The sequence below is a fragment of the Mucilaginibacter dorajii genome (assembly GCF_024808255.1).
GTDB lineage: Bacteria > Bacteroidota > Bacteroidia > Sphingobacteriales > Sphingobacteriaceae > Mucilaginibacter > Mucilaginibacter dorajii.
In genome coordinates, this window is sequence record NZ_JANTYS010000005.1 from 230,685 (window position 1) to 288,355 (window position 57,671).

The window sequence follows — 57,671 nt, forward strand, 5'->3', positions numbered from 1 at the left end:
GAAAAGGAAGCGCCAGATGCTTTATCAAAAGAAGCCGGTGCAGATTATCTTATCAATATCTTACAAAAGAAAAAAACCAACGTCAAAACCATCCTGCTTGATCAAAAGATCATCCGTGGAATTGGTAATGCTTATGCCGATGAGATCCTTTGGCATGCCGGCATCTCGCCTTTTTCTATAAGTAATAAAATCCCCACTAATAAAGTAAAAGACTTAGCTAAATCGATTGACGCGGTATTGAAAGATGCCGAAAAGTCAATCTTAAAATCAAACCCTGATATTATCAATGGCGAGGTAAGGGATTTTATGCTGATTCACAATTCAAAGAAAACCCACAGCCCCAAAGGTGCCGAAATCAAAATAAAAGACGGTTCACGTAAAACTTATTATACAGACGAGCAGGATCTGTTTGAATAAAAGCGTTTTTGCTCATCTTCAAATCAATTAAAGATGAGCAAAATAATTACTTCAGCTTTTTAACCAGCACATTAAAATCGGCACCAACTACCGGTACCTTTTTCCAGGGATTTGTTGTGCCATCTTTATGAAACATACCCCCATTGAGCAAGCCACAGGCAAAACCAATATTCGATCCGTTTTTTGTGGTTAAAAACTCAATTGAAACGAGGATATCCCCCGAAACAATAACGTGATATGCAGAAAGATCAACACTTATCAGCTGATCTCCTGATAGGCTATATTTTTTGATATAACCACCAATCTCTGCTTTAACCAGGTTACTATCGGCGGGTAATTTTCCGGCCATTTGGTAAACATTTACTTTAAACGGAATGCTATCATTTGAGCGGTTATTACAATGAAATTTCAACGTAAGTAGTTCCACTTTTTTGTGGCCCGCATTCATGCGGACGCCTACCTGTGCACCCTTCACAGCGTCAAATGAAGTATTTACTGAACCTTCCCTTGGTTTATTACCTATGGTTTTGGTTTTATCCTGTGCAAATGAAGCTATTACGGTAAAACAGAATAAACCGGTAAGGAAAGTTCTTAAAATGATTTTTTGAAATTGATGATAAAAATGAGTTTTCATAAGGCTATATATTATATAAGGTATCTAATTAAATGGAAGACGATGCTTTGCCAAAATTGGTTGCATCGCAATTCTATTATTATTTAGTACATTGTATATAGCAGTATGTTGTTAACTTTTTACCATTTTAAAATGTTTAATACCGGCCTCTTCAAACTCGTCCCCCATTACTTCAAAGCCGAATCTTTTATAAAGCGATACTGCCGGGGTTTGCGCATGCAGGTATATATAATCTGCATCGGCAGGCAAATCGTCAAGTACAGTTTGAACCATAGCCTGCCCTACACCAAATCCCCTAAATTTTTTTAATACCGCAAAGCGCTCCAGTTTATAACCTTTGTCTGTTTTTCTCCAGCGGCATGCACCGGCAGGTTCGGCATCAACTGTTGCTAAAAAATGAATAGATACATCTTCATTTTCCCATTCTAACTCAGGCGGGCAATTTTGTTCAACAACAAAAACTTCGCGCCTTAGCGCGAAAACAATGTCAAGATCGGCTTGTTCGCTAACTCTTTTTACTATGACTGTTGCGGGCATTGATGTAATGAGGTTTTGTTTTAAGGTGATCCAATTTGCTGATATGGTTGGCTTCGGCAGCGTCTATTGAGTGTGTGCAGGTAATATCATCCTCCAGCTCGGCCAGTTCAGATAGTTGCACATAAAACTTGTGCAGTTGATCAAGTTCTTTTTCGTTGAGATCTTCAATATCAACCATACGGTTACTTGCGCCCTGGTGCGAGGCCAATAACTCATTTAACTTTAAATGGATTGCCTTTGAATCTTTATTTTGTGATTTTTGAATCAAAAAAACCATTAAAAAAGTAACAATGGTAGTTCCGGTATTAATAATTAACTGCCAGGTATCAGAGTATTTAAATATCGGGCCAGTTACCCCCCATACAATAATTATAGATATTGCTATTAAAAAAGCGGCCGAGCTACCGGTAGCTATAGTTGCCCAGTTGGCAAATCTTTCAAATAAATTTTTATTCTTCTTAGCGTTTGCTGCCATGTTTTAATTGTTTTTGTGTGGGTTACGCTAAGTTATAAACAACAAAGCGCCGTTACAACAAATGTAACAGCGCTTTGTTAGGTTTTGATGAATATTATAGTTTGCTATTTACATCAACGCAGTTAAGGTCTTCAAAAGCAGCAGCTAACCTTTTTACAAAAGTTTCTTCGCCTTTGCGTAACCATACGCGTGGATCATAGTATTTTTTGTTTGGAGAATCTTCACCTTCAGGGTTACCAATCTGGTGTTGTAAATAAGCTTCTTTTGAAATGTAGTAATCTTTAATACCTTCCCAGTATGCCCATTGCATATCTGTATCGATATTCATTTTTACTGCACCATATGATATTGCTTCGCGGATCTCTTCCTGGCTCGAACCAGAACCACCGTGAAATACAAAGTTGATAGGTTTATCGGCAGTTAAGCCAAATTTTTGTTTTACATACTCCTGTGAATTATGCAAAATAACCGGTTGTAATTTAACGTTACCTGGTTTGTAAACACCGTGTACGTTACCAAAAGCAGCAGCAACTGTAAAACGTGGACTAACTTTTGAAAGATGCTCATATGAATATGAAACCTCTTCTGGCTGGGTATATAAGCGTGAGCTATCAACGTCAGAGTTGTCAACACCGTCTTCTTCACCACCTGTAACACCTAATTCAATTTCAAGGGTCATGCCCATTTTGGCCATACGCGCAAGATATTTAGCGCTGATCTCTATGTTTTCTTCAATAGGCTCTTCAGAAAGATCAAGCATATGTGATGAGAACAAAGGTTTACCGGTTTCGGCAAAGAATTTTTCACCATGATCAAGCAAGCCATCTATCCACGGCAAAAATTTCATCGCGGCGTGGTCGGTATGCAATATAACGGCAACACCATAGTGCTCCGCTAATAAATGAACGTGTTTAGCTGCAGATACGGCACCTAATATACAGGCCAGCAGTTTTGAATTATCTAATGATTTGCCGGCGTAAAACTGCGCGCCACCATTTGAAAGTTGAATAATTACCGGTGAATTTACCTTTTTAGCAGTTTCCATCACTGCGTTAATGGTATTGGTACCGATAACATTTACTGCCGGTAAAGCAAACTGATGCTTTTTGGCTGCTTCAAATAGTTCCTGCACCTGATCGCCGTGCAGAACACCTTTATAATTTTTTAAATCCATGAGCTTTTATTTGGGCCTCGAAGTTATAAAATTTCTTTGTTTTTGATAAGAAATGATTGAATATTAACATTTTGTTCAGCAAAATTGGCAAAGTATATTAAAACGGTAGTAAAAATGGGATAAATCGCCCCATTTAATGTATTTTCATAAATAACTTGCCCATTTTTTGCAAATTTCACATAAAACCGCCGTTCTTAATTTTTGTTAAATAATTTAAGGTTGTAAGTTTTTTATTGAGTTAGTACTTGTTTTAATATTTTTCGTTTCTTTGTAGTCAATTGAAAGAGTTAGACATAGATATGGCGTGGTTTAAACGAGAGTTGAAAGGGATAATTACGACTACTGAGGAAAAGAAGGAAGCCCCTGATGGCATCTGGAATAAATGCCCCAATTGTAAGAAACCTTTACACTATTCTGAGCAGGTTGAAAATCAATATGTTTGCCATTACTGTGGCTTTCACCTGCGCATAGGTTCAAAAGAATATTTTTCTGTTTTATTTGATAATAACGAGTTTACTGAGTTATTTCCTGACCTTACATCCGGCGATCCGCTACACTTTGAGGACACCAAAAAATATGTAGACAGGCTTAAAGAAACACAAGCAAAAACCGGCCTCAAGGATGCTATCCGCGCCGCGGTTGGTAAAATTGACGGTCAGGACATTGTGATAGCCTGTATGGATTTTAATTTCATAGGTGGTTCCATGGGATCTGTGGTAGGCGAAAAAATTGCCCGATCTATTGACCACAGCATTGCCAATAAGATCCCTTTTATGATGATCTCCAAATCTGGTGGTGCGCGTATGATGGAAGCTGCGTTTTCGTTAATGCAAATGGCCAAAACATCGGCTAAACTGGCTTTACTTGCCCAGGCTAAAGTTCCTTATATCTCTTTATTAACTGATCCTACAACAGGAGGTGTTACCGCATCATATGCTATGCTTGGCGACGTTAATATTGCTGAACCAGGTGCATTGATAGGATTTGCCGGCCCAAGGGTAATTAAAGAGACCATTAAAAAAGATCTCCCTAAAGGTTTCCAAACTGCAGAATTTGTGCAGGAACATGGTTTTCTTGACTTTATAGTTGACCGCAGGGAAATGAAAGAAAAATTAGCATCATTTTTAAAGATGATGAAAAATTAAATAGTTATTAAAGCTATCATAAAGAAGGCTACCCAGATGAGGTAGCCTTTCTTATTTATAATGATCAAGCAGCGAGTTACTTTGCTATAAGGACATCCGCAGTTATTGCCCAAGCCTTATAATCACCTATAATTTATATTCCTTCGGTACCAGGCTCATGACCTACCATTCTGCCCGTAGTTCTGCCTTGTGGCCGACTTGCAAAATCTGTTTTGGAAGGTCCTACTGAATGGAATTCATGTTTATTTGGCGGGGTTACGTCGGTTTGTTCGCTGTATGAAGCATCTGCACTTCTATCCGGCTGATCCACCTCGGCCTGGCTGTGTCTTCCAACACCTTCTGTCCTGGTTTTACGTTCTTCAGGTGTTTCGTTTGGATATTCGCCAGTTAGGTCATCTTCATCCGAGTCATCACTGTCATCTTCCAGATCAGCATTTCTCCTGTAAGCATTACTACCATTAACAGAACCTGAATTGGTATTTTCAAAATCGCTATCCCGGTTTTCCCAGGTTTCATTTTGTATATCCATAGGTTTTAATTTTAGTTGCTAATTAAATAACCTATAGAAAAACGCTATTGTTTTCCAATTAAGAAAATAATTTTCAATAAATGCGCAGATATGCAGATTAACTTCGTTGAGTGCTTTGCGGTTTCAGATGTGCAGATGAAGTTGGAGGTAGGATTAAACTTACGAAGTTTTAAAAACTTCGTAAGTTTTCGTGAGGGCAATTATGCGTTTACCAGGCAAAGTTCTTTTACCTTGGCAACAGTAAAATCAACTTCTTCTTTGGTATTATATTTTGAGAATGAGAATCTAACTGATGGGCGAGATGAACTTGCGCCAATAGCGGTAAGTACATGCGAACCAATATCGGTACCCGAGCTACAGGCGCTCCCACCCGATGCGGAGATCCCGGCAATATCCAGGTTAAACAACAACATATCGGCCATTTCCATTTCTGGGAAGGCCACGTTTAATACGGTATACAAGCTTTTATCCGCATCCGTTTCGCCATTAAAAGCAACACCCGGAATCTCGTGGGTAAGCTTACCTAACATATATGATTTTAAACCCTGGATGTGGTTTTGGTGTTGTTCCATTTCGGCATAAGCCAGTTCAAGTGCTTTGGCCAGGCCAACAATACCATAAATATTTTCGGTACCACCACGCATGTTGCGTTCTTGTGATCCGCCGTAAATAAATGGTTTAATCTTAATTTTATGGTTAATGTGCAGGAAACCTACGCCTTTAGGTCCGTGTAATTTATGACCGGCGCAAACTAAAAAATGCGTTTTAAGCTTGCTCAAATCATGTTGATAATGCCCCATCGTTTGTACGGTATCACAATGATAAATGGCGTTATACGCCTCGCAAAGGTCACCAATGCGGCTCATATCTGATAGGGTACCTATCTCGTTATTGGCATGCATAATAGATACCAGGCTGCGCTCGTTATCTTTCAGCAAGGTTTCCAGGTGGTCATAATCAACATTGCCTTTGCTATCTATATTAACAAAGCTTAGTTTGATAACTCCGGATTTTTCCAGTGCTTCCAATGTATGAAGCACGGCGTGGTGCTCAATATGGCTGGTAATGGCATGTGTAAGTTTATGATCGGCAATGCTGCAACGAATAGCGGTATTATCAGCCTCGGTACCGCTTGATGTAAAAAATATTTCGGCAGGCGATGCATGAAGCAGATTAGCTATCGTTTTACGCGATCTTTCAATTAAAGTGCGTGCTTCGCGCCCGTGCGAATGAATTGACGATGGATTACCATAGTGGTTTTCCATCACTTTGTACATTTCTTTTAAAACTTCAGGGTCAAGCGGCGTTGTAGCAGCATTATCAAAATAAACACGCATCCTTTTGGCAATTAATGAATTACCGAATTATTGAATTACTGAATTAAATTGATCCTCTTCAAATCAATAATTCAGTAATTCAATAATTCAGCAAATGGGTCAGTTAACTTGTAAAAACTCTTAATTGAATTTATAACTTAAATATTGTGCTATCCTCTAACTCAATAATTATTAAATCAATAATTCAATAATTAATTCAAAATCTCTTTAATATCAGCAATTATCTTATTTGCTAAACCGTTGGCAACAGTTTCTGAGTTGCCTTCGGAGTAAATACGGATAATCGGTTCAGTATTTGAACGGCGCAAATGTACCCATTCTTTATCAAATTCTATCTTCAAGCCATCAATTGTTGAGTGCGGTTGTTTCATGTATTTCTGCTCTACCTTAGCTAAAAGAGCATCTATATCCATTTCTGGTGTTAAAGTTATTTTGTTTTTGGAGATAAAATAACCTGGATATGACCTGCGCAGGTTTGAAACCGACTGGCCATATTTAGCCAGGTGCGTTAAAAACAGAGCGATACCAACTAAAGCATCGCGGCCGTAATGTATTTCGGGGTAAATAATGCCGCCGTTACCTTCGCCACCTATTACCGCGTTAACAGCCTTCATTTGGTTAACCACATTAACCTCCCCTACTGCTGATGCGTGATATTCACCACCTGCACTTTCTGTAACATCGCGAAGCGCACGGGTTGATGACAGGTTTGATACCGTATTCCCTAAATTATTCTGCAACACATAATCGGCAACGGCAACCAGGGTATATTCTTCGCCAAACATATTGCCATCCTCGCACACAAAGCAAAGGCGGTCAACATCCGGATCAACAGCAATACCCAAGTGTGCCCTTTTATTTAAAACTTCCTTTGAAAGCGCGGTCAGGTTTTCGGGCAACGGTTCTGGATTGTGTGGAAAATTACCGTCAGGCTCGCAATACAATTCGTGCACGGTTTTAACGCCTAAAGCTTTTAATAAAGCCGGCACAAAAATGCCACCTGTAGAATTTACGCAATCAATAACAATATTAAAATCAGCTTTCTTAATAGCTTCCACATCAACCAACGGTAAAGCCAATACCAGGTCAATATGCTTTTGAAGCCAGCTATCATCTTGAGTTACCTTACCAAGGTCATTTACGTCGGCATAGCTAAAATCGCTGCTTTCGGCAATTTCCAATACTTCCTTGCCATCGGCATCGCTTATAAATTCGCCATCTGCGTTAAGCAACTTAAGAGCGTTCCATTGTTTAGGGTTATGGCTTGCAGTAAGAATGATACCACCACCGGCCTGTTCGCCTGTAACAGCCACTTCCACAGTTGGGGTGGTTGACAAACCAAGATCTATCACATCAATGCCCAATCCCTGCAACGTACCAATAACCAGGTTATTAACCATAGTACCCGAAATACGGGCATCCCTGCCAACAACTATTTTTTTAATACCTGATTTTTTTACCGCCCAGGCACCATAGGCCGAGGTAAATTTTACAATATCTAAAGGTGTTAAACCATCACCAACAGCACCGCCAATGGTACCGCGTATCCCCGAAATTGATTTTATAAGTGTCAAAGTTGTTATTGTTTTTTTGTTGGACAAAAATAAACTATTAAACCAATAGCCGTGTACTAATTGTGGAGTTTCTGCAAACGTTTGCTCATTGAAAACTGGCTAAAAACGCTGACGAAGCCATTTTATACCTGCTCTTTTTTGATAAACGATACTCAGTTATTTTATTACAATAGCAATTAAATAATCATTGTGCCGTAATAACTGCGTGGTTGTAAAAGTTGTTTTAAAGTAATTGATAACTTTGGGGTAAAATCATACTATTTAAATTACATCGATGCCCGAATTTATTTTAAACTTTGACCGGCATTTATTTTATTTCATTAACCACGACCTTACCAATCCGTTTTTTGATGTGGTGATGCCTTACCTGCGCAACCCTAAATTCTGGATCCCGCTATACATTTTCATTATTGGCTTTTGTTTATGGCGATACCGTAAAACCGGAGCCATCATTATCATTATGCTGGCAACCACAGCTGGCTTTGCCGATTTCACCAGCGCCAGCATTATTAAATACAACGTAAAACGACTTCGCCCCTGCCGTGATCCAATAGTGAGCACAACCGATATAGCCCGTGTTCCCTGCGGAACAGGATACAGCTTCCCATCAACCCATGCTACCGATCATTTTGCCATGGCTATATTCATGTGCATGTTGTTTGGAAAAAAATGGCGTTGGATTTGGTTTTGGGCTATCTTATGGGCTGGGTTAATCAGCTTTGCCCAGGTATATGTCGGTGTGCATTTCCCGGTAGATGTTATTTGCGGCGCTATTTACGGTTCGCTTGTAGGAGTTCTGTTTGCTTACCTGTTTAAAAAAATACAACCTGCCTTTTAATGGAGTTTTGGAAAGTTTTAATCTTATTTTTTAGCGCATCATTCGGTGGGCTCTCTGTATTCCTGTTTAAGGGCGATAATCATAAAATGCTCAAACTGGTGCTGTCTTTTAGCGGTGCTTACTTGTTTGGCATTACTGTACTGCATTTAATTCCGGATGCTTATCATGGTAATGACAACTATGTGGGGGTATTTATACTCATCGGTTTCCTGTTCCAGATAGTGCTGGAGCAATTTTCGGATGGGATAGAACACGGTCATATGCATAAACATGTGCATGATGTTGCTGTCTTCCCAATCGGGATCATGGTAAGCCTTTGCCTGCACGCTTTTTTAGAGGGAATGCCGCTTGCACAGGGTAACCAGGACCAGTTGGTTTATGGTATAGCCTTGCACCATATCCCGGCAGCGTTTGCTTTAGGTACAGTGCTGTTAACCAACAAACAAGGCAAGCAGAAAACAATATTCTTTATCCTACTATTCGCGATAATGGCACCGGCGGGTTACTTTTTCAGTAACGCCTTAAGCACAGGTAACATTGGCAACCTGCAACACTACTTTAACCGCATCATGGGCATAGTGATCGGCATTTTCCTTCATATTTCAACCACCATCCTATTTGAATCAAGCTCGGATCATAAATTTAACATGCGCAAAATGATAGCCGTATTACTGGGCGTAGGGATTGCTTTGGTAACATTCCTGGGCGAGTTGTAGAAGCCTTGCCCCCTAACCCCCTAAAGGGGCAACTAAAGCGGCAAAGTTTTTAGATCCTGCAATTCAAAAGCTCCCCCTTTAGGGGGCTGGGGGGCTTTAGTTTATACTCTCCAACATCTTAATATACAGCTCTATCCCTTCCCTGATCTCCTCAACATAAACAAACTCATCTGCAGTATGTGAACGTGCCGAATCGCCGGGGCCAACTTTAATAGATGGGATATCCAACAATGATTGATCTGACGTGGTAGGCGAACCGTAGGTTGTTCTGCCTAAAGCGATACCAGCCTGAACTATCGGGTGTTCTTTGGGTATAGACGATGGTTTTAAGCGAATAGAACGCGGCACCACATCACAACTTACATGCTGGCGAATGATCTCTAAAACCTCCTCGTTACGGTAAGCATCCGTCACCCGAACATCTACCGTAAATACACAACTGGCCGGCACCACGTTATGTTGTGAACCCGCATTGATAATGGTAACCGACATTTTTATCGGCCCAAATACTTCCGACTCATTAGGGAATTTAAAGCTGCGGAACCATTCAATATCGGTTAGCGCTTTGTAAATGGCGTTTTCACCTTCTTCACGTGCGGCGTGCCCTGCCCTGCCATGAGCGGTGCAATCCAACACCATTAAACCACGCTCGGCAATGGCTAATTGCATCAGGGTAGGCTCTCCTACTATTCCAAAATCCAACTTACCAAGCTCAGGAATGATCAATTCAAGACCGTTAACACCCGAAATCTCCTCTTCGGCGGTTGTGGCCAGGCAAAAGTTATATTTTAGGTTCTCACGGTCGTGAAAATAAAGGAATACCGCTATAAGCGATACCAGGCAGCCACCGGCATCATTACTCCCCAAACCAAATAACTTACCATCTTCTATTTTAGCGTCATAAGGATCGCGGGTATAACCAGAATTTGGTTTTACAGTGTCATGGTGCGAGTTAAGCAGTATGGTGGGTTTAGCCGGATCAAAATATCTGTTCCAGGCCCAGATGTTATTGAGTTTGCGATGTGTGGTTACACCATGCTGTTGTAATAGTTGATCAATAAGATCGGCAGTGCGGTCTTCCTCTTTACTAAAAGAAGGTATAGATATCAGTTGTTGGAGTAATGTAACTGCCAGCTGAAAAAGATTGTTAGTATCGGTCATAGATGTTGGGTCAGTCTGCCCATAATGTTAAGCGGGCAAAATTAATAACTTTTTAGACTAGATGTGCAGATGTGCAAATTTCAGATGTGCAGATGAATTTTGCCTGAACCGCGATTTTGTCTGAACCCGGATTAATGGGGGGCGGTGACTAGATTTTGAGATTTTAATTGAACATATCCCCCTGCAAATCAAGATCCCATCAATCCAAAAATCTGTTTAATCTGAGTTCAGACAAAATCATTCTCAAATTTTCAAATTAAAAAAATCATCTGCACATCTGAAATCTGCACATCTGCATATCGGTTTACTCCTCTTCCATCTTCGAGTGTTTTTTTGTATCCCTCATCGTTATATAAAGTAACAATGACAATGCAATACAAACGGTTACATACCAGTAAAACCATTGGCTGTGATGCAATATCTTAAAGCCCAAAGCAATATACTCTGCCGAGCCGCCGAATATAGATACAGCTATAGCATATGGAAAACCAACGCCAAGGGCTCGGATATTTGCCGGAAAAAGCTCGGCTTTTACTACGGCGTTTATGGATGTATAGCCACTTATAATGATCAACGCCCCTAAAATTAGCGCAAAGGCAACCCAGGCATCTTTTGTACCACCAAGCAAGGTTAATATAGGGATAGTGGTGAGCGTGCCTAAAACACCAAAACCTATCAACAATGGCTTACGACCAATTTTATCAGATAGCAGGCCAAACAGCGGCTGCACCAGCATAAAAACCAAAAGGGTAAGGCTTGATATTAAAGTAGCTTCGGCTTTGTTAAAACCCGAGGTATCTACCAAAAACTTTTGCATGTAAGTGGTAAAAGTATAAAAGGCCAATGTGCCGCCCGCGGTAAGGCCAATTACGGTAAGTACCGCTTTAGGGTGTTTAGCCAATTCGGCAATGGTGCCATGCGTGATACCTGTTTTATCTTTTTCTTTAGTGAAAGATGCAGATTCCTTTAAACTACGGCGTAAATACATTGTAATAATGGCTAAAAAAGCGCCTATACCAAAAGCTATTCGCCAACCCCAATCATGCAATTGTTGCTCTGTTAAAAAGATCCGCTGCAATAGTATTAGCAAGCCCAGGGCAAGCAGTTGCCCCATAATAAGGGTTACATACTGAAAACTGGAATAAAAGCCCCGGTGTTTTCGGCCGGCCATTTCACTTAAATAAGTAGCGCTGGTGCCATATTCCCCGCCTACACTTAAGCCTTGAATAATTCTTGCCAAAACCAACAACAACGGCGCAGCAACACCTATAGTTTTATACCCCGGTGTAATCGCTATTAAAAGCGAGCCGAAGCTCATCAGTAAAACCGATACCGTAAGCGCTTTTTTACGGCCTTGCTTATCGGCATAGGTCCCCATTAACCAGCCGCCTATTGGCCGCATCAAAAAACCAAGGGCAAATACCCCCGCTGTATTTAAAAGTTGTGCGGTTTGATCACCTTTAGGAAAAAAAGTATTGGAAAAATAAAGCGAAAATGCTGAGTATACATACCAATCATACCATTCCACCAAATTACCTAATGAGCCACCTACAATAGATTTGATACGATCTCCCGTTGTTTTGAGACTATAGGTAGTTGAATTAGTCATAAATTGGTATTGTGCAGATTAGAAGCTAAATGTACCATAATCAAATTAGCCAACAAAAAACTTAATCAACCTAATCCAACTAAATCAACAGCTCACTATATTTAGCCCATGCTTTTTACCGAAGACTTTTTGCACTACGTATGGAAATTCAGATTGTTTGATCGCACCGATCTGCAAACAGAGGATGGGGAAGCATTAGAGATCTTTAGTACCGGCGTCCACAATACTGATTCGGGCCCTGATTTTCAAACCGCCCGCATTAAAATTGGCGATACCCTTTGGGCCGGTAATGTGGAGGTACACCTATCTGCTTCCGACTGGCAAAAGCACGGGCATACTACCGATAATGCTTATGACAACGTGATCCTGCACGTGGTTTACAATAACGACTTGCCCTTAGAATTAGCCAATAAACGTAAAGTACCCACCCTGCAATTAAAAGACAGGATCCCTGCCGAATTATACGCCCGCTATCACCAAATGGTATTTGGCAATCAAACTATCATTCCCTGCGAAGCGAGTATAGGCAGCATTGACGGCCTTATTATGCAAAACTGGCTTACCAGGGTATTGGTTGAACGATTGGAAAAGAAATCGACAGCAGTAGAAGCGGCTTTAGTGATTAATCGTGGTGACTGGGAAGAAACTTTTTACCAGTTTTTGGCCGCTAATTTTGGTTTTAAGACTAATGCTTTGCCATTTGAGCTATTGGCAAAATCGTTACCTCAACTCACCCTTGCCAAACATAAAAACAACCCAATGCAGGTTGAGGCCCTGATATTTGGCCAGGCCGGCTTTTTGGAGGGCGAATTAAAAGACGAATACCCGCTTAAACTCAAAAAAGAATATGATTTTCTGCGGAAAAAATACAGTCTTAAACCGATAGAAAATCATCTATGGAAGTTTATGCGACTAAGGCCACAAAATTTCCCAACGGTGAGGCTGGCGCAATTTGCCGCGCTGATTGTAAACTCCAATCACCTGTTTTCAAAAATTTTAGAGATCAAAGAGATTGACGCGTTAAGAAACCTCTTTGCATCCATCAAAACGAATGACTACTGGGACGATCATTTTAGGTTTGATGTGCCGTCGAAACCTGCCCCAAAAACAATGGGCGCTTCCTCGGTTGATATACTGCTGATCAATACGCTCGCATTATTCCTATTTAGCTATGGCACACACCATAAGCAGCAATATTATATTAGCCGGGCATTAAAACTTTTAGAAAATTTACCGGCCGAAAAGAACAATATTACCGATGATTTTGTTACCTTAGGGCTGAAAATTACAAACGCGTTTGAGTCGCAGGCACTGCTGGAACTAAAAAATAATTATTGTAATTACAAGAAATGCCTGCAATGCGGCGTTGGTAATAAAATATTAAAGCTTAGCTAACATGCTACAAAGAATCCTCACTTTTTTTGAACGGTACTCCTTCGGTGTATGCACTTACCTTGGCGAAAAGTTTAATGTACCCATCGCCAAAATCCGTTTGTTTTTCATATACTCTTCGTTTTTAGCTGTAGGTTTCCCGTTGATATTTTACTTTTTTGCCGGCATTGTATTAGATATCCGCCGGTATGTAAAACGCAGCCATACAAGGGCTACCGATCTTTAATACTGGAAAAAGAACCAATTAATTATAAGGAAGTTTATACCAGCATACCGGTAATCACGGCATCCTGCAGGTTGCGCACCCTAAATTTTGGCTTATAGCAATAGTGCGCCAATTGTTTTACCCAGATGCTATTGTAACCAAACATCATTTTTATAACCCTTACCCGGGTTGAGCCTTTGGGATAGCCATATTTATACCAGGTAAATTTAGATTGATCGACGTTAAACTGGTCGGCAAAATCGGCAAGAAAAAGATCAATTTCAATATCAAAAATATCCAGATCAAGATCGATACTGGTATCCAAACATAAACTGCGTGGATCAACACTACGGATCTTATAACGATTGCAATAATCAACAATAAATTCTTTTAAAGGAGGCAATATATCTTCCATCATTTGAATAGGTTTGATCATTTTGTTTATAGGACGTCAATAAAAAAACAAAGGTTGCATCGTGGAGACTTATTTTTTGAAAAAAGGTTACTAAAACATTGAAATTATTAAAACAACAGCATCAATAATCCTTAAAACGATGATACTGTGAAAGTTATTTTACAATTAAAGAAAAAATGCGAAACGAAATGCTGAGAAGCCCTTACCCTCTTGTTTGGACAGGCTCATGACACCTTTTGCCGACTCCCAGCTTTGAAAAATTATTTCTTCTGTAAAGAAATGATAAAGTAATCACCCATATATTTCCATGGCCAGCTGCTTTTGAACTTATCTTCCTTTGAGCGGAGATAATTATAAAATTTGGGATGTTTTTCTGCAAAGCCTTCAATGTACGATGGCGGGACTATCGTACATAAACCCTCCACGCCTAATACATCAAATGATTTACGCAAGGTATTGATAACGAAAGATGGGGTATGATAAAAACACTTAAAATAAGTCCCCTCAATATGGGCTGTTCTGCCTTTGCGGGCGAAGAAGCGCCTTGTGGCTGTTTTGAATTTGCCTTTAAAGATCAGCAGTGTTTCCCAAAGGCAAAAAGGCGGGATAATAACCATGGTTACTTTGCCTCCAGGCTTAAGTAGTTCATCAAATGAAAGCAGCACTTTTTCCAATTCGCCGGTACAATTAAGGCCGCCGAAGTTGGAAAAAATATGATCATAGGGGCCTTGTTGTTTCAACAGATCAAGCTGGGTATATGAACAGGTTTCCAGGCTGATCCGATCCCGATAGGACTCTGATTTCTGTTTCAAAACAGCCTGCATCCCGGTTGACACATCGGTAGCATGCACGAAATGACCCTGTTGCGCAAAATAAATGGCATCCTCGCCGGTACCACTGTTGAGTTCCAGTATCCTGCTGCCGGGTTTCAGGTATTGCATTACATGCTCCCTAACCCGTGCACGTTTATAGTTGATGATGGTATTGGCCGAATAAATTTCATCAAACACCACTGACTGCCTGCTAAAGGCATCCGAAGCACTGATTTCGTTATCTGCAACAACCTGGCTCATATTACCTTTTCCAATTTATTTAATTTAAATCCCTCTATTAAGGTTGCCGGCGCATGGTATAAAAAGGATGCCGCTTTGCGGATGCGTTTTATGTTTGGTTTAAACGGATCTTTGAGCAATTTAAGCAGGTTGTATTTGGCAAGGTGGGCGTGGTAATTCTGGTGCACATAGCGGTGCAATTGCTTATAGTATGCCGGGGTAAAGGTGTTGCTGAACATCAAAGCCATCTCATCGCTATCCGTCCAGTTGGTTTTTTGTAGTAGCTCGGCCTTTACTTTCTCGAAGAATAAGGTGCCTGGTAAAGGGTACGATACCGAGATACCTATTTCATGCGGCAGCAATTCATTGATCATGCTGATGGTTAAGCCGATGTCCTCTTTGGTTTCGCCGGGATAGCCAAATTGAATGAAAAACGACGGTTTGATGCCATGCTTTTTCATCAGTTTAGTAGCGGTACCAATCTGACCAATGGTAGTCCCTTTATCCATCGCGTCCAGTATCCGTTGAGAACCACTTTCGGCACCTATCCATACGTTTTCACAACCCGATGAGGCCATTGCCGCCACCTCAACGTTATCCAATAGCAAATCGGCGCGGGATTGGATCTTGTACCGTAGCGTCAGCCCCTCCTGGTTAACCAATCTGGCAAACTCTTTTACCCATCCTGGCTTCAATCCAAAAATGTCATCACAAAACCAGATGTGATCCATGTTGAACATTTGCTTCATCAGCTTTAGCTCGGTGATCACATTTTGCGGACTGCGTGAATTATACCTGTTGCCATAAATGGGCTTTGCGCACCAGTTGCATTTAAAGGGGCAGCCACGGGTAGTACCCACATTCATTGAAAAATAGCCGGCGTGGCTAAGCCAGCTTTCGCGGTACGGCGCAATATCAATCAGATCCCAGGCTGGCAGTGGCAAGCTATCCAGATCTTTTAAAACAGGGCGGGCCGGGGTTCTAAAAGGAAAGTTATCTTTCAGGTATGCAAGTCCTTGTATGTTGGATACATCGATGGCGCCATCTTTTATGGCATTGGTTAGTTCCAGTAGTGTTTGCTCGGCCTCGCCAATGATCACATAGTCGGCACCCTCCTGCAGGTATTCTTTGTAGCGATCTGTTGAATCGGAACTGGAAACAATTACGATGCAGCCACGCTGTTTGGCCAGCTTGCACATTTCAAAAGCGGCCTCGCGCATATTGGTGAGGCACATTTTGGTAAGGTAGTTAAAGCCATCGTCATAAATAACAAAAAAGCCGGGCTTTACCCTATCAATAACAGGCACCACATCGTTGGCGCTATGGCCAAACATATTATCAAAAAACGATACCTGGTAACCATGCACCCGCATATTGGATGCCGCGTACAAGGTGCCCAACGGCGCGTATGGCTGACCAATGGCCCACTGCTTAGGGTCGAACCTTAAAAAATAAGAGTGGGTAAACAATATGTTATTCAACTGCTCCATATAGCTAAGACAGGTGAGTTAAAGGTGATAAATTGAGCGAACAAACGCATTTTACACAGGTTGGGTGTGCAGAGGTATTCAGCGTGCGCCTAAATTCAATAGCCGCAGTGCTATTCAAAATATTATTCAATGACGTATCGCGGATATTCCCCATTGATTCCAGGAAAAAGCATGGCCGCACGGTGCCATCAGCCTCCACAACGGTAGATACCCAGGGCGCGTTGCATTTTTTAAAGGGGAAAGGGTTTAGCTGGTAAAACGCGGCGTAATAGTGATACACGTCCTGGATTTTCTCCTTGCTTTCGGCAATAAAGCCATTATGAAATTCCTGGTTAAACTCCTTAAACAGGTAGCTGATCACTTCGCAAAGCTCAGGTAGTTCTTTTTCCGATATCAGGATCTCGTGCTGCTTGGGTTCTTCCCAGGCTTGCTGGCGGTTAAAGGCGTGGCTGCTAACATCGGCTGGTAAAAAACTTACCTGGTTAAGGCCCATCTTTTTAGCCTCGGTAATGATAGCCGGCCAGTTGCGGTAGTTAAGCCGGTGAATTACCGTGCGCCCGGTAATGTGATAAGCCGGGTTCAGTTTTTTGATGTGCTCCACTCCTTCCTTTAGCTTTTTAAAGGCATTGGGAATGTTCCTGATAGCGTCATGCAGCATTTCATCGCCATCGATAGATACAATTACTTCGCTTACGTATTTTAAAATATCATCGGCATTGGCTTTAATAGATAGCCCGGTGGTAAGTAACACCACGCTAATGCCGGCAGATTTGAGGATACGGCACAAAGCGAAAAAGTTAGTGTTCAGCAAAGCTTCCCCGCCAGACATGAGCACCTGGCTTGTACCCAGTTCCTTCAATGAAGCCAGTAAATCGGTAATATCCGCCTCGGTCAGTTGTTTCAGGTTTTTGTTATCCTTCCAGATATCACACATCACACAACGGCAGTTACAGGCGCTGTGCGGCATTAAAATCACGATAGGCAATGCCGATATCCTGTGTGTTTGCAGGGTACGGTAGCGCTTGTAAGTATGCAATACGGTTTGCGCGTTCATTGCTCAGGGTTTTAATTTTATCCAGTAAAAAATTCCCTGCCTTTTAAGCCTGTTCAAAAGGGTTGTGGGGTCAAACATAATTTTATGCTTAAAATGCATTACATCCTTCAGCAAATGATGAAAATAGTATGGCGCCATTTGTGGATAACCCAATGATGTAAAATATTCCAGGCTCCGCTCCGTAGCAATTTTCAGTTCACCGGCATGATAAAAATGCGTATCCAGTACATGCATCCGCCCATTTGCACTAAGCAGATCGAAGGCATTTTTAACAACATCTTTCAGCACCGGGAAATATTGGATAGAGGCAGCAAAAACGATCACGTCAAACTTTCCCCCGTCATTAAAACTATTGGCGCTAAATGAACCGTGAATAAATTTCAAATTGGGCTTTTTAAAAACACGGATCGCCTGGTCAATTTCTATCCGGTTAGGGTCAATTCCTGTTACTTTGGCGTTTGGAATCCTCGCAAGCTTTGCAGAGAACCAGCCATTACCACATCCAACCTCCAGGATATTTAACGACTTGCGTTCTTTTTTAAGAGAATCGATCAATTGCTCTGCCGAATGTTTCCTCAGCTTCCACTCTTTATAATACCGATGCCCGGCGTCAATATGGGGCAAGGCAGCCACTTGCTTGTCGCTATATAACCTGCCTTCTTTATCGCGCACAGCAACATACATTTCCTCAAACGCTTCATCGGCAGTTGGGTTGTACTTAGGGGTAATATCAGTTACAGCGCTTTTCAAATGTTCAATCAATTAAAATCCCTGGATCTCTGGCTGGCGGTATTCCCACAACCTTTGCAACAGTTTTATCTCGTAAGGATATTTATACAGGTTTGCTTTGTAACGGATGGTTGATACCAGCTTAATGGCTTTTCTTTTCAGCTCATTTAGCTTAATATCGGTAACTGTTGGATATACGCCGTTAAGCACCGTTTCAAAATTTCTGATCTTATCAATCATCTCGGGCGTTAACCAGGGCGTTAAAGGATTTTTACGCAGATCAAAACTTTCCCAGGCCGGGCTTACCCAGTCTTCCAGTGTTTGTGGATATTTAAACCCTTCGGCCTGCACCTGTTTAAACAACTCCGATCCTTCGGTAGGTACCGGTGTATAGGTGTAGATCACGATCTCGGTGTCGGGGTTTACAGCCTTCACCTTCTTTATAAAGTTGATATCAAAATCAATTTGCGCCTGTACTTTTTCCGGCGATGAAGCTGGCGTGCCTAAAACAAAGGAATATTCGGGGATGATATCAAATTTCTTCAACCGTTCTGCAAAGCGGATAATCTGCTCGCCGGTTTGGGTACCGCCTTTGTCCATTTGTGCAAGTACCTCGTCGTTACCGCTTTCGGCACCAAAAAAGATACATTTACAGCCCGAGCGACGGATAAGCTCCAACGAACTATCCTTAAACTTATCCATGGTATCAATACGGGCCATGCCCCACCAGGTCATATTTTCGGGTTCAATCAGTTTGGCAAAGTCAACCGCCCGTTTTTCAGATACAAAAAAGTTATTATCATGAAACTCAATGGCATCGGCACCATATTTATCTTTAATGTATTTAACGTCTTTATATACATGCTGAGCCGATTTCGCTTTCCAGCGGGCCTCATAAATAGGCACCACCGCGCAAAACGAGCAGATGAACGGGCAGCCAATGCTTGAGTGGTAAGCCATGGTATGCTCACCCAAATAGGTTTTCCCCAGGAATTTTTGCAGGGGATAAAACGTGCCTAATTTATCGTAGGGTAACGGTGGTAATGAATCCTGGTCTAACAGGTCTTCTTTAATGGTTTTGGTGATCTTACCATCTACCTTGTAGATCAGGTTTTTAATGAACTCGTAAGGTTCATGTTTTTCCAACGCATCTATCAACCTGGGGAAAGCGTTATCACCGGGCCCGTTGATAATAAAATCAACATAACCCGAATCCAAAACCGCTTTGGGCTGATTTGATGGAAAATAGCCACCCCAGATCATGGTAGTACGGGGGTATTTTTCTTTAATGGCTTTTGATATTGGCAAAGCCTCTTTTAACTGCGGACCAGGCATTACCGTAAAACCCAGGTAACCAAATTCGCCGGTTATTAAATAGCTTTCTATCTTTTTCCAGGCATCGGCCTCGCAATTACCATCTACAATTACCCATTCATATTTGCCATCAACAGATGCCGCAATATTTAAAATAGAATTTGGAATGCGATACTTTGCATTGGCGCTTTTAGGGTTGTAAAGTAAGATCTTATTCATACGGTATGTGGTTTTTATAGTAAGCGATGGGCTTTAACACCCATCGCCCCCAAACCCAGATCAACAATTAAACTATTCATAATACACTACGAGGGCTATTTGCCCGTGGTTGCCTTGTCCAATAATAAAAACACGGGCAACCCTGCAGCCTTCGTCACCGTTATTGTTATAAAAACGCGTACTATGCTGGCAACCATCAAAAACTATATTAAAAGCAAGGTAAATCACCCCTCTGTTACCGAAAAAAGCGTAGTAGAAGCCTATGACCTTTGGGCAAGCGATTACGATATGCAGCCGGGCAACCTCATGCTGCACCTTGACGAAAAACTATTTGCCGGTTTAATTGAGGCTGTTCATATCCAGGGCAAACAGGTGGCCGATATTGGTTGCGGCACAGGCCGGCAGTGGCCTGCTATTTTTAGCAAACAGCCGGCAAGCTTAACCGGCTTTGATGTATCGGGCGGGATGCTGCAAAAACTAAAAGAGAAATATCCGGCAGGCCATATCAGCCAGATCACCGATAACCTGTTTTCCAATATCCCCGATGCCTCGTTTGATGTTATTGTTTCAACGCTTACTGTAGCTCATATCGAAAATATTGAAGAAGCCCTGCATGCCTGGACACGCTTATTAAAACCCGGTGGCGAAATCATCATCACCGATTTTCACCCGCATACACTGGCTTTTGGTGGCAAGCGGACCTTTAAACACGATAATACTTTAATGGCGGTGCGCAATTACGTACACCCTATTTATACGATTAAGGATATACTCATCAGCAATAATTTTAGCCTGATAGCCCAGCAGGAAATTAAAATTGACGACACCATGCGTTCATTTTACGAAGCAGCCAACGCTTTGCATGTTTATGAAAAGTACCATGGCTTCCCGGTTATTTACGGCATTCACTTAAAAAGGGACTAATGGTATTGGCGAATGTTCAACTGGCAGATAGTGGGCCGTTGGTAAACATCCGGTTTGTTGGCGATAAAATAGGCGAGGTAAGCCCATCCCCGATTGATGCAGGTGATGATCTGCCGCTCCATTTTGATGACTGCATCATCTTCCCCGGACTCATCAACTCGCATGAGCATCTTGATTTTAACCTGTTCCCGCAGTTGGGTAACCGAGTGTACAATAATTACACCGAATGGGGTGCTTATATCCACCAGGAATTTAAGGCCGAAATAGCCGCCGTTTTAGAGGTGCCGCAATATTTACGTACGCTTTGGGGTATGTATAAAAACCTGCTTTGTGGGGTTACCACGGTTGTAAATCATGGTGAGGTATTATCGGTAAATAACGCGCTCATCAACATTATTGAAAACACGCATGATCTGCATTCGGCGGCATTTGAAAAACGCTGGAAATTAAAGCTTAACAATCCCGCCAAAAGAAAACTGCCTGTGGTGATCCACACAGGCGAAGGCACAGATGGAGCTGCTTTGAAGGAGATTGATAGTCTCATCAGCTGGAATAAGCTGGGCCGCGATCTGATTGGCATTCATGGGGTAGCCATGACTCCCGCGCAAGCTCCTTTTTTTAAGGCAATTGTGTGGTGCCCGCAATCAAATTATTATCTACTCAACAAAACGGTGGCCATTCAAAAGCTGAAGCCTTTTACCAGCATACTTTTCGGTACCGACTCTACGCTTACCGGCAATTGGAATATTTGGGAACACATCGGCGTGGCACGTAAAACCGGCATGCTTAACGATGCTGAACTTTATGAAGCCTTAACCAAAACCGCGGCCAGCATTTGGGGTACCAATAACGGCGAAATTGCTAAAGGCAAAGCAGCCGACCTTGTTATTGTAAAACCCAAAAACAAACCCGCCGGATCAGGTGCGTTTTATGCTACCCAACCGGCAGACATTCAACTTATTGTTCATAACGGTAACGTTCGCCTGTTTGACCAGGAATTATTACCTAAATTAGTTGTTAAACTTAAAGGAAAGCAATTTAGCCTCATCCATTTGGGAGACAGCTATAAATATATTGAAGGAGATTTAGGTGCATTAACTGATACTATTCAATCCTATTTACCAGGCGCTGCTTTTCCGTTTGAGTTTATACAGCAACAAATATTCTAACCTTGATCAAAGTAGTCGACCTTATTTACCATTCGCATTTAAATTATTCAAAACCTGCCGATGTTTTGGAAAACCATGCCCCTGCCCTAAGCTTTGCATCCTATTTAAAAGATAAACTCGATTTTACTTTTGTAAAACACGCGGGGTTTGAACAGCATGTGATCATGGACGACACCCCCTATTATTTTTTTAAGGGCGACAATAAATTCTGGTCGGTTTCCTTAAAAACACACCGGTTTATTAAAAAATTGAACCCGGACGTAATTATGGTGCAAGGGCTGGTATTCCCGGTACAGGTGATGTTTTTGCGGTTGTTTTGCAGCAAAAAGTTCAAACTCATTATTCAGCACCATGGCGAATTGCCTTCAAAAGGCATCAAAGGTCGATTGGAAAAAATAGCCTGTAGCATGGCCGATGCCTTTTTCTTTACCTCGAACGGGAATGCCGATATCTGGAAACAGAAAAATATCATTGCAGCTAACGCGAAGATATATGAGGTTTTAGAGGCCTCAACCAGTTTTAAACCAATAGATAAACAGGCAAGCAAAATACACACCGGCATTACCGGCGATTGCAATTTACTTTGGGTTGGCCACCTAAATGCCAATAAAGATCCCCTAACGGTTATCAACGGCTTCGAACAATATTTGGCTATAAATCCCGAAGCTAAGCTGTATATGATCTATCAAAGCGATACCCTGCTTGCCGATATTAAGCAAAAGCTGGCATCAAATGCCGCGTTATCAAACGCCGTAATTTTAGTGGGTAAAATAACTAATGCCGATATGCCTTATTGGTTTAGCGCGGCAGATTTCTATATATCGGGCAGCCATAAAGAAGGCAGTGGATACGCTTTGTTAGAAGCCATGGCCTGCGGCTGCATCCCGGTTGTTACCAATATCCCATCGTATCAAAAAATTACCGCAAATGCCGAATACGGATTCCTGTATCCCGCCGGTGATGCCAACGCCCTGGGCAATACCCTAAAAGCGACTATAGGTATGAACCGGCAAAAATTATCGGCCACAGTTTTGGCTCATTTTGAACAAAGCCTGAGTTTTAAGACGATTGCCGATGATCTGGTAAGGATTTGCGGGGAAATGACGGATACCAATCACCGTTAGACAACCAATGTAATGGCTTTAAAAGGAGGCTCCTATGGAGCCAAAATCAGGACAAGACAATCGCTATAAACACGTAACTCCGCTGGAGTTGTAAAATCATAGGCTACAGCGTAGCCACGTGTTTATAGCATAGATAAATTACTGATGTTTTGGCTCCGTAGGTGCCACGTCTCTTTACTCCCATGGGTTACAATTATCTCCCGCTGACTTTTAGCCTATGGGGCACCATGGTTGCAGGTTTTAGCTGCCCCGCCCGCATTGAGTGTAAACGGAAGCCACGGGCTTCAACCAGTTTTACCTATTTAATCGCCTATAGCTAACAATCCATCCTTCACTATGCTGAGCTTGCCAATCAGATTTAAGCGTGCATGTTTACTATACGGATCAACGATATCAGCTAAGCTTTTATTAATAAGTGAAACAATCAACGGCACATGATCCTGGTAGATCCTTGTTTTTCCGTATGGATCGATAAAAATCCCGGTCAGCTTTTTATAATCGACCCAAATATCTTTCATTGATTCAAATTCTTTATCGCCAACAGAAAATAACAAATGCTGAGTTTTAAGGTCAGTCAGGGTATAAAAATCAAGTGCCATATACCCTCTACTTCGCCCCTGCCGCCAAATACACCGCCAAAGCGTTGATCCTGCCTGCCACTATACCTATCTGTTCTTTCACTTCAGTCCAATTACGTTGCTCAATAGCTTCACGGATACCGGGCACAGTTTTAACGCCATAACCGGTATAAAAGCCGGGCGCGTAAATGGTGTGTTTGTACCAGCCGCGGCGTGGCAGGCCTTCTACAGTAAGTAATTGCTGCTCGGCCTGGTAAAGTAGTTTGTTTAGTTTATCATGGTCGCCATCTTTCAATACCGAAGCGTTCCAATAAGCAGCCAGTTTATCGGCACTCTTTTTCAAAGAATCCAAAGCTCCTGTAAGGGGTTTAAAATCGATAGGTGGCACGGTGTCTTTAGCTACCGGGGCTTTATATTGTACTGTTGGATCTGCAGCCAGGTTATAGTAGTTTGCTTTAATGAGCTGATTATCAATTTTGGTAGCTTCGCGCGTATCATCGGCGAGTTTGGTAAGCTCAGTTGCATATTTGCTGATGGTGGCCTGCAGGCTGCGGAAATCAAAAGGTAAAACGTCGGCATCGGCCATGCGCAATACGGTATGCCCGGCGGTTTCACTTAATGCTACGCCGTAAGCAAAATCGGGATCTTTAAAGCGTTTGTAATCATCAAAAGAATCGTAGATAGAATGGTATTCGCCACCGCCATCTTCGCCGCCAAAACCAAAATCAAGCGTTGGGATACCTAAATGCTGTAAAAATGCAGAGAAATCGGAACCAGACCCCAGTGCTTCCAGTTTTTCGCCTTTACGATCCAAAATATCTTTTTTATCACTTGTTGATTTGGCGTTCACCAATTGCATTGCCCTCTTCCTATCAAACACGCTTACCTTAGTCTGCGGATCGGTTACGCCTTGCGTTACTTCGTCAATTAAACTTTCAAGCGCCTGTGAGCCGCCTGCACCTAAAAAGCCGCGGGCGTTACTATCCGAATTAATGTAAACCACCGCTTTTTGCTGTAGTTCCTTATCATGGCCTTCGGCAAACTCCGTTGAGCCAAGCAGACCTGGCTCTTCGCCATCCCACGAGCAATAAATGATACTGCGTTTTGGTTTCCAGCCGGTCTTCAGTAAATCGCCAAGGGCTTTGGTTTCTTCAATCATAGCTGCTTGTCCGCTTATCGGGTCATTGGCGCCGTTAACCCAGGCATCATGGTGGTTACCACGCATTACCCATTCATCGGGATAAACAGAGCCTTTAATTTTAGCTATAACATCATAAGCAGGCACTAAGTCCCAGTTAAACTCCGTTTTAAGGTGAACTATGGCCTTACCGCCGCCAATGTGGTAGGTAATAGGCAATGATCCGCTCCATCCCGCTGGTGCAACGGGGCCATCCAACGCGGCAAGCAGCGGCTGGGCATCATGGTAACTGATGGGCAATACCGGAATTTTCAATATCGTTACGGCGTCTTTTCTATCTAAACGTTTTGCATCTTTGGTAGCACCAACGCCCGGCGTAAGCGGATCGCCGGGATAGATCACCATATCCATCACAGAACCACGCTGAACGCCAAATTCATTTTTATAAGCGCCTTTAGGGTATACATCTCCTGCCGAATAACCATCATCAGCCGGATCTGAGTAAATTATACAACCAACAGCCCCGTGCTCATAGGCCACTTTAGGCTTAATGCCCCGCCATGACCGACCGTACTTTGCAATTACAATTTTGCCTTTTACATCAATGCCCATCGCTGCCAGTTTTTCGTAATCATCGGGCAAGCCATAGTTTACAAATACCAGTGCACCGCTTACATCGCCATCGGCACTCCAGGCATTGTAGGTAGGCAATTGATTGGGCTGACCAGATGTGGCATCCTGTGCCAAAGCCGGCTCTTTTAATAAAGCGGTATAGGTAGTTGGTCCCGTAAGTTCAAGCACCCTTGTCTTGGGTGTGGGGAACAGCACGGTATAAGTTTCAATATGTGCATCTAACCCATAGCTTTTATACATAGCCAATATTTTATCGGCAACTACTTTACTGCCCGGTGAACCCACGTTATGCGGAAACGCCGAAAGATCTTTAATGGTTTGCCCAATGCGTTGGGCACTCAAAGCCGCATCGAAAGTCTTTTCGGCAGCCAGCTGTTTGGCCGACGATGCGGGGGTAAAACCAATCAATGTTTTTTGCTGTGCGAAAGTTGTGGCAGATAAAGCCAGTAAGCCAAGGGTAAGGGTTTTCTTCATTGCAATTATTATGGTGATGCGTGAAGATAACGAAATATTTGGGTTTAATAGCAGCTATGGATCATGGGATTGTCCATCTTAATAAATATCACTCCGCCGGCCAATGAAAACAAAGCTGATAGCCGTCAGGGTCCTTCAGGTAAACGGCCTTAAAGCCGTAGCCGGTTATAAAGGGTTCAGTAGCTTTAACACCTTTGCTTTGCAGATGAGCATATAAGGCATCTGTTTCTCGGCAGCTAAAATAAAAAGTGGTATCGGCATGGGCATCAATGCGTGCCGGATCGGGCGCGGCAGGCCGGCGTTCTTTTTCATAGGCCGTATTTAGCATAAACTCAATATCGTTTAGTTGCAGCAGTACCCAATCCACATCGTCGCCATCGCCCGAGGAATATTTTATGGCAAAACCCAGCACATCCCGGTAAAAGGCAAGCGCAACGGGCATATCAAAAACGTGAATATACGGGGCAAGACCTTTAATGCTGAATGCCGGCTTACCTGTTAGATCACTCATAATCATCTTTACTAATGATACCTATCAAAAATAACGAATGAATATTTAAAATCGAACAACTCCCCGCAACTTATTAGGGCTCAATCTCTTTGATCACCCTGCAAGGGTTGCCAACAGCTACCACATTGGCCGGGATATCTTTGGTAACCACGCTGCCCGCGCCTATGGTGGTATTATCGCCAATGGTAACGCCGGGGCAAACAATTACACCACCGCCCAGCCAAACATTATTGCCTATGGTAATTGGTGCCGCGTATTCCGGGCCTTTAATGCGTTCTGATGCTATTACCGGGTGATAGGCGGTGTACAGCTGCACATTGGGCGCCATAAACACATTGTTGCCAAGGGTTACTTTGGCGCAGTCTAAAATAATACAGTTAAAGTTGAGGAACAGGTTATCGCCGGCAAAAATATTAAAGCCATAATCGCAATAAAACGGCGATTGGATATCAATGGCATTGGTAAAGCCGCCAAGCAATTCTTTCAAAACAGCACGCTTACCGTCCGTATTACCATAGCTAAGGGCGTTGTATTGCATCAAAAGCTTACGGGATTTTGAACGACCGGCAACCAGTTCGGCATCGCCGGCATTGTAAAGTTCCCCTGCTACCATTTTTTCAAGTTCGGATTTTTGCATGATCAAATATATCATAATAGCCCCAGGGAATTACCTCTAAAATTTTGTTGTGGTTTATATGACACAATTGCATTAAACTATGTCTTGTTGCTATTAAGTAGCGTATTTTCTCGTGCAAAGACGCTAAGAAGCAAAGGAAAATAAGCAAATTGATTTGCGCCTTAGCGTCTTTGCGCGAAATAAATTATTCCGTTTAAAAGCAATTTCTCTGATAATGGCCTTCCCCTTATTGCTTTTGTAATAAATTATCTTTTACTTTGTAAAACAAAGTACTTTTATTGCAAAATTTAACAAAGGTTAGGTATTGAAATGATTAGAAAAGCAGAAAGTACAAAAATATGAGTGGGATTAAATATTTTGTAAGCGAAGACTCTATAGTACGGAAGATATGGGGCAAGGCCGATACCATCCTGTTCATTTTTGCAGGGGCTGCTGCTGAATTTGCTTTAAATAAAGCGGTAGACTGGCTATATTTTACCGGCAGGCTGCCTGCCGACCCATTAGGTCGATTATTTTCCACGGTAGAATATTCCAGGCAGATCCTTTTCTCCAAGCAAGAGGATGCCTTTAAAGCGATTGACAGGATCAACGCCATCCACAAAGGTGTAGAAAACAGCCGCGGCGGGCAAATCCCGGATTGGGCATACCGGGATGTATTGTTTTTATTGATCGACCTATCCATTCGCTCTTACGAATTATTGGAACGCAAGCTTACCGATGCCGAAAAGGAAGAAACTTTTAATGTTTTTAATAAGGTAGGCCTTAGGATGCACCTGGCCGGCTTACCTCAAAACTATACGCAATACCTTCAAATGCGCGAAGAGCATCTGCAACAAAATTTGATCAACAGCGAATTTACAGTTGACCTTTACTTACAGTATAAAAAGCATCTTGGCTCGCTTCGTTACAGGGTGTTAAAGCAAGCCCAACTATTGGTTGCACCCAAAGAAGTACGCAAGCGGCTCAACCTGGGCTGGTTACCCTGGTTACAGGCAATAGTTTGGGGCTACAAACTTTTGCGGTTAATTAAGGTAGAGACCTTTTTGCGCAATGCTTTGCTGCCAAAGGCTTATAAAGCACAGATCATTGCTATGGACGTACCTTATCTTTCCAATTCAAGCTTTTCATCGTAGCTTAATTGAAGCGTATCTGCAACCATGTCAACGGTTGGCCGGAGTGTTAAATAAACAACCATTAAACAAACCGCCACAATAATGAAAAGCAGATTACCGGCAAGCAAAAAATTTACAATGGCAAATAACGCCGCTCCTTCAAATAATGCCGATCTGACGATTATCGCCGTTTGGAAAAATCTTAGCTTATCTGACAATGAATAATTCCCGGCCATACTCTTTTGCCGGTAAGCCGCCGTGAGTTTCTTAAAAATAAATATCCCTGCAAACGCGCAACACAGTGCAAAACCAGGCACAAAATAAAACAGGATATCTTTCTTTTCATTTACCAGATCTAAATGAATTGGGTTGGTATTTACCAAAAAGGTAACCACAACAAACATCAGCTGCCCGGCCAGCAGCGCGAAATAAATAATAAGGGTTGATCGTAAAATACTTTTTGAATCGAGGTTAAGCGGCTGATTGTTGTACATGATAGCAAATGGTTTGGTGACGCATATTAAGCAATTTCGGCGTATTTAACACACTCAAATGTATAACTGCACATTGTGACTCACCTTACCTAAAAAAGTATCGGGCTGTATGATCACAAAATGAATGAGGTTATACTCATCCTTGATCTGGTTGCGCAGGCGCACAATGGTTTTATCTAAGGAAAGCACATCCAGATCAGTTTTAAACGCGATGATGAGCATCAACACGATCTCGTTGGGTGATTGATAGGTAGATAGGATATGCATCAGCTTGATCACATCTTTATCCTGTTCCACAATTTCGGTAATCCGTTGTTTTGTTGCTGTACCTATCCCCTCACCCATGAGCAGGCTGCGGCTTTCACGGGCCAGTATCAGCGATACACAAATAAGCAGGATGCCTACTAGCAACGATGCCAATCCATCAAGGTAATCGATGTGAAACGTGTGCCCCAGGTATAAACAGATAGCTACAATGAATAAACCGATCACAGCCGCACTATCCTCAAACAAAACCAAAAAAGTTGATGGGTCTTTACTTTTGGTGATAGCCCGCCACCAGGATAAACCACCGCGCAACTTATTGAACTCCTTTGCGGCTATAATAAAAGACGAACCTTCAAATATTACCGAAATGCCTAACACCACATAGCTCCAGGTAGGATCGCCAGGTTTATCGGGGTGCATAATGTGGGTGATGCCCTGGAACATGGAAACGCCACCACCAAGCCCGAATATCAGGATAGAAACGATGAATGAATAAAAATAAAGCTCCTTACCGTAACCAAAGGGATGTGTGGCGTCGGGTTCTTTACGGCTTTGCCTTAATCCAAAAAGCAGCAAAACCTGGTTGGCTGTATCAACAACAGAATGCACCCCCTCGGCTATCATGGCCGCGCTATTGCTAAAAAAGCCCGCAACAAATTTGGTTAAAGCAATAAGCAAATTTGCCGCCAGCGCGGCATAAATAGACTTGTTTGATGAGGCCATATGCTCCTTAATGCTTTTAGGTAACTTATTGTTTTGATTACAGGTCTAATCAATCATAAAAAACTACATAATAAGGAGTTACAAGCAGCAACTTAAAACTTATGTGAATTAAAAAAAACTGTTAGCACTATCTAAGGTTATACCTATAGTTAATTTTCAATAATTAAAGGAAAATATATTATGAAAAATTTAAGAGTAACAGCAACCTTAGCGGCACTTACATTTGTGTGCTCAGTTGCATTTGCCGCCGGCAGTAAAAACGGCGATGAACCAAAACACAATCAACTTCATATAAAAAAGGCAGTAATGGTTACAGATACCATTCCTGGTAAAAAGAAAAAGACACCGAAGCTGCCGCAAACCCCTGCACCAACACCTGCACCTGCGCCAGCTCCAAACCCTACGCCAACAGATCCGGCTCCGGTACCAACACCTACCCCAACACCAAATCCTGCACCAAACCCAACGCCTACGCCGGCACCGGTGCCTACACCAAACCCAAGTCCAACACCTACACCAACACCTTCAACACCTACGCCTACAAAGCCGGGCTATTAATAGTACAACATCAAATGTTATGAAACACAAAGCCCTCCTGTTATTAAACAGAAGGGCTTTGTGTTTTAAGATAATATTATGGGAAGAGTAACTATTGACCGTTGTCGCCAAAAGTATATGGTAAGTTATCAAAAGTACCCAACAAGATCTGTGCTATTTCTATTGATACATAATTACCGTTGGCATCATAATTAACCTTTTTTGATGTAAATGAGTAAGTACCGGTTATTACCTTTTTAACGGTATCTATTGAGGTAATAGTAGCCGTACCTGAGCCATTTTCTACAGTGCCTGTTTGTACATAAACGTATTGGCCGGCATCGTTTCTTTGCAAAGTATAATAAGCCATGTTCAGTTTGCCGGTATCATCAACTTTAAAAACAGTAGCCACAGGAAAACTGTTGGTATTGGTACTGTTAGGCACATTCAGACTAAACCTAACTTGTTTATTATCAACCGAACCAAATACCGAAAAGGTTTTCACCTTGGTTGTAGGGTTAAAGAAAATCCTGGCTGTAACCGTATCCGGATACCATTCAACACCATTGATGTTTGCAGCCAATATTTTATCAGATGTGGTAGAAGCAGAAGTAACAACGTCTTTTTTACAGCTTTGGAAGTATATAGCCGGGATAAGTAACAGAACAATAAGTTGAATTTTCCTCATATATAAAGTTTGTGCTATTGCACTTTGCATATTTTATGCAAATAACGCTCTTTGCAGATTAATAATTACAACCAAAGTTAATTTTTTCACATATTTTAACATTCGGCATTTTTTGCATAGGCTGTTTTGTGCTGATATTTTGGTGCCAAGTAGTTTTATTTAGGCATATTAGCCCCATAAATTATAAACATGATTAACGTAAACGAATATTTTGAAGGCTCGGTAAAGTCGCTTGGCTATACCAGTGCCCAAGGTAAAAGCACCATTGGTGTAATTGAAAAAGGTGAATATAAATTTGGCACATCAAGCCACGAAACCATGACCGTTATTGAAGGCCAGCTTGATGCCTTGCTACCGGGCGAAAGTGAATGGCAGTCATTTACAGCCGGCCAATCATTTGAAGTTGAAGCCAATACATCTTTCAAAGTAAAATCGCATGTGCAAAGTTCTTACTTGTGTAAGTACAAATAAACAGCTTACCGCATCTGTTTAAAACCATTGATCAAAAGAAATTGTTGTTAATGAGGCAGGGATCATACGGTACTGATCTATCGTAACATTTAATGGTTTCAATACTCTAAATGATAATTAATCAATTTTAAAATGGATACATCACTTATTACAACCAGCACCGGCTTAGATGGCTATCGTGTTGTTAAGCATTTGGGCGTTGTGCGCGGCATTACTGTACGTAGCCGTAGTGCGTTGGGCAATATCGCAGGTGGTTTTCAGTCGCTTTTTGGCGGCCGGCTTTCTATTTACGTAGAGCTTTGCGAAAACGCCCGCGAAGAAGCCTACCAATTGCTCATCCAGCACGCACAGGCTATTGGCGCAAACGCCATTATCAATATGCGTTATGATGCCAATGAAGTAATGCAGGGCATCACCGAAGTACTGGCCTATGGCACCGCTGTTGTTGTTGAAAAAGCTTAAATAAACAAAGCGGCGGTGATGATATTTGCCGCCGCTTTTATTTTTAGGTAGATGTAGAATCCTGTTTAAGTTACCAATGCGGTAATATTTACGTACCGATAGATGTTTATTGTTTAGTGCAGCGTTGATCTGTATTTCAAAGGTGGGTATTGGCAATAAATAGCAACGAAGGGCCATTACGCTATTGCAAGCGCACATTTACGGATAATGCAACACGTGGTTAAACGCGAAAGCAATACAGCTGCCTGCGTAGTAGCCGCAAGCCACAGCTAAACCTTAACAAAAAATGCCCAACTTTCAGTCGGGCATTTTAAATAGCGATAAATTTATTTACTGGCGTATTAATTAAAGTAACCCAGCGGGATGCTTTTCCAAAGACCATGCGCCAGGTGACCTATCAATAATTCATAGATCAAATAAACGGGCCAAATAAGATAATGAATCAACAATAAAATGGGCGAATGGTTATAATGCCAACTGATCATTAATGTATATAAACCTAATACAAGGTATAGTATGCTGGTGTCCCTGGTTTTCATTTCTTCAGATATATTTTAATCGAATTTAAAAAATTACTTACAATTAGTCATATTGTAAATCACTTTATAATCAGATGCGGCATTAGTTTGCTCTTTATCTGTCTTTGTATCATATTTATAAGGCTTTTGTGCAAGCGCGTTGCCGCGCAATTGAAATTCTACGCTCATGGTATCTGCGCGGCCTTCCTGGTTAAATGTCCATAAAGCTTTAATGGCGTTGCCGTTCAATGTACCTGTTAATGTACCCTTACGGGCATCCTTTTCTTTAGGCAGCCATTGCATATTTCCGGTAACTTTGTCGCCGTTAATAAGCATGCTTACTTTGGTAGTATCCTGTGCCTGTGTACCATCGGTATGAAAAAAGCAATACTGCATATTTACAGCCGGCGAACCAGGGGCGCTGGTTAATTGTGTATCGCCCGGGGAAATTTTTATGTCCGAAGTGTCATTGCTGTCGCTGCTAATGTTTCCTGTACAGGACGCCATTAATGCCGTCAGCGCTACCAGGTATAAGTTGATCTTCATAGGTTTTTAATTATCAATATTGATGTATGACAATTAAAAATCAAAAAGGTTCAATCAGAAAATGCAGAATTTATCAAGGCAGGTTTGGGATTGATTACCTGCGGGTTACAATTTGTTATGTAGTGTAAACATTCAATTGTCACACTACATAATATTGTAAGACGAAAAGAAATTATACTTTCTTTTCGGGAGGGGTAGATACAATTTCGCCAAATTCATTAACGTAAGCCATCATGCTTTCCAGATCGCTGCCGCCGCCGTTTTGCTGGCGTTCTAATTTACGCTGTTCTTTATCTTCTTTCTTTTTTTGACGATTTTTTTCGAGTTGCTTTTTCATGAAGGTTGCCTGCGATTTAGCCATGTTTTATCAAAATTTAGTTAAACAATGCGCTTTTCCTGGTATTCACCGCCATCAATCAAAATCAACGGAACTAACGTTCGGTATCGGGTAATATATGAAGAGGATCACATCAATTAAAGTCCGGGCAGCAACGGTATCAGCGGGGATAAAAATGAAACCTGATCAATAAACAATTGACGAGTGGGTGGCTATGAGGAAATAGCTATAATTTTCCGTTTGTTATGCAAATATACGAAAATTTTGCAGATTTAGCCTCATCTACTGTCATGACTTTGAAGGGGAAAATGACGTAACAAAAAGGGCTGTCATCCTGCGTTGTAAAATTTCGTTAAATTTTTAAGGTGGAATGACAATATAAAGCTATGTCATTGCGAGGAACGAAGCAATCGCGAACTATGCAAATCCGCCCTGTATAGCATGCGATTGCTTCGTGCCTCGCAATGACATGGTGGACTTGTCATGGGTAGGAACGAAGGATCTTCTTCGCCCTGCTCATAGCAGACTTTTATAGCGAAGAAGATCCTTCAAGCGTATCCATGACAAATCCACCATGTCATTGCGAGTATCCATCAGGATAAACCTGAAAAAAGCAATGATGATGTGCAACAAGTAAGGCTTTTCGTAGAGACGCATATTTGCGTCTCCAACTATACAGAGCGGATTTGCAGGGCCGATATGCATACTGATTTGCTAATTGGATTTGCACACGGGAGACGCAAATATGCGTCTCTACAAAAAACAATATTGAAAATCAACAACTTACAAGGACGTCATTATAAGTTATAAAATCCGCAGGCTGTGAAGGTGGAATGACGCAGATCGCATGGCGGCGAAGACTCACCCGCCAGCGCTACGCGCGGCACCCTCTTCGGTTTCGCCGGAAAGAGGGTTTTGAAGATTTTTTTGTATTTATATTACTTGTAATCAATCGATTAACTACTAAAACCCCTCTTTCCACCGCAGGTGAAGAGAGAGGGTGGCGGGCGTAGCCTCGTCGGGTGAGTCTTCGCCCGCGTTCAAAGCCAATGTTTGTGTAAAGTACAAAACGTCATGCGTAGGTACGAAGCAATCGCATGCCCTACACGGCGAATCTGCACAGTTCGCGATTGCTTCGTGCCTCGCAATGACATAGCTTTATATTGTCAATCTACCTTCAAAATTTCACGAAATTTTAAAACTCAACATGACAAAAATCGGGCTATTTTTTACTATTATAAGTCGAGGCATTACCGCTCAAAACGGTAATTAAACATTCCTTTTTACTTCTGCCAATTCATCCAGTAACGCTACCTGGGCAGCATTCATTTTCACCTTAGCTTCTTCCACACTAAACCAATCGCCCCTATCCACCTCGGCAAATGATTGTTTTTTGCCAGATTTAGGCGGCCATTCCATTTCAAATAAATTGCTTTTAATACGATGTGGATCAATATCGCCCTCAACCGCCCAGGCTTGTATGAGCTTACCGCTTTTGAGTTTTATGGACGATAATGCTAAAAACTCCCCATCAATATATTGCCCTGTTTCTTCATAAAATTCGCGTTTGGCAGCATCTAATGGTTCTTCGTCACTTTCATATTCTCCTTTGGGGATCGACCAGCTGCCTTCATCTTTGTTTTTCCAGAACGGGCCTCCCGGGTGCACCAGGAAAACCTGTAACTGATCGTCTGATTTTCGGTATAAGAGGATTCCGGCGCTTTGTTTGGGCATGGCTAAATTTTAATTGCAATTAATACAAGCATAACTAATATTTGTTATTTTTATATCGAACCCAAATCCCAAAAAATAAGATCATGGCAGACGAAAGATGGAGTAAATTTAAAATTACTGCGGATTTTGATACCGACGTACGGAGCATTTACCAGGCCTGGGCAACACCGGCAGGACTTGAAAGCTGGTTTTTACGCCAGGCCGATTTTTTTGCCATAGCGGGCCGGCTGCGCGATAAGGATGAATTTATAAAAAAAGAAGATACTTACACCTGGTACTGGCATGGTTATGATGATACAAACTTTGAAAGCGGCCAGGTGCTGGAAAATAACGGCACAGATCTGCTCAAATTCACCTTCTCGGGCGGCAGCATTGTTACCATTGATATTCAAACAAAACTGGGGCTAACCATTGTTGAACTCACCCAGGAAAACATTCCCGAAGAAAGCGACCCCGCCAAAAACCTTTATGTACAATGCCAAACAGGCTGGGTGTTTTACCTGGCTAATCTAAAATCGGTGATAGAAGGCGGTAAAGACCTTCGCAACAAACGTTTTGACCTGGCCAGCAGTTTCAAATAATTTAAGCTTAGGCTGACAAACAACCCGCCGTAATATTTTAGCTTTGTTGCAATAAAGAATCCCAATAAGGGATCATACAGCTTCATGTTTACAGGAATAATAGAAACTTTAGGAAAGATCACCGATCTGAAACACGATCAGGGTAATTTGCATATCACAGTTGAATCGGCCATTTCGCACGAGTTAAAGATCGATCAATCGGTTGCGCATAATGGTGTTTGTTTAACCGTTATTGCCCTTGGTGATGGCTTCCATACCGTTACCGCCATTGAAGAAACGCTAAATAAAACCAGCCTTGGCCACCTTAAAGTTGGCGAACCTGTAAACCTGGAACGCTGCATGCAAATGAATGCCCGCCTTGACGGGCACATTGTACAGGGACATGTTGACCAAACTGCCATATGCACCGCTTTTAAAACCCTTGATGGCAGCTGGGAGTATACTTTTGAATATGACGCCGCCAATGGCAATGTAACCGTTGAAAAGGGTTCTATCTGCGTAAATGGTATTAGCCTTACCGTGGTAAACTCACAGGCTAACAGCTTTTCGGTAGCCATTATCCCCTACACTTTTGAACATACCAACCTGCACAACGTAAGCGAAGGTTCGGTAGTTAACCTGGAGTTTGATATTATAGGCAAGTACGTGGCCCGTTTAATGAACCGCTAATTAGAAAGTTGTTTGGCCCTGGCCTGCGCGTAAGCTACATACTTTTGCTGTTTATCGGTTAGTTTACTGCTCATGAACTTTTTGTAGTATTTTACAGCCTGTGCTTTGTTTTTGAGTTCATCGTCGTACACGGTGGCCATCAAATAGTAAATAATGGGCTTTTCATCAAACTGTAAGGCCTTTTGATAGGCAAAAATAGCGGCTTTAAATTTCTTTTTCACATCATAGCTATCGGCCATTTCGGCGTAGTAATCGCTGATGTTGGGCGAAATACCGGCTTCTATTGCCTTACCCAGGTTTTCAATACATGCCGACTGATCTTTAAGCATTTTATAATCAAGCGCGGCTATGTAATAACTCGTTTCGGATTGGTTAATTTCCGGGATCCTTTTAAAGGCATCGATACTACATTCATATTCTTTTAAATTATAATAAGCTGATTCGAGTTTGGTTAAAACCAACCCATTCTCGGCCCCTGCCGCTATCAGTTTTAAGCAGGTAGTTTTTACCAGTTCATATTTCTTTTCGGCATAGGATAGTTTAAGCAGACTTTGTAATAAAACTATATTTTCAGGATCCTGGTTTATAGCACCGCTAAGTACTTTTTCGGCCTGGTCAAGCAGTTTCAGGTTAACATAAATATCGCTCAGGTCAGACGCCACGTCGGGCTCGGCCGGATTTAACTTATTGGCTTTTTGCAGATAAACCACCATGCCTTCAAAATCACTTTTATCCTGGGCTATTTTAGCCAGCTGTTTAAACACTAAAAAGTTGGTGGTATCCTTTTGTGCCAGGATCTTATAATACATTTCGGCCTTTACATTATTCCCCCTGCGCAGATTGATTGACCCAAGGCTAAACAAAACACCTGTATTGGTTGAATCTATTGCATACATCCTTTGGTAATACCCTTCTGCATCGGGCAGCTTCCCGGCCATATTTGACGTGTAGGCCAGCTTACTTAATACCTTTATATCAGTTACCGGTTCGGGATATGTTTTCCTGAGCAAATCGGCAGCCTCGGCAAAGCGTTGGTTCTGGTAATAATCTAACAACAAGGCATCGGTGGCGTTTGATGATTGCTGTGCAAAAACAGGTGTTAACAAACACATAAATAAGGAAAAGATGACGGCATTTTTCATATCAACTAAATTATTAGTTATAGATGAAATATCCAAATGCTAAACAATTTTTATTATTTGGAGTTAAGCTTATATATTAAAAATTAAAAAACATACTACTATGGATAAGTTAAAGAAATTCGGACTGATGGAAAAAATTGTCCATGAACTGGAAGACTTAAAGAACAGCCAGCAGGCCATTATAACCAAACTGGCCAAAATTGAGGTTGACAATATAGAGCTTGGCGATAAGCGCCTGGAAAAAGACCTGCCCGAAATGCACCAGCGTGTTGCAGATAACCTTGATACCATTGCAGCCATTCTGGAAGATTTTGCCAGCCAAACTGAAAGCTATAGCGATAAAAACAATATCGCGGCCCTGCGGGAACAGGAAGCTATCGACAAATTATAAAAACGTATCCCCTACCGTGTACCCACATCTTGTTAAACCCTACTCTCCCAATAAAAACGTTGTCATTTCGACGAACAAGGGGTGGGATTGCGCGCCGGAGGTGAGGAGAAACTATCTCTTGAGCGCAGCGAAAAATCTTGTAAAAGCAGACATTCGGTCATGCAAGGCGTACAAGATTTCTCTTTCGCACCTCGCTCATTCCCCTCCTTCGCTCTATCGAAATGACATTTTCCTTAACAAAAAAATGTGGGTACACGGTAGCCGGAAACGGGGATTTTTTGATTTTGCTCACGTTTGTTTCGATGCGTTAACCCACCAGGTATTTTACTCCAGGGATCTTACTCATCAGATAAATTAAAAGCCAGGATAACAGGAAGCAAGCCAATGCTATCAGCGGGATACTGATCACGGGCGAAAAGATAGTATAGTTAATATCCAATAAGTCAAAAATATTAAGGATAAGGGCATGGCTCAGGTAAATCCCTAATGTATATTTAGATGCGTTATCGAAAGCGCTTTTTACTTTAGCATTGAGCTGAACTTTGGTGTGTTTGGCCATCAATAAAGCGCCTGCTGCAAATACCGCCACAACCGGGCCAACGGGTTCGTAAAAAAATGTTTTTAATTCATGATATTTCATTTGCAGGTAGTAAGTACCACTGGCAATCAAAACCACCAAACCGATAAATACCAAACCGGCAACAACGGGCAGCGCACGAAAACTAAATTGTTTATAGGCAAGGTAATAACCCAATACCAGGTAACCGATATACCCTGTGAAATTATGAACATCAATAGCAGCATTGAATTTGCTTAAGTACGGCGTGCCAATAACCATGGTTAAATACCAGATAGCCAGGAAGTATAACAACTCCCTTTCGGTAGCATTTTGCACAAATTTGCTTAACACGGGGATTATCAGGTATAAGCCCATAAGCTCATATACATACCATAAATGGTAATAACTTCCGCTGATTAGCTGGTGCAATACAAATTTGGTATCGGCCCAAATGTTCATGGTAAAGGCGATCTCTTCGTTGTACAGGCGGTAACCTATATAAACCAGGCTCCAAAAGATGAATGGCAGAATGAGCCGACCGATACGTTTTTTCAGAAAATCGCCCAATTCATATTCGCGGTTCAACGACAAAGCACCCGTGATCATTACAAAAACCGGCACCGCGAAACGGACCAATGCGTTATAAATATCGCCGGTGACCCAATCTTTTAATGGCGTGCCTTTAAAAGCAAATAAGAGCGGCGAAGTGGTATGCAACACAATTACGGCAAACATGGCTATCAACCGCAAATTATTGATCCAACCGATGTTTTGTCTATTGTGCAGGCCTGCAGCTTCGCTAAATTTCATCTGATAAACATATACAATATTTTGATGCTGTAAAACAGCCTATTTGTTAGTAAACGTTTTTTTGTTGCCCGAGTTATTCCCGCGTGCAGGAAAGTCGCTTTTAAAAACTTATCACCTAATTTTGGCCAAAGCCTTTATGTTATAGTGCTATTTTCCGCCCCATAAATGGGACGGCAATGAATTGCCACCTCAATCAGAACTTGATTTCATTGCTGTTTGGCATAAACTTTTATTTAATAATAACTAATGGAATAAGCTTATGGCGTAGGGAAGATATAAGCATCAAACAATACTTTGTTTTTATTGCCTGGTCCTGGTTAAATGATCCTGGTATCGAAGGGACTTGTATTGGCCAACAACAGGCACAAATATTTGGATGCGCGTAACTTGCGCGACACATCAGTTTAGTGTTAACCATGTCAAAATACAAAATACTGATTATTATGTAATTACGATGTATTTTATCTAAAATATGTTAAGTTATGTTAACCCAATTAGATGCGTTTGACCTGGTTTTGGCACGGCCCTATCCTATTCTTAAACTTTAAAATGCTTATCTTTGTAAAATGCTATCTAAGCTCGTGAAGCCTTTACTGCTGATAACCCTGTTCTTCGCTTTACAATTAAGCGGATTGAGAGTGTATGCGGTTTCCGCGGATGGGCAGGGTTCCAAAACCCAGCGTGAGGCAAGTGTTAAACAAAGCGTTCAACATAACCAGCTGATAGCCGAAACAAGTGCCGAAATTCATTTGCCGGCATTGCAAATTACCGTACAGGCCGATGCTTGCTTAACTTCGGGTACCCGGACTAACCTAACACCGGTTACAGATCTTCATTTAAGCAGCCAATTAACAGTACCAACATCCCGGTTTTACCGGCTTATCCTCTTCCCTTTTCATGGCTTCTGGTAAAGCCTGCTGATCATCTAATTTTATTCTTTCGCTTTTATTGAAGCGTATTTATCAATTTTAATTTATCAGCATGAACCATATAACAGAAAATGCCCTGGTTGCGGGCATCTTATTATCTATTGTAATTATACCAGTGGTGATCATCACCAGGAAATCAAAACAAAAACGAATAGCCGCCTTAAATCAAAAGTTGCAAACCGCTGCAAATGACTACCAACTAAGCTTAACCCGTACCGAATTGCTGGGTAACAAGATCATCGGTTGGGCACAAGCGGGTAAAACATTGTTGTTTGGTTCGATGGAAGGCATTGTGCTTAACGATTTAAACAATGCCGCGCGGTGCTATGTACTCAAAAGCATGAATGGTAACTCCGTTAGATCTATCATCCTGCAAGTGGCCGATCCGGTTAACCGCCTGGTTTGCAGCATTCCATTTTACGAACAATTTATGGATAATGAAATGGCCCTGAAACAGCTGGAACTACAAGCCAAAGACTGGGAACAACTGCTAAACAATCAGTTTCAAAAGTAAGTAGCAAGCCCTTCCCGGTTATAACCAGGAAGGGCTTTTAATTTAGTTCTTTACCCTGTTCTGTTCACTCTCGGCACCATTGGCTTCGTGCTTGCGCAAGCCTGCAATGGTTTTACCAAAGCGATAACTGAGCGTTAAAGCCACATTGCGCGAGTCGCCGTTGTTGTGGTAATTGGCCCGGGTGTTTGTAAGGTTGTTGATCTGACCGCCGTTATTAAAGGTGTAAAAAATATCATTGGCCAATACATTGATTGTTAAGCTTGACGATATCTTTTTGCTTGCGCCAATATTTACCCGCCCCCGGCTTGAGGAAACAAACTGGGCGTTGGTGATTTTACTTTGATAACCTCCCTCCAACTGGGTTGTCCAGTTATCAGGCAGCGTAAACTTCCACACCGACCGGCCAAAAAAGAATGTCCCGCTGGTATTAAGCCTGCCCGTATAAAAATCACTTACCGAGTGGATATTGGTTGCCCTGGTAAACAAATGCAGGTTAAGCCATTTGGTTAAATCAAAACCAGCATCAACAGAAACACCCTTTACCGTAATGCTCCCCAAATTACCCGGACGACTGTAATAAATGCCATTTACAATTTCGATGGTTTCGTTTACGTCATCTTTGGTATTGCTGTAGTTTAAGGATGCTTTAACATTTTTCCAATTGTAGGCAAACTCCAGGTTGTTGGTGTAGGATGGTTTCAGGAATGGGTTACCAGTATAGTAAGTAAATTTATCCAGCGGCGACAGGAATGGGTTCAAATCCTCGTAATAAGGCCGGTCAATCCTGCGCCCATAATTCAGGCTGATACTTTGATTGCCCGCGGTATCCAGTTTATATTGCAGGTATACCGTTGGAAACAAACCATTATAGTTTCGTTTAAATGTGGAATCGGCCTTTTGTACATTGCCAAGTTGATGCCCGGTTGATATGGTATTTTCAAACCTCAACCCCACCTGTACCGAAAACCGTTTCCAATCCTTATTGGCGTTGATATAGGCTGCGTTTATCTGCTCCTTATAAATAAAGTGATTGGTTTTGCCATAATCCGGACTGGTAACGTCATCAACCGTATAATAATAGTTGGCAATGTTATCGGTTTTGGTGAAGCTGGTTTTTAACCCGGCTTCTAATTTCACGCCGTTATTCAGCGGATGCGCATAATCGGTTTTGGCAGTATAAATACGGATATTTTCGGGCAGGTTGCCTGTCAGCAAATCGGTGCTGATCTGAGTACCATCGGGCAAAAAACCTGTATTTAAAAAAGATTGCCGGGTGCTGTTATCGTAATTTAAATAGTCGAGGTCAAACGTAAGTTCGCGCCCTTTTTTATCATATTGATGACGGTAATTTAGGTTGATAGTACCATTTTTAAAGTTGATATGCTCTTTATTATCTGCTTTAATAGTCGAATCTAAAACATTGGAGGCATCAAGCAGCCTGCTGTTGTTGATGGTATTGATATTGCCGGGGTTATACAAACCAAAAACGCCAATACCAAAAGTGGTTTTGTCTGATACATAATAATCGGCACCTAAACGGAGGTTAAGATTTTTGGTGTTACGACGAATAAAGGAGTTTTGCAAAAAGTTAGACGCCGCACTGCCGTCATCATTTAAAAAGTACCGGTTAATATCCAGGTCATTGAACGAGTTATAGGTACTATATGCCAGGTTGCCAAATATGTTAAACTTATTTTGGCGCATGTTAAAGTTAAAGCTGTTGATGGTTTTGCCATACCGACCCTGGGTGTAGTTCAAATTTAAGCCGCCGTTAAAGCCCTGAGCTTTATTCCGTTTTATGCGGATGCTGATCACCCCGCCATTGCCCGCCGCGTCATATTTTGCCGGAGGATTGGTCATCAGTTCAACCTGGTCGATACTTGAAGCTGATAGCGACCGTAAATAGTTTTGCAGCTCGATACCCGAAAGGTACGTTGGCTTATCGTCAATATAGATCTTCACCGTACCGCTGCCATTTAAGCTGATGGCTCCATTCTGGTCAACCATTACGCCGGGCGATCGTTCCAGCACATCCATCGCGGTACTGCCCGCGCTGCCGCTCATCGCGCTTACGTTTACCACGGTTCGATCTATCTTATGCTCAACAAGCTGCTTTGGGGCCACAACAGTTACCTCCCCAAGCTCTTTCCCTGCCTGCTGCAAAACAATATCGGGCATCACCAGGTTTTGATCAAGCTGTATGGGCTGGCTTTTGTAAAACCGATAGCCTATCATATTAACCGAAACCTTATACAACCCTGCCTTCAAATTGATAAACAGGTAATTTCCTTTCCCATCGGCCGCCGCGCTTTTAATCAATACCGAATCGGCGGCATTGCGCAAATAAACTGTTGCGCCGTCTAATGCTTTACCATCAGCACCATTAATTTTACCACTCAGGGTTAAGCCTGTTTGCGCATTTGCCAAAGTTGAAGCAACAGAAAGCCAGGCCGCTAAAAAGGCAGCAATTTTTAATTTCATATTGTAATGTTTTAGGTGTTTTTTATGGGGTGATCTGTTCTTTTATCGATCTAATTCATCAAAAAAAAAGGCAATAGTTATCCATGTTCATCATGTGATGACTTAAAATTTAACGTATAGTAGTATGTTATTGCTTGGTTGTTACTTTGGTGTCGGTGTCGTAATTATGATACAACGTCCACTGATTTTTACCTGTAGCGGGCACAAATTTCTGCTTGTATCTTTGGAAAACGTCATCAGGCTGCTTTACACCGTCAATGATCATTTCCAACTGGCTTAGCTTAAAGGAAAATTGTTTATCCCTACCATCTACAAGGCCGTCCTTGATCAGTTCGGCAGTCACTTTATCATCTACAGAGGGTTCTTTATCTGGTTGATAAGGCTGCTTGTATTGGTTACCATAGGGATTTGATTTATAGGCAGCCTGTGCAGCATTATAACCCGACTTATAGATATTATTATAACCATTGGGCTGCGCCGTGGCCGATAGCGGGCTTAAACCCAGTTTTATTCCGCCCAACTTTTGGGCCTGACCAGTAGAATCCGGGCCGGCAATCGCTCCCTGTTGTGCAGGCCGGCCGCTCAATTTGCCTAAATTCCCCTTTAAGGTATCTAAACCGCCGTTGTGACTGCTTGCAATGCCTCTCAACTTTCCAGGAACCTTTGTTTTGGCGGTAGTATCCGTTACCAGTGATGAATTCATCTTATTTGCTGTTGCCTGGATTGCCTGGAGGGCTTTAATCGGATCTTGTTTTTTTGCAGCTTGCGACAAATGTAATAAGCCCTGTTCAGCAACTTTAACGGTATGGTGCACTGATTGCCTGTTGAGCCCTAAAACACGATCTATCTTTTTGGCATTGGTAAATGCTATGCTCAATAAACCTGCACTCAGTAAAACAATGGCTAAAACCGATCTTTCGCGAACATTGAGCGTATGGTTACGGCCCGATACCATTCGCTTAACCCTATCTACTAATTTATCATGCCGACCCGGGAACGCCATGGCATAGGCCGGGGCCGATAGCTGGTATTCCTGGCAGCTTACCAGGGCCCTGATGTAGTTCATTTTACTACTGGTTTGATTTACAGCTATATCATCACAGCAATTCTCCCGTTCGGTACGGATCAGTGCCGAAAGCCATAATACAGCCGGATTGAAAAAGAAAATGATTTCAATTAAACTTTGCAGTAGGTTAACCAGGTAATCCCTCCGGCGGATATGAGCCAGCTCATGTACCAGGATAGCCTCAATTTCGGCGGGGGGCAAGGCGGTAAGCAGGCCGGCCGGGATAAGGATCAAGGGTTTTAAATGGCCTATCACCATAGGAACTTTGGCCAAACCAGATTCGGCAATGCCGATGATTTGTTTGATTCCCAGTCTTTGTGCCAATTGTGCAACACGCTGTTCCCAGTATTCACCTACTTTAACTAAAGACCGGCGTCTTAGATAATACAATCCCTGCAAACCAGTTAATAGTTGTAAACTGCGGGCTAATACCGCTAAAAACCAAACTAATGCTATAACCTGGGTATGACTATTGAAATAATTTATCCCTGCATCTACCCAAGAACCTTGCGTTATACCAGTTGGGCTTGTGGTTTGAAATACCAACGATGTTTCTTGTGGAGCATTTACTCCTACGGTGGCCGACCTGGATGAACCCTGGTTTATTTCCCAAATGAATGTAGCGGCCGTGGTTAACGCAAACAGCATTAATACAGCAATCATCAGTTGATATCGCTTTGCGGCGGTAGCTCTTCGGGTAAAAACCAATATCAGGCCAGTGATAACAGCCAATATAACACCTTGCCAAAGCGAATGCAACAGCATATGGCTTAAAGCTGCCGTAAAGCCGGCGGGAAATAACTGATCCAGGTAGTTCATGGTTTATTCCTCCAGTTTTCTTAAAATTTCCTTTATCTCCTGTAGTTCCTGTTCACTTGTTTTTTTGTTGCCCAGCAATTGCATTACCAGCTTACTGGCCGATCCTTTATACATCGAATCAACAAACTTATCCAGCAGGTGCGATTTGGTTTTTTGTTCCTCTTCGGCCACGCTGTAAATATGTTTCATCTGGCTTTCATCGCGGGTAAGGATGCGTTTATCGGCCATAATTTGCATCAGTTTTAGCGTGGTTGTATAATTTACCTCCTTTTGTTTCAACAGCTCATCGTTAACCGCGCGTACTGTTGATGGGCCTATCTCCCACAAAACCTGTAGTATCTCTAACTCAGATCTGGTAGGCTCAAATTGCTTAGTCTGCTCTTTTTCACTCATGATGAATCAAAGGTAGGAATATTTTCGTACGAAACAAATTTTAGGTAATAAATTTTTCGTACCTTTTAAATATAGCTATGAAAAAGCATCATTTTATTTCTTATTATAGGTAATTCCCGGCCAATCATCCGTACGGAAAGGCGATGCAGGCAGGTCGACGCCGTTATATAAATTACATACGGGGTTAATGCCCCAGGCGTATCTTACTGCTACCGGCTGGGCAACCTGCGGACTACTTACTATAACTTTATCTCCCACTATCGAAGCATCTGCCCAATAAAACTTCTGATCGGCCCCGGCAATGGCGAATCCTTTAAGTGGTTGCCCGTCCACGGTTTTAAGTCCGCCGGTGGCGAATTGAAACGAGAGGGTGATCTTATCCTTATCTACACTAAACTTTTTAAACATCGGCCCCGAATAATCGATACTGTTCCCATAGGTTTTGGCCAATGCTACCAAAGCCAACCGGCGGCCAACTTCCTGTTTGTTTTTGGGGTGGATATCAAAACCGCCAAGATCAATGGCTACGGCCATACCTGTGTTTGGCAACGCTAAGGTCCTGAGTTGTGCCTCGCGTAATTCGGCCCAGTCTGACGCGCCGGGCTGCGTTTGGGTAAAGTAATAATTGGCCAGTTGCACAAAGTAAAAAGGAAAGTCGCCCCTATCCCACTGCTTGCGCCAGTCTTTAATCATGGTTGGGAACAGATCCCTGTATTGATAAGCCCTGCCTGTATTTGATTCGCCCTGGTACCAGATAGCACCTTTAATGGCGAATTGGGTAAATGGATTGATCATGGCGTTAAAGATCATGGTTGGCCGGTTAGGGCTTTTAGGATCGGTTGGATATGGTGGCAAATCCTTTAAATTTAGCCCTACACGGTATTGCCATGCCCCATTTAACGGCAGCTGTTCGCCGGCATCATTAGCCAGGAACAATAATTTGGCATCGCTGTAAAGGCCTCCGTTGCCTGCGCCATCATACACCCTTATGTTGATGATATTTTCGCCGGCCTTAACCAGGTTGCCCGGAATGGTATATACCCTTGGGGCTAACCACGAATTGGTTTCGCCAACCTTTTCGCCGTTGAACCAGGTAATATCGGCATCATCAACTGCGCCTAAACTAAGCTTAAGCGGTTTGCCGGCCCAGCTATCCGGAACCACTATTTTTTTGTGGAACCAAACTACGCCATCAAAATTAGATAGTGTTTTTTCTAAAAACGCAGGCAAAACCATATCGCGCCATTTGGAAACGTCCTCATCCTGTGCTATCCATGCGGGTTTACCCTGTTTATATCCTGAGTCTCTTTCGGTGATCAGGCCCTGCCATTGCTGTATTTTTAGCTGGTAATCTTTTTGGGCATCCACTAAATTTTCGGTTTCAATTTTGCTTGCAGCATCGGCAAAATCGGGCAGGGTTTTCAGCGCCGGGCCGCTTGTCCAGGCCTCGGCTATAGTGCCGCCCCACGAGGTATTGATCAACCCTATGGGGATATTCATTTTGCGATATACCTCCCTTGCGAAAAAATAGGCCACCGCCGAAAAATTGCCTACACTTGCCGGCGAACATTCCGTCCACCCGCCATCGGTAACTTTGGCATCGGGCAAAGGTACATTGCTGGTCACCTGCACCACATGCAACAGGCGGATATTTGGATAACTGGCATCGGCAATTTCTTTTTCGTAATTATTGATCTTACCCCAGCCGGCCAGTGGCATTTCCATATTTGACTGGCCCGAGCATACCCAGACCTCGCCTATCAGTACATTTTTCAATTCGATGACATCACCGTCAGAAATGGTTATGGTATAAGGCCCACCGTATGATGGAGTTGCAACTTTTATTTTCCAATTACCATCAGCACCGGTTACAGCGGCATATTTTTTACCCGACCAGGTGGTAGTGATAGTCACCGTTTTACCGGCATCGGCCTTGCCCCATATGGCGGCTTTGGTTTTTTGCTGCAAAACCATGTTATCGCTAAAAACCGCGGGGAGGGTAACTTTTGCCTGCGCAAACTGTAATGAAAACAACAGCGTGGCAACGGCACTTAAGGTAGATTTAAACATAAAGTAGCATTATTATTTATTGGTTGTTAAAGTTAACATGTTAGCGCTAAAGTTGTAGCTAAATTGATTAACTAAACCGGAATAGGGCTTTTTATAACAAAAAACATAAACAAAAACGTTGTCATTTCGAACGAACCGGAGGAGGATTGCGCGCTGGAGGTGAGGAGAAATCTTATACAAGCGAACATTCAGACATGCAAAGCGTACGCCTGAAAGGAGGAGGCCAAACTTACCCGGTCACTTCATTATTCAAAAAATCCCAATTTGGATTTACTGATTCAATCAAAGCGACCTTTTTTTCTCTGCGCCATTTTTTTATTTCCTTTTCCCGCGCAATGGCTTCCTCAATATGGATAAAGTGCTCGTAATAGAGCAATTTGTAGCAATAGAATTTTCCGGTGAAAGATTTGTTGGTACCTCTATTTTAGGTATGTTGAATCACTCTTACGCTAATGTCATTTGTAACCCCAATATATAAAACTGTCTTTCCCGGGTTTGTTGTGATATACACGTAGTAATTTCTATTCCACATGTTCTAAAAATACAAGGTTTATAGTGGTTTTCAATGTTTTTTGTTTATGTCATTTCGAATCCCTTGAAGGGTTGGCCGGCGTGGGGTAAGGGTGAGAAATCTTATATCGGCGAAAAGCACGCGTTGCCCATCGCTTGTATAAGATTTCTCCTCGCCCTCCACGCAGCCCCATGCTTGGTCGTCGAAATGACAAGGTTTTTGTTTGGTAATAAGGATTTAAAAAAGAAATCTTATACAGGCGATAAGCAAACATAGCCACTCGCCTAAGATTTCTCCTCACCCCCAACGCACAATCCCCCATCGGTTCGTTCGAAATGACATCGGTTTATTTAGTAATGCATCTTCCTTTTAGTTACTTCCTATCCCTGGTGTAAAATGAAAACTCTTCCATGGTCATAAAATTGCCGCCGCCCCAATTGGTAAGCAGTTTAAACCGGTAATACCTGAATTTTGCGGTACCATCGGGCGCGGTAAACTCCTCGCCTGCTTTGGCAAAATCAATATCGGCCTGTGTAGTTTGCCCCACCGGTAAACCCGATGGTTTTACAGAAGTGTAGGAGCCAATTTTTGTCCAACTGGCCCAGCTGCCATCAGCCGCGGGGCTGTTGCTGCCATACAGTTCAAATGTTTTAACACTCTGCAGGTCGTACAAACGGTCATTTGCCTGCCAAACCTTAAACCGGTCTATAGATGCAGATTCGCCGGCATCAAATGTAAACCAGCAGGGAATTTTGGATTGTGTGGCAAAGCCCGGCGGATTATAGCTTTCATCCCACAAATAATTTTCAAGCCAGCCATAGCCGCCTTCCAGCACATCCGTTGGCAGTATCACTATTTTAAAGTTGGCTTTTGATAACTGCCTTTCAAATTTAGGCAGGGTAACCGACGACAAAGCCGGCGAAAAGGTTTCAAAAGCCGATGAATCGGGTTTATACAGCGACCGGTAAGTGAGCTGTGTACTTTCTTTAAAATCGGGCAATTCGGTTGCGGTGACTGTTGGCGGTACTGTAATTGTTTTAGCAGCGCCGCTTAAAGCGGTGTAGTTAACTTCAACACCTAATTCGCCGCCGGCAGCCACGCCCCAGGCAATTTCAATTTTATTGCCATCGGCAGATGGTGCCAATGATTTTAAGGTACGGTTAGTTAATGAGGCCAAATAACTTGGCCCGTACACCACGCCCGAAGCATTGCTCACTACCGACTTATGGTTTTGACTATCATAAGTATAAATGGTAAAGTTGTAATTACCCTCGGTTAGGTTAGGGATGATCACTTTTGCTGTATCTTTCCCTGCGGTATGGGTAACAGGCGCTTCTACCGAATCTAACTGGTTGTTCCAGTAGATCTTTAATTTGGTAACCAACGGGTCATTACCCAAAACCACGGCAACCTGCACCTTATTGTAACCCGAGTTTACCAGCACCGAATCGGCCCGGCCGGGATAGGTGATCTCGCCGCCTTTTTCATATTTTTTATACGCATCGCCTGTTGTTTTGGTACAGGAGCTTAGCCAGCTAAGCAGGCCCATGGTACACAGCAGTGCAAAATATTTTATCGTTTTCATAATGTTCATTTTTGATGGTTAATTAGTTTGTATCCCCCCACATCATGATCTCATAAAAATTCACGTAAGTACCGTTTGACCAGTTTTGCAAAGTTTTAAACCTGATGTAGCGTACTTTAGGTGTATTTAAAGGGAAGGTGATGGTTTCGCCCGCGTTAGCGGCATCAATATCAGCCTGCGAAAGCTGCCCTTCGGGCAAACCAGACGGTTTGATTTGTGTATGTTTGGCTAACAACGTCCAGCTGGCGTCATAGCTACCATCGGGGTTAGGGTTGTTTGATCCCCAGATCTCTACCACACGGGGATTATGCAGCGTATAAAAATAGCCCGGGCGCATAAACCAGCTCAGGCGGCTTAATTTAGCGGTTACGCCCATATCATAAGTAAACCATTGCGGCATGCGTGCGGCATCGCCGGTGTGGTAAAATCCATCTTGTGTGTTGCCATCAAACAGGCCGGCAATGCTACCGCCGTAACCCAGGGGTGCATCAGTTGGCAACACCAGGCCTGCCATTTTTGTTCTATCAAGCAGCGCTTCAAACAATGGCGTAGCGGTGACTATCAGTGTATCGGATAAATTACCCCACCTATCACGCACAAATATTCCAAACTTAGTTGGCGTTGATGGCAGTCCGCGGGTCGAAAAATCACCTTTTTTCAAATTGGTATAATCGGTATTAATAGGCGAAAACTGTTTTAACGAATCATTGGCCAAAACAACAATGGCCAGGTTTTCTTCGGTACTGTTTGAAAACTTAACGTTTATACCCCCAAAATCGGGCGTTACCACCAGGCTATCTCGCACAATTTTTACAGATGGCGTTAGCGGATGCACCGTAACCACCAATGGGCTTGACGTATTTTCGCTTTTATCAACCGCGTATATCGTAACCTTATAAGCGCTGGTATCGCCAAAGCCTACCACCGTTAAGTCGCTGTTATACCTGCTCACCTTGGTTTCGCGTACCTCGCCTTTTTTGGTGGTGTACGATGCTTTTACATATAACAGGTCGGCATCATTGGGCACCTGGTAGGTTAGTTTTGCCGCGCCATGCAGGTTTTCAATAGTTACATTACTTACCGGGCCGGGTGCCACATTATCTTTTGTAACGGGGCCAAGTTTATCCTGCTTGCATGAGTTTATGGCAAACAAAGCCAAACCCATGCCGCAGATAAATAATATCTTTTTCATTATCTTATATTTTAGATGGATATAATTATTTGTTGACAACATTTCCATTTTTTTACCAGCCTGAGTTTTGAACAAGGTTTGGATTAACCTGCAAATTGTACTCCTTAATTGGCCAGAAATAATCGCGCGGGGCAACAAACTGTGGATTATATAACAACACTTTACGGTTATAATCTTCGGGAGTGCTTTGCAAAATATCCCAGCCATAAATTGGGGCGCTTAACACCTGCGGCGCTGTTTTCCACCGGCGAAGATCCCAAAACCGGCTTCCTTCAAAAGCCATTTCAATACCACGCTCCTGCCTTATAATATCACGCAAACCGCTAATTGTAGTGTATTTGGTTGGATTATTGGAAAAATTACTCCAGGAACTCTCTACCGATTGCAAACCGGCCCTTGCCCGTATCTGGTTAAGATAAGGCAGCGCGGCCGCCGAGTTGCCTGATTCGTTCAATGATTCGGCATACAACAGGTACAAATCGCTCAAACGCATCGCCGGCCATGGGTACGATTCGAGTGTTAAATTGCTTGAGGTATAAACCAAATTCCAGTTCACTATCTTTTTGGTAAAATAACCAGTGATGGAATATAAACGGCTTTGTTTTTTGCCGGTATATTCGCCCGATTCACTTTGAATGTTGAACGTACCGTTTTTCATAAACCAGGTTGAACCATCAAAAGCCATATCGGCATAAAATCTTGGCTCGCGTTCAAAATGCAGGCCCACCGTCTGATAACCATTTTGCATGTCGGCATCCTGGGCTGTAACGGTGCGCAATTTAAAGCGGTTGGCATAATCCCAGGTTTTATCTTCCTCAATGGGGACCCCATTTTTGGTATAAAACAGTTCGGCCATTTTCATTGGCGGTGCCAGCTTACCCCTCACGTTAAGGTTAATATTGTTTGGATCTAATTGCGGGCAAGCCATTTGCTGTAGTGCCGCTGTAGGGTTGGCCCCTGTGGTTAAACCCCAGATGAGTTCGCTATTCCATTTTTCGCAAACCGCGTTACGGATATTCATTTCTATTTTGGTGGCATCATTAACAACTACAATACCGGGGTTAAAATAATACAGCTTTAGGCCTGCGGCAGTAGCGGCATCAATAGCTACTTTACAGGCATCAGCGGCACGTGTCCATTTAGTAGCATCGTATTGTGGGTTGAAAAGTACTTTACCATCGTTACTTTTTAAACCGGCAAAATCGGTATTGCCGTTAAACAACGGACTTGCCGCTGTAACCAATACACGGGCTTTAATAGCAAGCGCGGCAACTTTAGTAATACGGCCAAGCTCGGTGCTACTACTGGTAATGGTAGCCGGTAACCCTGTATTGGCATCGCCCGCGGCGGCATCATCAATAAGCCTGGCAATATAGTTTACCACGGTATCAACCGGTTGGCGATAAACCTTAAGCGCTTCCGGCGATGCCGTAATAGGCAGATTTTTATCTACAATTGGTATAGGCCCATACATCCTGAACAGGTACCAGTGAAAATATGCTTTCAAAAACTTAGCCTCGGCTATCCAGCGTACTTTCAGGTAAGGCTGCAAATCGGTTACATTATCTAAGTTTTCTAAAAATATATTACATGCCCTTATACCTTGCCAAAGCGATTTGCCGGCATAACCGTCCCAGTAGTTCATATACGGGTTGGCCCGGTTTTGATTACCGCGCGCAATGTTATAAGGATCAACGTACGCGTAATCCTCGGCATTCATCGGCCAATAACTCCAGGCTTCGTCACCACTGCTAAATGCAGGGTTTAAATCCGGGTGACCTTCCTGCGGCAGGTACGAGTAAAGGGTAAACAAATATTTTTCGGCCTCGTTACGGTTGGCAAAGGCGTTATCAATAGTGGCCACATTATCCGGCACTACATCCAGGTAACTTTTTTTACAGGCCGATATGCCGGCAATTACCAAAAACAGTATGGCAAGCCCCGTATATTTTCGACTTAAGAAACTTAAAGATCGGGGGTATATATTTAACAATTTCATGTTGATTTAAATTTTAACAGGCTTATAACTGAACATTTATCCCTACGTTAAACACCTTTTGTACCGGGTAGCCCAGGCCATTGCCGCCCTGCTCAGGGTCCCAAAGCTTAAAGGCGCTTATCAGGAACAGGTTGGTGCCATTGGCGTAAATTCTTAAACTTGATATGTGAAACTTTTTAAGCGTACGCTCTTTGATGTTATATCCTATTTCGGCAGTTTTCATTCGCAGAAAAGCACCACTACGCATCCACCAGTTTGAGGGCTCATTATTGTTGGTATTTTCTGTTAAGCCCAATCGTGGCCATAAAGCATACAGGTTACGGTTATCTTCAGACCAGTGATCTTTAGCGATCACATCAAGCAAGCCGTGCTGGTAACCACCATTGGCCACAAAGGGAGATACGGCGTTTGGATCGATAAAGAACGATGACCTGGCCGATCCCTGGAAAAATGTGCTGATATCAAAGTTTTTGTAACCGAATGAAAAACCGAAACCGTAAATGATCTCGGGCGTGGTTGGATAGCCCAACCCATTGATCATATCCAGATCTGTGATCTGGCCGTCGCCATTTAAATCCCGGTATTTGATATCGCCGCCTCTTACCTCGCCATAATTTTGTTTTGGCGAATTTTTCACATCCTGGTCATCAACAAACAGCCGTTCGGCAACAAGGCCGTAAACTTCGCCCAATGACTGCCCCACCCGCGAAAGGTATTGTTCATTTGCCGGATAATTTGGCTCTTCGTTAACCAATAGCTTACTGGCCGCATAGGTAAACGTACCACGCATTTGCAGCCAGGCATTGCCAAAGCTTTTATTATAATCCATAGACACATCAACGCCTTTGCCTTCTGCAACACCTACGTTGGCACTTACCGGGGCAGTTAATCCTAATGTTGTTGGGATATAAGCCCTTTGCATTAAAATATTGCTGCGGTGTTCTTTATAGGCATCAATGGTAATGTTTAGGGCATCAAATAAGCCCAGGTCCATCCCTATATTGGTTTTCTTTGATTTTTCCCAGGTGATGCCGTCATTAGCATACCTGGAGATAGAAACACCCGGCCTGTTGTACGCATAGTTTTCACCAAAGGCCGATCCGTAATTACCATCGTTAAGGTTTACGTTTGACAGGTAAAAGAACCTGTCGTTAGGGTTACCTATCTGGTCGTTACCAACCAGGCCATATGTTGCCCTGAATTTCAGATTGTTTATTGTTTTTGACAGCCCTGCAAAAAACTTCTCGTTGCTCACATTCCAGGCTACACCAATGGATGGAAAAAAGCCAAAGCGGTTGTTTTTTGCAAAACGCTCGGACCCGTTATAGCCAAAGTTGGTTTCAAACAGGTAACGGTTATCATAACCATAAGTTAACCTGCCAGATACGCCCTGGTTACGAAACGGCAACGACGATTGCAAATCGCCCGCGTTACCGGTAAGGTAGTTACGTTGAATACCAATAAGCAAACCGCTTACATTATGAACTTTATTAAATGTACGGTTATAGTTTAGGGCAAGCTCGCCATAAGTAGTGGTATTTACTGTTTTGGCGCCCTCATTATAATTAAGATATTCTGTGGCCGAGTTTTCATTTAATAAACTTAACGTATAGCCCCTTGGGTCGGTAATGGATGGGCTTGCCGCGTAATAAAAGGGATTATACTGCCTGCTTACCGTGAAGTATGAGTAACGCTGGGTATAAACCATTCCCCTGGCTGATAAGCCTTCGGTAATGAATTTAAGGTCCTGCTTTAATTCAAGCTGCACATTTAAGGTAGATGTGTTGTATTGTTGAAAGCCCGATACCATATCGGCAAAAGGGTTATCATAAACATCGCCGTTTGAGCCCCTTGCCGCATTACCAAATAAGGGGTGCTTTACCAATGGCAGATTGGAAGCCGGAAAAGTTGCCGGGAATAATACCGGGTTGGCATTTAACGCGCTGTTAAACACCTGCCCGCCACCACCCACAGGACCATTATAACCATCAAAATTGCCCGATGTTCTTAAAATAACCTCGGTAGATGGGGTAACTTTTACATTGATGTTTGAACGGATCTGGTAGGTTTTTAAACTAACGTTATTATTGAAGTTATTACCGGTCTGGGCTTTTAATACGCCGTTATCCTGGTTAACAGTACCGGCTATGTAATATTGCGCACGGTTAACACCGCCGCTTAAATTTAGGTTTAGCCGTTGGTTGTTGGTATAATTTTTTATTAACTGCCCTACCCAGTTATTGTTGGGATAAAGCAAAGGGTTATCGCCCGCCTGGGTGTGGTCAATTTTATTTTGTGTATAAGGCAAGGGCGAAAGAGGATTGCGGGTAAGGGCGGCCTCGTTAGACAGCTTCATAAAAGTGATATTATCGGCCAGGGCAAAGTTTTGTGTATTTGACGATGTTGAATTTTCAAAACGCACATTAAATTTAGTGTCGCCCGCCTTGCCGGATTTTGTGGTAACCAAAATAACGCCATTTGCACCACGGGCACCATACAGTGAAGAAGCGGCAGCGTCTTTCAGGATAGAAAAACCAGCAATATCATCGGGCTGTAAACGGGCCAGGTCTGTTGACGTTGATTCCATACCGTCAATCAGGATCAGCGGGTCTATTTTTCCCGATCCAAAAGAAGTAATACCCCTAATAAAGAAGGAGGCATTATCGGCCCCCGGCTCGCCACTGCGCTGGTACGATATTAAACCGGCTATACGGCCGGCCAGCATAGTGGTTAAGTTACTGGTTGGGCCTTTAAGCTCCTTAGGGCTGATGGTAGTAATGGCACTTACCATACTCTCCTTTTTTTGCGTACCGTAGGCTACAACCACAACCTCGTTCAGGTCGTTTTTGTCATCAAGCAGCGTTACATCAATGGTGTGGCGGTCATTTACCGCAATTTCCTGTTTAACGTAACCTAAAAAGGAAAATACAAGTGTATCGGTACGCTTTGGCAACTTGATGGTGTAATCGCCCTGCAGGGTAGATATGGTACCGGTTTTTGTATGCTTAACCGTAACACTAACGCCGGGCATCACCAGCCCTTTGTTATCAACTATTTTACCGCTTACGGTAAATGACGTTTGCGCCCGGGAAACCTCCCCCAGGGCCAATAGCAACATTAAACAACAAAGGTACTTCACCTTTAAATAGGTAAAAATTCTTCCATTCATAATTGGTTTGAGTAAAGGTTAATTTATAATTTTATAATTTGTGTATACATAATTACATATTAAAAAATAAGAAACAAAATTTTTTGCAATAAAATTTTAAATACCTATAAATATACACTTTACATGGACTTTTCAATTGAAATAGAAAGCACTAAAAGAGGTGAAATCAGAAAAATACAAGCTGATTTAAGGTTAAATTAAGGTACATATTTTATAATGTAACTACATTATAAAATATTTTAAAAAGTTGAGCGATACATTTGGGACGCAACCGAATGATATGTAAAACAAAACGGGCCGTTTCGCGGCCCGTTCATACATTTCAATAATTTGCAGGTTTTTTATAGGTTCTTGCTACTTTTTATCGTTTTTCTTTCAATTTTTAGCAGCCCATTGCTTTAAAATTCTAATTGCTTCATATAAAACCCCGGCCTCACCCCTAAAATCACCAGATCCTTTTGGGGCACCGGTTTGCACATCATACCATTCAAAAAAACCTTTATTGGCCAGCGCCCTATCCAACATAGGCGATAATTCGGCATAAGCCTCGTTAACATATCCATAGTCAACCAATGGAGCTATCATACGCCCCCCAAACCAGGTCCAGTCGCCACCATTTTGGTAATTATAGGGCTGCATATTTGGGTATTGCTTGGCAGGATATGGCGGATATACCGTTATGCCTATAGTGCCATGATTTTCTTTCGCGGCAGCGGCAACCATTTGCCTGTTTATCTCTTTAACCTCCGCAGGCGTGTTAAAGCCTGCTATAATTGCGCACACAGATCCCCCGGTATACAGGATCTCTTTTTCATTAAAATCGGGCGAAAAAGGGCTGCCATTCAGGTAGATATGAGGGATGTATTTTAGAGTTGGCTTATCCCACAAATACCTGCGTACATTTTTAGTGGTATTTACAGCCACAAGCGCCCAGTTTTGCTTCTCCTTATACCCCTTTGGCTTCATTGCTTCAAAATCATGTAAAGCCTTAACAAACATGGCGTTATCATATATATCTATAGTCCATTTGGTTTTATCGTTAATGGCTACACCCCAGCCGCTTTCCGATTGAACATCGCCCCAGTCAATAGTAGTAGCGCCGGTAACCAGTCCATATTGTTTCGACCACCTGTCTTTTTGCAGGTAAACAAAAGCGTCTTCCATCCGCTCCAATACGGTTTTGCCGCCTATCACTTCGGTAAGGATGCTTTTATCACCCGTAACATCAATATATTTTTTAACCGCTTGTACCAATGACGATTCCTGGTCAGTTTCCACCGTATTTTTATGGGCCGCCCAGCCGCGCAACAGCGGTGAGTAACGATATTTATAACCTACATTAGCCTTAGCACTATCCACTACCCCATCCACTATATTGCCGTCTTCGCCCTGGATTTTGAAGAACATCAGCAGGTTATTCTTTACCTCTTCTTTAGGATGCGCCTGAAGCGATCCTTTAATAAAAGTGTTAAAATCTCGAATCCAAACCTCATTATAAGATGTACCCGCAGAGAAACCGGAAAGCAATTTTAAAGCACGGGCCTGGATGGTATCCAGCCGACTATCGGCTAAAATAGTTTTGGCAAGCGCAGCCCTGTTATTGACCTGGGCATTAACATTTAAACCGAAAAATAAAGACAAAGAAATAAAGGCTGGCAAAATTAATTTCATGCAGATGGGATTTTAGTGTTTATGGTT

At 42.5% G+C, this 57,671-nt stretch carries 56 protein-coding genes (1 of these 56 only partly in view); 18 read left to right on the forward strand and 38 right to left on the reverse strand.

The window, feature by feature from the left end; translation table 11 throughout:
• Nucleotides 1–417, forward strand: the 3' portion of a protein-coding gene (locus FHS10_RS08915; protein ID WP_259089472.1) for a DNA-formamidopyrimidine glycosylase family protein. Its footprint begins 360 nt before the window's first position; only the last 417 of its 777 coding nucleotides appear in the window; the start codon falls outside the window, past its left edge; it ends in the stop codon at nt 415–417.
• Nucleotides 418–463: 46 nt separating this feature from the next.
• Here the strand turns inward: FHS10_RS08915 and FHS10_RS08920 are convergent, their stop codons facing one another.
• From FHS10_RS08920 to fbaA, 4 genes are all read right to left on the reverse strand, one after another.
• Nucleotides 464–1,051, reverse strand: a complete 588-nt coding sequence (locus FHS10_RS08920) for a hypothetical protein (protein ID WP_259089474.1) — start codon at nt 1,049–1,051, stop codon at nt 464–466.
• A gap of 111 nt (nt 1,052–1,162) precedes the next feature.
• Nucleotides 1,163–1,588, reverse strand: coding sequence for a GNAT family N-acetyltransferase (locus FHS10_RS08925; RefSeq protein ID WP_259089483.1), 426 nt, complete (start codon nt 1,586–1,588; stop codon nt 1,163–1,165).
• Nucleotides 1,557–2,063 (reverse strand): low affinity iron permease family protein, encoded by a 507-nt coding sequence (locus tag FHS10_RS08930; RefSeq protein ID WP_259089485.1) that lies wholly within the window; start codon nt 2,061–2,063, stop codon nt 1,557–1,559. The genes FHS10_RS08925 and FHS10_RS08930 overlap by 32 nt, the downstream gene beginning before the upstream one ends.
• Before the next feature lie 94 nt (nt 2,064–2,157).
• A complete protein-coding gene (fbaA, locus tag FHS10_RS08935) occupies nt 2,158–3,237 on the reverse strand; it encodes a class II fructose-bisphosphate aldolase (protein ID WP_259089487.1) in 1,080 nt (359 codons plus the stop codon).
• 299 nt (nt 3,238–3,536) lie between these two features.
• Here fbaA and accD point away from each other — a divergent pair, with 299 nt between their 5' ends.
• Nucleotides 3,537–4,382, forward strand: coding sequence for an acetyl-CoA carboxylase, carboxyltransferase subunit beta (gene accD, locus FHS10_RS08940; RefSeq protein ID WP_259089821.1), 846 nt, complete (start codon nt 3,537–3,539; stop codon nt 4,380–4,382).
• Between the two features lie 133 nt (nt 4,383–4,515).
• On the opposite strand, the gene FHS10_RS08945 is transcribed toward accD, so the two are convergent.
• The 3 genes from FHS10_RS08945 to glmM all read right to left on the reverse strand — a co-directional run bounded on the left by FHS10_RS08945 (nt 4,516) and on the right by glmM (nt 7,822).
• Entirely contained in the window at nt 4,516–4,911 is a 396-nt protein-coding gene (locus tag FHS10_RS08945; protein ID WP_259089488.1) for a hypothetical protein, read from the reverse strand.
• A gap of 200 nt (nt 4,912–5,111) precedes the next feature.
• The gene (locus FHS10_RS08950; RefSeq protein WP_259089491.1) at nt 5,112–6,248 is read right to left on the reverse strand and encodes a cysteine desulfurase family protein; all 1,137 of its coding nucleotides are present in this window, start codon (nt 6,246–6,248) and stop codon (nt 5,112–5,114) included.
• A 191-nt stretch (nt 6,249–6,439) separates the two neighbouring features.
• On the reverse strand, nt 6,440–7,822 hold the full coding sequence (glmM, locus tag FHS10_RS08955; protein ID WP_259089496.1) for a phosphoglucosamine mutase: 1,383 nt from the start codon (nt 7,820–7,822) through the stop codon (nt 6,440–6,442).
• Nucleotides 7,823–8,096: 274 nt separating this feature from the next.
• On the opposite strand from glmM, the gene FHS10_RS08960 reads away from it, so the two are divergent.
• Together FHS10_RS08960 and FHS10_RS08965 are read left to right on the forward strand one after the other, a co-directional pair.
• Entirely contained in the window at nt 8,097–8,660 is a 564-nt protein-coding gene (locus tag FHS10_RS08960; RefSeq protein WP_259089503.1) for a phosphatase PAP2 family protein, read from the forward strand.
• Complete coding sequence (locus tag FHS10_RS08965) at nt 8,660–9,376, forward strand: ZIP family metal transporter (protein ID WP_259089505.1); 717 nt, start codon at nt 8,660–8,662, stop codon at nt 9,374–9,376. Before FHS10_RS08960 ends, FHS10_RS08965 begins: the two co-directional genes overlap by 1 nt.
• A 96-nt stretch (nt 9,377–9,472) precedes the next feature.
• Here the strand turns inward: FHS10_RS08965 and FHS10_RS08970 are convergent, their stop codons facing one another.
• Together FHS10_RS08970 and FHS10_RS08975 are read right to left on the reverse strand one after the other, a co-directional pair.
• On the reverse strand, nt 9,473–10,537 hold the full coding sequence (locus FHS10_RS08970) for a M20 family metallo-hydrolase (protein WP_259089507.1): 1,065 nt from the start codon (nt 10,535–10,537) through the stop codon (nt 9,473–9,475).
• A 304-nt stretch (nt 10,538–10,841) separates the two neighbouring features.
• On the reverse strand, nt 10,842–12,146 hold the full coding sequence (locus tag FHS10_RS08975) for an MFS transporter (protein WP_259089510.1): 1,305 nt from the start codon (nt 12,144–12,146) through the stop codon (nt 10,842–10,844).
• A gap of 108 nt (nt 12,147–12,254) precedes the next feature.
• Here FHS10_RS08975 and FHS10_RS08980 point away from each other — a divergent pair, with 108 nt between their 5' ends.
• Nucleotides 12,255–13,541, forward strand: coding sequence for a DUF2851 family protein (locus FHS10_RS08980; protein ID WP_259089511.1), 1,287 nt, complete (start codon nt 12,255–12,257; stop codon nt 13,539–13,541).
• Between the two features lies 1 nt (nt 13,542).
• On the forward strand, nt 13,543–13,764 hold the full coding sequence (locus FHS10_RS08985) for a PspC domain-containing protein (RefSeq protein WP_259089513.1): 222 nt from the start codon (nt 13,543–13,545) through the stop codon (nt 13,762–13,764).
• Between the two features lie 34 nt (nt 13,765–13,798).
• Here the strand turns inward: FHS10_RS08985 and FHS10_RS08990 are convergent, their stop codons facing one another.
• From FHS10_RS08990 to FHS10_RS09015, 6 genes are all read right to left on the reverse strand, one after another.
• A complete protein-coding gene (locus tag FHS10_RS08990) occupies nt 13,799–14,179 on the reverse strand; it encodes a DUF1493 family protein (RefSeq protein WP_259089514.1) in 381 nt (126 codons plus the stop codon).
• A 239-nt stretch (nt 14,180–14,418) separates the two neighbouring features.
• Nucleotides 14,419–15,231: a class I SAM-dependent methyltransferase gene (locus FHS10_RS08995; RefSeq protein WP_259089516.1), complete on the reverse strand. Its 813-nt coding sequence runs from the start codon at nt 15,229–15,231 to the stop codon at nt 14,419–14,421.
• A complete protein-coding gene (locus FHS10_RS09000) occupies nt 15,228–16,700 on the reverse strand; it encodes a B12-binding domain-containing radical SAM protein (RefSeq protein WP_259089518.1) in 1,473 nt (490 codons plus the stop codon). Before FHS10_RS09000 ends, FHS10_RS08995 begins: the two co-directional genes overlap by 4 nt.
• A gap of 4 nt (nt 16,701–16,704) precedes the next feature.
• Nucleotides 16,705–17,754 (reverse strand): radical SAM protein, encoded by a 1,050-nt coding sequence (locus FHS10_RS09005; RefSeq protein ID WP_259089520.1) that lies wholly within the window; start codon nt 17,752–17,754, stop codon nt 16,705–16,707.
• A 3-nt stretch (nt 17,755–17,757) separates the two neighbouring features.
• On the reverse strand, nt 17,758–18,504 hold the full coding sequence (locus FHS10_RS09010) for a class I SAM-dependent methyltransferase (RefSeq protein ID WP_259089521.1): 747 nt from the start codon (nt 18,502–18,504) through the stop codon (nt 17,758–17,760).
• A gap of 12 nt (nt 18,505–18,516) precedes the next feature.
• Complete coding sequence (locus FHS10_RS09015) at nt 18,517–20,016, reverse strand: B12-binding domain-containing radical SAM protein (RefSeq protein WP_259089526.1); 1,500 nt, start codon at nt 20,014–20,016, stop codon at nt 18,517–18,519.
• 183 nt (nt 20,017–20,199) lie between these two features.
• Between FHS10_RS09015 and FHS10_RS09020 the strand changes: the two genes are divergently transcribed.
• Genes FHS10_RS09020 through FHS10_RS09030 form a run of 3 tightly spaced genes read left to right on the forward strand, consistent with a single transcriptional unit; the run spans nt 20,200 to nt 23,233 of the window.
• Complete coding sequence (locus tag FHS10_RS09020; RefSeq protein ID WP_259089527.1) at nt 20,200–20,940, forward strand: class I SAM-dependent methyltransferase; 741 nt, start codon at nt 20,200–20,202, stop codon at nt 20,938–20,940.
• Complete coding sequence (locus tag FHS10_RS09025; RefSeq protein WP_259089534.1) at nt 20,940–22,109, forward strand: amidohydrolase family protein; 1,170 nt, start codon at nt 20,940–20,942, stop codon at nt 22,107–22,109. Before FHS10_RS09020 ends, FHS10_RS09025 begins: the two co-directional genes overlap by 1 nt.
• A gap of 2 nt (nt 22,110–22,111) precedes the next feature.
• The gene (locus FHS10_RS09030; RefSeq protein WP_259089536.1) at nt 22,112–23,233 is read left to right on the forward strand and encodes a glycosyltransferase; all 1,122 of its coding nucleotides are present in this window, start codon (nt 22,112–22,114) and stop codon (nt 23,231–23,233) included.
• A 302-nt stretch (nt 23,234–23,535) separates the two neighbouring features.
• Here the strand turns inward: FHS10_RS09030 and FHS10_RS09035 are convergent, their stop codons facing one another.
• The 4 genes from FHS10_RS09035 to FHS10_RS09050 form a co-directional block, all read right to left on the reverse strand.
• The gene (locus FHS10_RS09035) at nt 23,536–23,832 is read right to left on the reverse strand and encodes a hypothetical protein (RefSeq protein ID WP_259089539.1); all 297 of its coding nucleotides are present in this window, start codon (nt 23,830–23,832) and stop codon (nt 23,536–23,538) included.
• A 7-nt stretch (nt 23,833–23,839) separates the two neighbouring features.
• On the reverse strand, nt 23,840–26,056 hold the full coding sequence (locus tag FHS10_RS09040; protein ID WP_259089541.1) for a transferrin receptor-like dimerization domain-containing protein: 2,217 nt from the start codon (nt 26,054–26,056) through the stop codon (nt 23,840–23,842).
• 88 nt (nt 26,057–26,144) lie between these two features.
• Nucleotides 26,145–26,567 carry a VOC family protein gene (locus FHS10_RS09045; RefSeq protein ID WP_259089546.1) on the reverse strand — a complete coding sequence of 141 codons (423 nt, stop codon included), beginning with the start codon at nt 26,565–26,567 and terminating at the stop codon, nt 26,145–26,147.
• Nucleotides 26,568–26,640: 73 nt separating this feature from the next.
• Nucleotides 26,641–27,204 (reverse strand): sugar O-acetyltransferase, encoded by a 564-nt coding sequence (locus tag FHS10_RS09050; protein WP_310504183.1) that lies wholly within the window; start codon nt 27,202–27,204, stop codon nt 26,641–26,643.
• Nucleotides 27,205–27,542: 338 nt separating this feature from the next.
• On the opposite strand from FHS10_RS09050, the gene FHS10_RS09055 reads away from it, so the two are divergent.
• The gene (locus FHS10_RS09055) at nt 27,543–28,337 is read left to right on the forward strand and encodes an oxygenase MpaB family protein (protein WP_259089547.1); all 795 of its coding nucleotides are present in this window, start codon (nt 27,543–27,545) and stop codon (nt 28,335–28,337) included.
• On the opposite strand, the gene FHS10_RS09060 is transcribed toward FHS10_RS09055, so the two are convergent.
• Together FHS10_RS09060 and FHS10_RS09065 are read right to left on the reverse strand one after the other, a co-directional pair.
• Nucleotides 28,307–28,810, reverse strand: a complete 504-nt coding sequence (locus FHS10_RS09060; RefSeq protein ID WP_259089548.1) for a hypothetical protein — start codon at nt 28,808–28,810, stop codon at nt 28,307–28,309. The genes FHS10_RS09055 and FHS10_RS09060 overlap by 31 nt on opposite strands.
• Before the next feature lie 54 nt (nt 28,811–28,864).
• Nucleotides 28,865–29,800, reverse strand: coding sequence for a cation diffusion facilitator family transporter (locus FHS10_RS09065; protein WP_259089555.1), 936 nt, complete (start codon nt 29,798–29,800; stop codon nt 28,865–28,867).
• Between the two features lie 180 nt (nt 29,801–29,980).
• Here FHS10_RS09065 and FHS10_RS09070 point away from each other — a divergent pair, with 180 nt between their 5' ends.
• Nucleotides 29,981–30,358 (forward strand): hypothetical protein, encoded by a 378-nt coding sequence (locus FHS10_RS09070; protein WP_259089557.1) that lies wholly within the window; start codon nt 29,981–29,983, stop codon nt 30,356–30,358.
• A 91-nt stretch (nt 30,359–30,449) separates the two neighbouring features.
• On the opposite strand, the gene FHS10_RS09075 is transcribed toward FHS10_RS09070, so the two are convergent.
• A complete protein-coding gene (locus tag FHS10_RS09075) occupies nt 30,450–31,025 on the reverse strand; it encodes a hypothetical protein (protein WP_259089558.1) in 576 nt (191 codons plus the stop codon).
• A gap of 189 nt (nt 31,026–31,214) precedes the next feature.
• On the opposite strand from FHS10_RS09075, the gene ppnP reads away from it, so the two are divergent.
• On the forward strand, nt 31,215–31,496 hold the full coding sequence (gene ppnP / locus FHS10_RS09080; RefSeq protein WP_259089561.1) for a pyrimidine/purine nucleoside phosphorylase: 282 nt from the start codon (nt 31,215–31,217) through the stop codon (nt 31,494–31,496).
• Nucleotides 31,497–31,628: 132 nt separating this feature from the next.
• Nucleotides 31,629–31,958, forward strand: a complete 330-nt coding sequence (locus FHS10_RS09085) for a YbjQ family protein (RefSeq protein WP_259089563.1) — start codon at nt 31,629–31,631, stop codon at nt 31,956–31,958.
• Nucleotides 31,959–32,299: 341 nt separating this feature from the next.
• Here the strand turns inward: FHS10_RS09085 and FHS10_RS09090 are convergent, their stop codons facing one another.
• The 4 genes from FHS10_RS09090 to FHS10_RS09105 all read right to left on the reverse strand — a co-directional run bounded on the left by FHS10_RS09090 (nt 32,300) and on the right by FHS10_RS09105 (nt 35,093).
• Complete coding sequence (locus FHS10_RS09090; protein WP_259089564.1) at nt 32,300–32,497, reverse strand: hypothetical protein; 198 nt, start codon at nt 32,495–32,497, stop codon at nt 32,300–32,302.
• A 33-nt stretch (nt 32,498–32,530) separates the two neighbouring features.
• Entirely contained in the window at nt 32,531–33,022 is a 492-nt protein-coding gene (locus FHS10_RS09095; protein WP_259089565.1) for a hypothetical protein, read from the reverse strand.
• 172 nt (nt 33,023–33,194) lie between these two features.
• Nucleotides 33,195–33,383, reverse strand: coding sequence for a hypothetical protein (locus tag FHS10_RS09100; RefSeq protein ID WP_259089566.1), 189 nt, complete (start codon nt 33,381–33,383; stop codon nt 33,195–33,197).
• 1,245 nt (nt 33,384–34,628) lie between these two features.
• Nucleotides 34,629–35,093: an NUDIX hydrolase gene (locus tag FHS10_RS09105; protein ID WP_259089568.1), complete on the reverse strand. Its 465-nt coding sequence runs from the start codon at nt 35,091–35,093 to the stop codon at nt 34,629–34,631.
• 83 nt (nt 35,094–35,176) lie between these two features.
• On the opposite strand from FHS10_RS09105, the gene FHS10_RS09110 reads away from it, so the two are divergent.
• Together FHS10_RS09110 and FHS10_RS09115 are read left to right on the forward strand one after the other, a co-directional pair.
• A complete protein-coding gene (locus tag FHS10_RS09110; protein WP_259089569.1) occupies nt 35,177–35,674 on the forward strand; it encodes an SRPBCC family protein in 498 nt (165 codons plus the stop codon).
• Nucleotides 35,675–35,758: 84 nt separating this feature from the next.
• Nucleotides 35,759–36,343: a riboflavin synthase gene (locus FHS10_RS09115; protein WP_259089571.1), complete on the forward strand. Its 585-nt coding sequence runs from the start codon at nt 35,759–35,761 to the stop codon at nt 36,341–36,343.
• Here the strand turns inward: FHS10_RS09115 and FHS10_RS09120 are convergent.
• Nucleotides 36,340–37,485 (reverse strand): tetratricopeptide repeat protein, encoded by a 1,146-nt coding sequence (locus tag FHS10_RS09120; protein ID WP_259089572.1) that lies wholly within the window; start codon nt 37,483–37,485, stop codon nt 36,340–36,342. The two genes, FHS10_RS09115 and FHS10_RS09120, sit on opposite strands and share 4 nt — an antisense overlap.
• A gap of 100 nt (nt 37,486–37,585) precedes the next feature.
• On the opposite strand from FHS10_RS09120, the gene FHS10_RS09125 reads away from it, so the two are divergent.
• Complete coding sequence (locus FHS10_RS09125) at nt 37,586–37,876, forward strand: hypothetical protein (protein ID WP_259089574.1); 291 nt, start codon at nt 37,586–37,588, stop codon at nt 37,874–37,876.
• 307 nt (nt 37,877–38,183) lie between these two features.
• On the opposite strand, the gene FHS10_RS09130 is transcribed toward FHS10_RS09125, so the two are convergent.
• The gene (locus tag FHS10_RS09130; protein WP_259089576.1) at nt 38,184–39,245 is read right to left on the reverse strand and encodes an acyltransferase; all 1,062 of its coding nucleotides are present in this window, start codon (nt 39,243–39,245) and stop codon (nt 38,184–38,186) included.
• Between the two features lie 566 nt (nt 39,246–39,811).
• Between FHS10_RS09130 and FHS10_RS09135 the strand changes: the two genes are divergently transcribed.
• Entirely contained in the window at nt 39,812–40,156 is a 345-nt protein-coding gene (locus FHS10_RS09135) for a hypothetical protein (RefSeq protein ID WP_259089577.1), read from the forward strand.
• A 70-nt stretch (nt 40,157–40,226) separates the two neighbouring features.
• A complete protein-coding gene (locus tag FHS10_RS09140) occupies nt 40,227–40,688 on the forward strand; it encodes a hypothetical protein (RefSeq protein ID WP_259089579.1) in 462 nt (153 codons plus the stop codon).
• Between the two features lie 42 nt (nt 40,689–40,730).
• On the opposite strand, the gene FHS10_RS09145 is transcribed toward FHS10_RS09140, so the two are convergent.
• The 10 genes from FHS10_RS09145 to FHS10_RS09190 form a co-directional block, all read right to left on the reverse strand.
• Nucleotides 40,731–43,169: a TonB-dependent receptor gene (locus tag FHS10_RS09145; protein WP_259089581.1), complete on the reverse strand. Its 2,439-nt coding sequence runs from the start codon at nt 43,167–43,169 to the stop codon at nt 40,731–40,733.
• Between the two features lie 127 nt (nt 43,170–43,296).
• Complete coding sequence (locus tag FHS10_RS09150) at nt 43,297–45,054, reverse strand: M56 family metallopeptidase (protein WP_259089582.1); 1,758 nt, start codon at nt 45,052–45,054, stop codon at nt 43,297–43,299.
• Nucleotides 45,055–45,057: 3 nt separating this feature from the next.
• Nucleotides 45,058–45,447: a BlaI/MecI/CopY family transcriptional regulator gene (locus tag FHS10_RS09155; RefSeq protein WP_259089584.1), complete on the reverse strand. Its 390-nt coding sequence runs from the start codon at nt 45,445–45,447 to the stop codon at nt 45,058–45,060.
• A 93-nt stretch (nt 45,448–45,540) separates the two neighbouring features.
• Nucleotides 45,541–47,517: a sialate O-acetylesterase gene (locus FHS10_RS09160; protein ID WP_259089586.1), complete on the reverse strand. Its 1,977-nt coding sequence runs from the start codon at nt 47,515–47,517 to the stop codon at nt 45,541–45,543.
• Between the two features lie 424 nt (nt 47,518–47,941).
• Nucleotides 47,942–48,049, reverse strand: a complete 108-nt coding sequence (locus FHS10_RS09165) for a GIY-YIG nuclease family protein (protein WP_259089594.1) — start codon at nt 48,047–48,049, stop codon at nt 47,942–47,944.
• Between the two features lie 352 nt (nt 48,050–48,401).
• Entirely contained in the window at nt 48,402–49,613 is a 1,212-nt protein-coding gene (locus tag FHS10_RS09170; protein WP_259089596.1) for a DUF4998 domain-containing protein, read from the reverse strand.
• Between the two features lie 22 nt (nt 49,614–49,635).
• Nucleotides 49,636–50,805, reverse strand: a complete 1,170-nt coding sequence (locus FHS10_RS09175) for a DUF5000 domain-containing lipoprotein (protein ID WP_259089598.1) — start codon at nt 50,803–50,805, stop codon at nt 49,636–49,638.
• Between the two features lie 52 nt (nt 50,806–50,857).
• Complete coding sequence (locus tag FHS10_RS09180) at nt 50,858–52,804, reverse strand: RagB/SusD family nutrient uptake outer membrane protein (protein WP_259089599.1); 1,947 nt, start codon at nt 52,802–52,804, stop codon at nt 50,858–50,860.
• A gap of 22 nt (nt 52,805–52,826) precedes the next feature.
• Nucleotides 52,827–55,973: a SusC/RagA family TonB-linked outer membrane protein gene (locus tag FHS10_RS09185; RefSeq protein ID WP_259089600.1), complete on the reverse strand. Its 3,147-nt coding sequence runs from the start codon at nt 55,971–55,973 to the stop codon at nt 52,827–52,829.
• Nucleotides 55,974–56,348: 375 nt separating this feature from the next.
• Nucleotides 56,349–57,644, reverse strand: coding sequence for a glucosidase family protein (locus FHS10_RS09190; RefSeq protein ID WP_259089602.1), 1,296 nt, complete (start codon nt 57,642–57,644; stop codon nt 56,349–56,351).
• Nucleotides 57,645–57,671 lie beyond the last annotated feature (27 nt).

Excerpts from the sequence above, each read along its gene's own strand:
- FHS10_RS08920 (WP_259089474.1), bottom strand. The coding sequence starts at position 1,051 with ATGAAAACTCATTTTTATCATCAATTTCAAAAAATCATTTTAAGAACT.
- FHS10_RS08925 (WP_259089483.1), bottom strand. The coding sequence starts at position 1,588 with ATGCCCGCAACAGTCATAGTAAAAAGAGTTAGCGAACAAGCCGATCTT.
- FHS10_RS08930 (WP_259089485.1), bottom strand. The coding sequence starts at position 2,063 with ATGGCAGCAAACGCTAAGAAGAATAAAAATTTATTTGAAAGATTTGCC.
- fbaA (WP_259089487.1), bottom strand. The coding sequence starts at position 3,237 with ATGGATTTAAAAAATTATAAAGGTGTTCTGCACGGCGATCAGGTGCAG.
- accD (WP_259089821.1), top strand. The coding sequence starts at position 3,537 with ATGGCGTGGTTTAAACGAGAGTTGAAAGGGATAATTACGACTACTGAG.
- FHS10_RS08945 (WP_259089488.1), bottom strand. The coding sequence starts at position 4,911 with ATGGATATACAAAATGAAACCTGGGAAAACCGGGATAGCGATTTTGAA.
- FHS10_RS08950 (WP_259089491.1), bottom strand. The coding sequence starts at position 6,248 with ATGCGTGTTTATTTTGATAATGCTGCTACAACGCCGCTTGACCCTGAA.
- FHS10_RS08960 (WP_259089503.1), top strand. The coding sequence starts at position 8,097 with ATGCCCGAATTTATTTTAAACTTTGACCGGCATTTATTTTATTTCATT.
- FHS10_RS08965 (WP_259089505.1), top strand. The coding sequence starts at position 8,660 with ATGGAGTTTTGGAAAGTTTTAATCTTATTTTTTAGCGCATCATTCGGT.
- FHS10_RS08970 (WP_259089507.1), bottom strand. The coding sequence starts at position 10,537 with ATGACCGATACTAACAATCTTTTTCAGCTGGCAGTTACATTACTCCAA.
- FHS10_RS08975 (WP_259089510.1), bottom strand. The coding sequence starts at position 12,146 with ATGACTAATTCAACTACCTATAGTCTCAAAACAACGGGAGATCGTATC.
- FHS10_RS08980 (WP_259089511.1), top strand. The coding sequence starts at position 12,255 with ATGCTTTTTACCGAAGACTTTTTGCACTACGTATGGAAATTCAGATTG.
- FHS10_RS08985 (WP_259089513.1), top strand. The coding sequence starts at position 13,543 with ATGCTACAAAGAATCCTCACTTTTTTTGAACGGTACTCCTTCGGTGTA.
- FHS10_RS08990 (WP_259089514.1), bottom strand. The coding sequence starts at position 14,179 with ATGATCAAACCTATTCAAATGATGGAAGATATATTGCCTCCTTTAAAA.
- FHS10_RS08995 (WP_259089516.1), bottom strand. The coding sequence starts at position 15,231 with ATGAGCCAGGTTGTTGCAGATAACGAAATCAGTGCTTCGGATGCCTTT.
- FHS10_RS09000 (WP_259089518.1), bottom strand. The coding sequence starts at position 16,700 with ATGGAGCAGTTGAATAACATATTGTTTACCCACTCTTATTTTTTAAGG.
- FHS10_RS09005 (WP_259089520.1), bottom strand. The coding sequence starts at position 17,754 with ATGAACGCGCAAACCGTATTGCATACTTACAAGCGCTACCGTACCCTG.
- FHS10_RS09015 (WP_259089526.1), bottom strand. The coding sequence starts at position 20,016 with ATGAATAAGATCTTACTTTACAACCCTAAAAGCGCCAATGCAAAGTAT.
- FHS10_RS09020 (WP_259089527.1), top strand. The coding sequence starts at position 20,200 with ATGCTGGCAACCATCAAAAACTATATTAAAAGCAAGGTAAATCACCCC.
- FHS10_RS09025 (WP_259089534.1), top strand. The coding sequence starts at position 20,940 with ATGGTATTGGCGAATGTTCAACTGGCAGATAGTGGGCCGTTGGTAAAC.
- FHS10_RS09035 (WP_259089539.1), bottom strand. The coding sequence starts at position 23,832 with ATGGCACTTGATTTTTATACCCTGACTGACCTTAAAACTCAGCATTTG.
- FHS10_RS09040 (WP_259089541.1), bottom strand. The coding sequence starts at position 26,056 with ATGAAGAAAACCCTTACCCTTGGCTTACTGGCTTTATCTGCCACAACT.
- FHS10_RS09045 (WP_259089546.1), bottom strand. The coding sequence starts at position 26,567 with ATGAGTGATCTAACAGGTAAGCCGGCATTCAGCATTAAAGGTCTTGCC.
- FHS10_RS09050 (WP_310504183.1), bottom strand. The coding sequence starts at position 27,204 with ATGCAAAAATCCGAACTTGAAAAAATGGTAGCAGGGGAACTTTACAAT.
- FHS10_RS09055 (WP_259089547.1), top strand. The coding sequence starts at position 27,543 with ATGAGTGGGATTAAATATTTTGTAAGCGAAGACTCTATAGTACGGAAG.
- FHS10_RS09060 (WP_259089548.1), bottom strand. The coding sequence starts at position 28,810 with ATGTACAACAATCAGCCGCTTAACCTCGATTCAAAAAGTATTTTACGA.
- FHS10_RS09065 (WP_259089555.1), bottom strand. The coding sequence starts at position 29,800 with ATGGCCTCATCAAACAAGTCTATTTATGCCGCGCTGGCGGCAAATTTG.
- FHS10_RS09070 (WP_259089557.1), top strand. The coding sequence starts at position 29,981 with ATGAAAAATTTAAGAGTAACAGCAACCTTAGCGGCACTTACATTTGTG.
- FHS10_RS09075 (WP_259089558.1), bottom strand. The coding sequence starts at position 31,025 with ATGAGGAAAATTCAACTTATTGTTCTGTTACTTATCCCGGCTATATAC.
- ppnP (WP_259089561.1), top strand. The coding sequence starts at position 31,215 with ATGATTAACGTAAACGAATATTTTGAAGGCTCGGTAAAGTCGCTTGGC.
- FHS10_RS09085 (WP_259089563.1), top strand. The coding sequence starts at position 31,629 with ATGGATACATCACTTATTACAACCAGCACCGGCTTAGATGGCTATCGT.
- FHS10_RS09090 (WP_259089564.1), bottom strand. The coding sequence starts at position 32,497 with ATGAAAACCAGGGACACCAGCATACTATACCTTGTATTAGGTTTATAT.
- FHS10_RS09095 (WP_259089565.1), bottom strand. The coding sequence starts at position 33,022 with ATGAAGATCAACTTATACCTGGTAGCGCTGACGGCATTAATGGCGTCC.
- FHS10_RS09100 (WP_259089566.1), bottom strand. The coding sequence starts at position 33,383 with ATGGCTAAATCGCAGGCAACCTTCATGAAAAAGCAACTCGAAAAAAAT.
- FHS10_RS09105 (WP_259089568.1), bottom strand. The coding sequence starts at position 35,093 with ATGCCCAAACAAAGCGCCGGAATCCTCTTATACCGAAAATCAGACGAT.
- FHS10_RS09110 (WP_259089569.1), top strand. The coding sequence starts at position 35,177 with ATGGCAGACGAAAGATGGAGTAAATTTAAAATTACTGCGGATTTTGAT.
- FHS10_RS09115 (WP_259089571.1), top strand. The coding sequence starts at position 35,759 with ATGTTTACAGGAATAATAGAAACTTTAGGAAAGATCACCGATCTGAAA.
- FHS10_RS09120 (WP_259089572.1), bottom strand. The coding sequence starts at position 37,485 with ATGAAAAATGCCGTCATCTTTTCCTTATTTATGTGTTTGTTAACACCT.
- FHS10_RS09125 (WP_259089574.1), top strand. The coding sequence starts at position 37,586 with ATGGATAAGTTAAAGAAATTCGGACTGATGGAAAAAATTGTCCATGAA.
- FHS10_RS09130 (WP_259089576.1), bottom strand. The coding sequence starts at position 39,245 with ATGAAATTTAGCGAAGCTGCAGGCCTGCACAATAGACAAAACATCGGT.
- FHS10_RS09135 (WP_259089577.1), top strand. The coding sequence starts at position 39,812 with ATGCTATCTAAGCTCGTGAAGCCTTTACTGCTGATAACCCTGTTCTTC.
- FHS10_RS09140 (WP_259089579.1), top strand. The coding sequence starts at position 40,227 with ATGAACCATATAACAGAAAATGCCCTGGTTGCGGGCATCTTATTATCT.
- FHS10_RS09145 (WP_259089581.1), bottom strand. The coding sequence starts at position 43,169 with ATGAAATTAAAAATTGCTGCCTTTTTAGCGGCCTGGCTTTCTGTTGCT.
- FHS10_RS09150 (WP_259089582.1), bottom strand. The coding sequence starts at position 45,054 with ATGAACTACCTGGATCAGTTATTTCCCGCCGGCTTTACGGCAGCTTTA.
- FHS10_RS09155 (WP_259089584.1), bottom strand. The coding sequence starts at position 45,447 with ATGAGTGAAAAAGAGCAGACTAAGCAATTTGAGCCTACCAGATCTGAG.
- FHS10_RS09160 (WP_259089586.1), bottom strand. The coding sequence starts at position 47,517 with ATGTTTAAATCTACCTTAAGTGCCGTTGCCACGCTGTTGTTTTCATTA.
- FHS10_RS09165 (WP_259089594.1), bottom strand. The coding sequence starts at position 48,049 with ATGTGGAATAGAAATTACTACGTGTATATCACAACAAACCCGGGAAAG.
- FHS10_RS09170 (WP_259089596.1), bottom strand. The coding sequence starts at position 49,613 with ATGAAAACGATAAAATATTTTGCACTGCTGTGTACCATGGGCCTGCTT.
- FHS10_RS09175 (WP_259089598.1), bottom strand. The coding sequence starts at position 50,805 with ATGAAAAAGATATTATTTATCTGCGGCATGGGTTTGGCTTTGTTTGCC.
- FHS10_RS09180 (WP_259089599.1), bottom strand. The coding sequence starts at position 52,804 with ATGAAATTGTTAAATATATACCCCCGATCTTTAAGTTTCTTAAGTCGA.
- FHS10_RS09185 (WP_259089600.1), bottom strand. The coding sequence starts at position 55,973 with ATGAATGGAAGAATTTTTACCTATTTAAAGGTGAAGTACCTTTGTTGT.
- FHS10_RS09190 (WP_259089602.1), bottom strand. The coding sequence starts at position 57,644 with ATGAAATTAATTTTGCCAGCCTTTATTTCTTTGTCTTTATTTTTCGGT.